This window comes from Ramlibacter sp. G4-7 (assembly GCF_057784995.1).
Window position 1 is genome coordinate 1 of sequence record NZ_JBYNTT010000019.1, and the last position, 53,919, is coordinate 53,919.

The 53,919-nt window shown below is 69.4% G+C and carries 54 protein-coding genes (1 of these 54 only partly in view); 32 read left to right on the top strand and 22 right to left on the bottom strand.

Translation table 11 applies throughout. The annotated features are described in order from the left end of the window. Nucleotides 1-115 precede the first annotated feature (115 nt). The 5 genes from AC3EGR_RS21420 to AC3EGR_RS21440 all read right to left on the bottom strand — a co-directional run bounded on the left by AC3EGR_RS21420 (nt 116) and on the right by AC3EGR_RS21440 (nt 3,691). A complete protein-coding gene (locus tag AC3EGR_RS21420; protein WP_488548555.1) occupies nt 116-817 on the bottom strand; it encodes an SDR family oxidoreductase in 702 nt (233 codons plus the stop codon). Between the two features lie 74 nt (nt 818-891). Further along, on the bottom strand, nt 892-1,542 hold the full coding sequence (locus AC3EGR_RS21425) for a TetR/AcrR family transcriptional regulator (protein ID WP_488548556.1): 651 nt from the start codon (nt 1,540-1,542) through the stop codon (nt 892-894). Between the two features lie 51 nt (nt 1,543-1,593). Continuing rightward, the gene (locus AC3EGR_RS21430) at nt 1,594-2,019 is read right to left on the bottom strand and encodes a YciI family protein (protein ID WP_488548557.1); all 426 of its coding nucleotides are present in this window, start codon (nt 2,017-2,019) and stop codon (nt 1,594-1,596) included. A 97-nt stretch (nt 2,020-2,116) separates the two neighbouring features. Then, nucleotides 2,117-2,824 carry a hypothetical protein gene (locus tag AC3EGR_RS21435; RefSeq protein WP_488548558.1) on the bottom strand — a complete coding sequence of 236 codons (708 nt, stop codon included), beginning with the start codon at nt 2,822-2,824 and terminating at the stop codon, nt 2,117-2,119. 99 nt (nt 2,825-2,923) lie between these two features. After that, nucleotides 2,924-3,691, bottom strand: a complete 768-nt coding sequence (locus AC3EGR_RS21440; RefSeq protein ID WP_488548559.1) for a UPF0149 family protein — start codon at nt 3,689-3,691, stop codon at nt 2,924-2,926. Between the two features lie 142 nt (nt 3,692-3,833). On the opposite strand from AC3EGR_RS21440, the gene AC3EGR_RS21445 reads away from it, so the two are divergent. From AC3EGR_RS21445 to AC3EGR_RS21455, 3 genes are all read left to right on the top strand, one after another. Continuing rightward, on the top strand, nt 3,834-4,307 hold the full coding sequence (locus AC3EGR_RS21445) for a Spy/CpxP family protein refolding chaperone (RefSeq protein WP_488548560.1): 474 nt from the start codon (nt 3,834-3,836) through the stop codon (nt 4,305-4,307). Nucleotides 4,308-4,382: 75 nt separating this feature from the next. Then, the gene (locus AC3EGR_RS21450; protein WP_488548561.1) at nt 4,383-5,063 is read left to right on the top strand and encodes a response regulator transcription factor; all 681 of its coding nucleotides are present in this window, start codon (nt 4,383-4,385) and stop codon (nt 5,061-5,063) included. After that, nucleotides 5,056-6,348 (top strand): sensor histidine kinase, encoded by a 1,293-nt coding sequence (locus tag AC3EGR_RS21455; protein WP_488548562.1) that lies wholly within the window; start codon nt 5,056-5,058, stop codon nt 6,346-6,348. Before AC3EGR_RS21450 ends, AC3EGR_RS21455 begins: the two co-directional genes overlap by 8 nt. A 7-nt stretch (nt 6,349-6,355) precedes the next feature. Here AC3EGR_RS21455 and AC3EGR_RS21460 read toward each other — a convergent pair whose 3' ends face one another. From AC3EGR_RS21460 to gcl, 3 genes are all read right to left on the bottom strand, one after another. After that, nucleotides 6,356-7,363 (bottom strand): 2-dehydropantoate 2-reductase, encoded by a 1,008-nt coding sequence (locus AC3EGR_RS21460; protein WP_488548563.1) that lies wholly within the window; start codon nt 7,361-7,363, stop codon nt 6,356-6,358. After that, complete coding sequence (locus tag AC3EGR_RS21465; protein ID WP_488548564.1) at nt 7,360-8,142, bottom strand: fumarylacetoacetate hydrolase family protein; 783 nt, start codon at nt 8,140-8,142, stop codon at nt 7,360-7,362. The genes AC3EGR_RS21460 and AC3EGR_RS21465 overlap by 4 nt, the downstream gene beginning before the upstream one ends. A 102-nt stretch (nt 8,143-8,244) precedes the next feature. After that, nucleotides 8,245-10,041, bottom strand: a complete 1,797-nt coding sequence (gcl, locus tag AC3EGR_RS21470; protein WP_488548565.1) for a glyoxylate carboligase — start codon at nt 10,039-10,041, stop codon at nt 8,245-8,247. A gap of 134 nt (nt 10,042-10,175) precedes the next feature. On the opposite strand from gcl, the gene AC3EGR_RS21475 reads away from it, so the two are divergent. From AC3EGR_RS21475 to AC3EGR_RS21490, 4 genes are all read left to right on the top strand, one after another. Further along, a complete protein-coding gene (locus tag AC3EGR_RS21475) occupies nt 10,176-11,084 on the top strand; it encodes a LysR family transcriptional regulator (protein WP_488548566.1) in 909 nt (302 codons plus the stop codon). Between the two features lie 35 nt (nt 11,085-11,119). After that, the gene (gene ltnD, locus AC3EGR_RS21480; RefSeq protein ID WP_488548567.1) at nt 11,120-12,046 is read left to right on the top strand and encodes an L-threonate dehydrogenase; all 927 of its coding nucleotides are present in this window, start codon (nt 11,120-11,122) and stop codon (nt 12,044-12,046) included. A gap of 124 nt (nt 12,047-12,170) precedes the next feature. Further along, nucleotides 12,171-12,389, top strand: a complete 219-nt coding sequence (locus AC3EGR_RS21485; protein ID WP_488548568.1) for a hypothetical protein — start codon at nt 12,171-12,173, stop codon at nt 12,387-12,389. Nucleotides 12,390-12,479: 90 nt separating this feature from the next. Next, nucleotides 12,480-12,659, top strand: a complete 180-nt coding sequence (locus tag AC3EGR_RS21490; RefSeq protein WP_488548569.1) for a hypothetical protein — start codon at nt 12,480-12,482, stop codon at nt 12,657-12,659. A gap of 12 nt (nt 12,660-12,671) precedes the next feature. On the opposite strand, the gene AC3EGR_RS21495 is transcribed toward AC3EGR_RS21490, so the two are convergent. Next, nucleotides 12,672-14,033, bottom strand: a complete 1,362-nt coding sequence (locus tag AC3EGR_RS21495; protein WP_488548570.1) for a S41 family peptidase — start codon at nt 14,031-14,033, stop codon at nt 12,672-12,674. A gap of 157 nt (nt 14,034-14,190) precedes the next feature. On the opposite strand from AC3EGR_RS21495, the gene AC3EGR_RS21500 reads away from it, so the two are divergent. Continuing rightward, nucleotides 14,191-16,473: an ATP-dependent DNA helicase gene (locus AC3EGR_RS21500; protein WP_488548571.1), complete on the top strand. Its 2,283-nt coding sequence runs from the start codon at nt 14,191-14,193 to the stop codon at nt 16,471-16,473. Between the two features lies 1 nt (nt 16,474). On the opposite strand, the gene AC3EGR_RS21505 is transcribed toward AC3EGR_RS21500, so the two are convergent. Further along, the gene (locus AC3EGR_RS21505) at nt 16,475-16,657 is read right to left on the bottom strand and encodes a hypothetical protein (protein WP_488548572.1); all 183 of its coding nucleotides are present in this window, start codon (nt 16,655-16,657) and stop codon (nt 16,475-16,477) included. A gap of 204 nt (nt 16,658-16,861) precedes the next feature. On the opposite strand from AC3EGR_RS21505, the gene AC3EGR_RS21510 reads away from it, so the two are divergent. From AC3EGR_RS21510 to AC3EGR_RS21525, 4 genes are all read left to right on the top strand, one after another. Continuing rightward, entirely contained in the window at nt 16,862-17,785 is a 924-nt protein-coding gene (locus AC3EGR_RS21510; protein WP_488548573.1) for a ketopantoate reductase family protein, read from the top strand. Then, entirely contained in the window at nt 17,778-18,887 is a 1,110-nt protein-coding gene (locus AC3EGR_RS21515) for an enolase C-terminal domain-like protein (RefSeq protein WP_488548574.1), read from the top strand. The genes AC3EGR_RS21510 and AC3EGR_RS21515 overlap by 8 nt, the downstream gene beginning before the upstream one ends. 249 nt (nt 18,888-19,136) lie before the next feature. After that, a complete protein-coding gene (locus tag AC3EGR_RS21520) occupies nt 19,137-19,685 on the top strand; it encodes a CAP domain-containing protein (protein WP_488548575.1) in 549 nt (182 codons plus the stop codon). A gap of 23 nt (nt 19,686-19,708) precedes the next feature. Further along, nucleotides 19,709-20,032 (top strand): hypothetical protein, encoded by a 324-nt coding sequence (locus AC3EGR_RS21525; RefSeq protein ID WP_488548576.1) that lies wholly within the window; start codon nt 19,709-19,711, stop codon nt 20,030-20,032. On the opposite strand, the gene AC3EGR_RS21530 is transcribed toward AC3EGR_RS21525, so the two are convergent. Then, entirely contained in the window at nt 20,018-20,365 is a 348-nt protein-coding gene (locus AC3EGR_RS21530; protein WP_488548577.1) for a hypothetical protein, read from the bottom strand. The genes AC3EGR_RS21525 and AC3EGR_RS21530 overlap by 15 nt on opposite strands. 140 nt (nt 20,366-20,505) lie before the next feature. On the opposite strand from AC3EGR_RS21530, the gene AC3EGR_RS21535 reads away from it, so the two are divergent. The 10 genes from AC3EGR_RS21535 (at nt 20,506) to AC3EGR_RS21580 (ending at nt 29,385) form a co-directional block, all read left to right on the top strand. After that, nucleotides 20,506-20,718, top strand: coding sequence for a hypothetical protein (locus AC3EGR_RS21535; RefSeq protein WP_488548578.1), 213 nt, complete (start codon nt 20,506-20,508; stop codon nt 20,716-20,718). 39 nt (nt 20,719-20,757) lie between these two features. Then, entirely contained in the window at nt 20,758-21,759 is a 1,002-nt protein-coding gene (locus AC3EGR_RS21540) for an aldo/keto reductase (RefSeq protein ID WP_488548579.1), read from the top strand. A gap of 125 nt (nt 21,760-21,884) precedes the next feature. Then, the gene (locus AC3EGR_RS21545; RefSeq protein WP_488548580.1) at nt 21,885-22,928 is read left to right on the top strand and encodes an ABC transporter substrate-binding protein; all 1,044 of its coding nucleotides are present in this window, start codon (nt 21,885-21,887) and stop codon (nt 22,926-22,928) included. 18 nt (nt 22,929-22,946) lie between these two features. Next, entirely contained in the window at nt 22,947-24,692 is a 1,746-nt protein-coding gene (locus AC3EGR_RS21550; RefSeq protein WP_488548581.1) for an ABC transporter permease, read from the top strand. Beyond that, a complete protein-coding gene (locus AC3EGR_RS21555) occupies nt 24,689-25,765 on the top strand; it encodes an ABC transporter ATP-binding protein (protein ID WP_488548582.1) in 1,077 nt (358 codons plus the stop codon). The genes AC3EGR_RS21550 and AC3EGR_RS21555 overlap by 4 nt, the downstream gene beginning before the upstream one ends. Before the next feature lie 7 nt (nt 25,766-25,772). Next, on the top strand, nt 25,773-26,978 hold the full coding sequence (locus AC3EGR_RS21560; RefSeq protein ID WP_488548583.1) for a CaiB/BaiF CoA transferase family protein: 1,206 nt from the start codon (nt 25,773-25,775) through the stop codon (nt 26,976-26,978). After that, entirely contained in the window at nt 26,975-27,769 is a 795-nt protein-coding gene (locus AC3EGR_RS21565; RefSeq protein WP_488548584.1) for an enoyl-CoA hydratase, read from the top strand. Before AC3EGR_RS21560 ends, AC3EGR_RS21565 begins: the two co-directional genes overlap by 4 nt. Nucleotides 27,770-27,860: 91 nt before the next feature. Then, nucleotides 27,861-28,223, top strand: a complete 363-nt coding sequence (locus AC3EGR_RS21570; protein ID WP_488548585.1) for a protocatechuate 4,5-dioxygenase subunit alpha — start codon at nt 27,861-27,863, stop codon at nt 28,221-28,223. A gap of 11 nt (nt 28,224-28,234) precedes the next feature. Next, a complete protein-coding gene (locus AC3EGR_RS21575) occupies nt 28,235-29,071 on the top strand; it encodes a class III extradiol dioxygenase family protein (protein ID WP_488548586.1) in 837 nt (278 codons plus the stop codon). A gap of 71 nt (nt 29,072-29,142) precedes the next feature. Continuing rightward, nucleotides 29,143-29,385: a hypothetical protein gene (locus AC3EGR_RS21580; protein ID WP_488548587.1), complete on the top strand. Its 243-nt coding sequence runs from the start codon at nt 29,143-29,145 to the stop codon at nt 29,383-29,385. 145 nt (nt 29,386-29,530) lie between these two features. On the opposite strand, the gene AC3EGR_RS21585 is transcribed toward AC3EGR_RS21580, so the two are convergent. The 6 genes from AC3EGR_RS21585 to dnaG all read right to left on the bottom strand — a co-directional run bounded on the left by AC3EGR_RS21585 (nt 29,531) and on the right by dnaG (nt 38,387). Then, nucleotides 29,531-30,658 carry an NAD(P)/FAD-dependent oxidoreductase gene (locus AC3EGR_RS21585; RefSeq protein WP_488548588.1) on the bottom strand — a complete coding sequence of 376 codons (1,128 nt, stop codon included), beginning with the start codon at nt 30,656-30,658 and terminating at the stop codon, nt 29,531-29,533. A 26-nt stretch (nt 30,659-30,684) separates the two neighbouring features. Beyond that, nucleotides 30,685-32,190 (bottom strand): tripartite tricarboxylate transporter permease, encoded by a 1,506-nt coding sequence (locus AC3EGR_RS21590; RefSeq protein ID WP_488548589.1) that lies wholly within the window; start codon nt 32,188-32,190, stop codon nt 30,685-30,687. 16 nt (nt 32,191-32,206) lie between these two features. Then, a complete protein-coding gene (locus AC3EGR_RS21595) occupies nt 32,207-32,728 on the bottom strand; it encodes a tripartite tricarboxylate transporter TctB family protein (RefSeq protein WP_488548590.1) in 522 nt (173 codons plus the stop codon). Nucleotides 32,729-32,747: 19 nt separating this feature from the next. Continuing rightward, the gene (locus AC3EGR_RS21600) at nt 32,748-33,749 is read right to left on the bottom strand and encodes a tripartite tricarboxylate transporter substrate binding protein (protein ID WP_488548591.1); all 1,002 of its coding nucleotides are present in this window, start codon (nt 33,747-33,749) and stop codon (nt 32,748-32,750) included. Nucleotides 33,750-33,926: 177 nt separating this feature from the next. Continuing rightward, nucleotides 33,927-36,296: an RNA polymerase sigma factor RpoD gene (rpoD, locus tag AC3EGR_RS21605; protein WP_488548592.1), complete on the bottom strand. Its 2,370-nt coding sequence runs from the start codon at nt 36,294-36,296 to the stop codon at nt 33,927-33,929. 237 nt (nt 36,297-36,533) lie between these two features. Continuing rightward, the gene (dnaG, locus tag AC3EGR_RS21610; RefSeq protein ID WP_488548593.1) at nt 36,534-38,387 is read right to left on the bottom strand and encodes a DNA primase; all 1,854 of its coding nucleotides are present in this window, start codon (nt 38,385-38,387) and stop codon (nt 36,534-36,536) included. 86 nt (nt 38,388-38,473) lie between these two features. Between dnaG and AC3EGR_RS21615 the strand changes: the two genes are divergently transcribed. Beyond that, nucleotides 38,474-40,120, top strand: a complete 1,647-nt coding sequence (locus AC3EGR_RS21615; RefSeq protein WP_488548594.1) for an acyl-CoA synthetase — start codon at nt 38,474-38,476, stop codon at nt 40,118-40,120. A 105-nt stretch (nt 40,121-40,225) separates the two neighbouring features. Next, on the top strand, nt 40,226-41,101 hold the full coding sequence (locus AC3EGR_RS21620; RefSeq protein WP_488548595.1) for a YihY/virulence factor BrkB family protein: 876 nt from the start codon (nt 40,226-40,228) through the stop codon (nt 41,099-41,101). On the opposite strand, the gene ggt is transcribed toward AC3EGR_RS21620, so the two are convergent. From ggt to AC3EGR_RS21635, 3 genes are all read right to left on the bottom strand, one after another. After that, entirely contained in the window at nt 41,088-42,911 is a 1,824-nt protein-coding gene (gene ggt, locus AC3EGR_RS21625; protein WP_488548596.1) for a gamma-glutamyltransferase, read from the bottom strand. The genes AC3EGR_RS21620 and ggt overlap by 14 nt on opposite strands. Before the next feature lie 65 nt (nt 42,912-42,976). After that, a complete protein-coding gene (locus AC3EGR_RS21630; protein ID WP_488548597.1) occupies nt 42,977-43,735 on the bottom strand; it encodes a 3-hydroxyacyl-CoA dehydrogenase in 759 nt (252 codons plus the stop codon). Nucleotides 43,736-43,844: 109 nt separating this feature from the next. Next, nucleotides 43,845-44,888, bottom strand: a complete 1,044-nt coding sequence (locus AC3EGR_RS21635; RefSeq protein ID WP_488548598.1) for an extracellular solute-binding protein — start codon at nt 44,886-44,888, stop codon at nt 43,845-43,847. 111 nt (nt 44,889-44,999) lie between these two features. Between AC3EGR_RS21635 and AC3EGR_RS21640 the strand changes: the two genes are divergently transcribed. Next, on the top strand, nt 45,000-45,872 hold the full coding sequence (locus AC3EGR_RS21640) for a patatin-like phospholipase family protein (RefSeq protein WP_488548599.1): 873 nt from the start codon (nt 45,000-45,002) through the stop codon (nt 45,870-45,872). A 188-nt stretch (nt 45,873-46,060) separates the two neighbouring features. Here AC3EGR_RS21640 and AC3EGR_RS21645 read toward each other — a convergent pair whose 3' ends face one another. Next, nucleotides 46,061-46,606 (bottom strand): phasin family protein, encoded by a 546-nt coding sequence (locus AC3EGR_RS21645; RefSeq protein ID WP_488548600.1) that lies wholly within the window; start codon nt 46,604-46,606, stop codon nt 46,061-46,063. Between the two features lie 181 nt (nt 46,607-46,787). Here AC3EGR_RS21645 and AC3EGR_RS21650 point away from each other — a divergent pair, with 181 nt between their 5' ends. From AC3EGR_RS21650 to AC3EGR_RS21660, 3 genes are read left to right on the top strand one after another with little or no spacing between them, the layout of a single operon-like run. Continuing rightward, nucleotides 46,788-47,717 (top strand): histone deacetylase family protein, encoded by a 930-nt coding sequence (locus AC3EGR_RS21650; protein ID WP_488548601.1) that lies wholly within the window; start codon nt 46,788-46,790, stop codon nt 47,715-47,717. After that, the gene (locus tag AC3EGR_RS21655) at nt 47,714-48,154 is read left to right on the top strand and encodes an acyl-CoA thioesterase (RefSeq protein ID WP_488548602.1); all 441 of its coding nucleotides are present in this window, start codon (nt 47,714-47,716) and stop codon (nt 48,152-48,154) included. Before AC3EGR_RS21650 ends, AC3EGR_RS21655 begins: the two co-directional genes overlap by 4 nt. Next, nucleotides 48,151-48,879 carry a nitroreductase gene (locus AC3EGR_RS21660; protein ID WP_488548603.1) on the top strand — a complete coding sequence of 243 codons (729 nt, stop codon included), beginning with the start codon at nt 48,151-48,153 and terminating at the stop codon, nt 48,877-48,879. Before AC3EGR_RS21655 ends, AC3EGR_RS21660 begins: the two co-directional genes overlap by 4 nt. 33 nt (nt 48,880-48,912) lie before the next feature. Here the strand turns inward: AC3EGR_RS21660 and AC3EGR_RS21665 are convergent, their stop codons facing one another. Then, complete coding sequence (locus tag AC3EGR_RS21665; RefSeq protein ID WP_488548604.1) at nt 48,913-49,173, bottom strand: CsbD family protein; 261 nt, start codon at nt 49,171-49,173, stop codon at nt 48,913-48,915. 182 nt (nt 49,174-49,355) lie between these two features. Between AC3EGR_RS21665 and AC3EGR_RS21670 the strand changes: the two genes are divergently transcribed. The 4 genes in view from AC3EGR_RS21670 to AC3EGR_RS21685 are tightly spaced (at most 17 nt apart) and all read left to right on the top strand, a layout consistent with a single transcriptional unit that may run on beyond the window. Further along, nucleotides 49,356-50,765, top strand: a complete 1,410-nt coding sequence (locus AC3EGR_RS21670; RefSeq protein WP_488548605.1) for a sodium:proton antiporter — start codon at nt 49,356-49,358, stop codon at nt 50,763-50,765. A gap of 6 nt (nt 50,766-50,771) precedes the next feature. Continuing rightward, entirely contained in the window at nt 50,772-51,758 is a 987-nt protein-coding gene (locus AC3EGR_RS21675) for a 2-hydroxyacid dehydrogenase (protein ID WP_488548606.1), read from the top strand. A gap of 17 nt (nt 51,759-51,775) precedes the next feature. Further along, complete coding sequence (locus tag AC3EGR_RS21680) at nt 51,776-53,128, top strand: DNA recombination protein RmuC (protein WP_488548635.1); 1,353 nt, start codon at nt 51,776-51,778, stop codon at nt 53,126-53,128. Beyond that, nucleotides 53,109-53,919: the 5' portion of an MFS transporter gene (locus AC3EGR_RS21685; RefSeq protein ID WP_488548607.1), read on the top strand. Its footprint extends 380 nt past the window's final position; 811 of the gene's 1,191 nt are visible here — the first part of the coding sequence; the start codon lies at nt 53,109-53,111; the stop codon falls past the right edge of the window. The genes AC3EGR_RS21680 and AC3EGR_RS21685 overlap by 20 nt, the downstream gene beginning before the upstream one ends.

The window sequence follows — 53,919 nt, forward strand, 5'->3', positions numbered from 1 at the left end:
GCGCTTGGCTGCGCGTCATCTGGCGCGCTTGGAGAGACCGCCAGCCATACGACGTCCAGCGTCACACAGGCGCCATGTTGCAGCTCGCCGCAGCAGGGGGTTGACACAGGGTGTCTCATTCGAGGGCCAGGTAGGCAGCGGAGGGGGACGACAGCGACTGCTTCACCTTGACTGTCATCGCATCGGCCAGCACTTCCAGCGCGCCGGCCTGCAGTCCGTCGAAGGCCTCGCGCACGATGGCTTCGGGCGTGGACTTGGGCATCTCGATGCCGCGGGTGAGGTCGGTGTCGACGAAGCCCATGTGCAGGGCGGTCACCTGCGTGCCTTGCGCGCGCAGCTCCTGGCGCAACCCGTTGGTGAGCGCCCAGGCCGCGGACTTGGTGGCGCCGTAGGTGCCGAGCAGCGGGCGGTTGATCCAGCTGGCGATGGACAGCACGTTGAGCATGGCGCCGCCGCCGTTGGCCGCCAGCACCGGCGCGAAGGCCTGCGCCATGCGCAGCATGCCGAAGAAGTTCACCTCGAACTGGCGCCGGGTGTTCTCCAGGGTCGTGTCCTCCAGGAAGCCGCCCAGGGTGGCGACGCCGGCGTTGTTCACCAGCACGCTCACGTCGCCGCAGTCGCGCACGGCCCGCGCCACCTGGTCCGGGTCGGTCACGTCGAGCTGCAGGGGCAGCACGCCCGGCAGGTCGACGCTGGCCGGGTCGCGGGCGGCCGCGTAGACGCGGCGCGCGCCGCGGGCGAGGGCTTCGCGGGCGAAGGCGCGTCCTATGCCGCGGTTGGCACCGGTGACGAGGACGACGGCGTTGGCGATCTGCATGGGGGCTCCTGTCGATATGATGGCCGTCATATGGGCGGCCGTGGAAAAGCGCGCCTCGGCGCGCAGGGGTGGGTTCAGCGGCCGGAGGGCCGCGGCGGTTCGAATTGCTCCAGCAGGAAGTCGCGGGCGGCGGCCAGGTGGCGGCGACCGTCGGCGTTGTCGCCCAGCGCGCGCGCCATCTGCAGGGCGCCGACCATCTGCGATGCGACGATCGCGGCGGCCTGCGCGGGTGCCTCCGGCGCCAGCGTCGCGGCCACGGACCCGATCAGGGACCGGATGCGCTCGCCGGCGGCGGCCCGCACCGCGTCCGACTGCCTGGGCACGTCGGAGGCCAGGGCCGCCACGGGACAGCCGCGGTCGGCCGCCTTCAGGTGCCGCTCGGACAGGTAGCTTTCCACCAGCGCGCGGAAGCGGCTGCCGCCCTGGGCCTCGCCGGCGGCGATCGAGCGTTGCAACCGGGCGCGGCTGTCCTGTCCGGCGCGTTCCAGCGCCTCGGCCAGCAATGCGTCGCGGGAGGGGAAGTGCGCATAGAAGCCGCCGTGCGTGAGCCCGGCGCGCTTCATGATGTCCGCCACGCCCACGCCCTGGAAGCCGCTGTCGCGCAGCACCCGCGCCGCCGTGTCGAGGATGCGGTCGTGGGTCAGCTGCTTGCGGCTGGGGGGTGCGGTGTCCATGGCGTCGTCGATGTCCAGGCCAGGAGCATACGCCAATATGATGGTCGTCATATGAATGGGCCTACGCGGGTCGCGGGATCCTGCTCCCGCGGCGGTGCGTCCCTACGGCTTGCGCTCGACCTGCGCCCTCAGCCGCTCCTCCTGCGCACGCAGCTCGGGGGTGAGCGCGTCGCCGAAGTCCTCGGCGTCGAACACCTGGCGGATCTCGATCTCCGATTCGCCCGGCATCGGGTTGGGGCAGCGCTTGACCCAGTCGATCGCGTCCTGCAGCGAGGCGCAGCGCCAGAGCCAGAAGCCCGCCACCAGCTCCTTGGTCTCTGCGAACGGGCCGTCGATGACGTGGCGCTCCGTGCCGCTGAAGCGCACGCGGGCGCCGCGGGTGCTGGGATGCAGGCCTTCGCCGGCGAGCATCACGCCGGCCTTGACCAGCTCCTCGTTGAACCTGCCCATTTCGGTGAGCATCTGCGCGCTGGGCATGACACCGGCCTCGCTGTCGCGCGTGGCCTTCACCAGAACCATGAATCGCATGGGGAACCTCCCGGGTCGGGTTGCAAGGCACCGTGCCTCCTTCCCACGACGAAGGACCGTGCCCGGAATCGACAGGGCGGGCGCTGCCCTTTGCCGATCAGAGCTTCAGGAACGCCGGCATCAGCGCCGCGGCGCTGGCCAGCAGCAGGTACTCGTCGTCCGTGACGTCGTGGGCGTCGAGGTCGAAATGGCACAGGGTGCCCACCAGCTTGCCTTCCCGGTCCTCGATCCGCACGCCCCCGTAGCTGCCGACGATGCCGCTGTAAGGATGGCCGGCCAGGCGCGCGTCGCTGCCCGTTTCGCGGCTCAGGAACAAGCTGTCGCGCAACACGAACTGGCAGAAGCTGTCCTTGAGCGAGACCACCTTGAGGTCCAGCGCAGCCAGGTGCGGGTGCTTGTCGACGGTGGCAATGTTGTGCAAGTCCTGGCCGAAGAGCCGGTACACGGCGGTGAAGCGGTGCGGCACACGTCGGTTGAGGATGCCCAGCGCGCCGGCCAGCCCTGCCTGGGCCAGCGCCTTTTCCACCTCGGCGGCCACCGGGCGCAGCGACTGGGGCAGGTCCACGTTCGGATCGTTGCCGAACAGGCCCTTGTCGATGTCCCTGGCGAAATCCCCGATCCAGGAACCGGCGTCGGGCGTGTCGTACACCGTCGCCGCGCCGCGGCCCACCACGCGCACGCGGTAGGAGGCGCCCTCCTGCGCGCGGAACTTGCGCAGCGAGAACGAGGCCGGATCGGCACCGCCCTTTCGGATCAGGAGGTCGAACTGACGAGCCTCCAGGGGCGAGATGTCGGTCGGGAGCATGGGCCAGTGTAGTGGCAGCCCGCACGGCAGAGCCACCCGAGAGCCCGGGGAGGAAGCCGCGCGGAGGGACTTGGGCCTACGAAAGGCCGCACAACGCCGCTAGCCCGCCCCGTGGCACTTCTTGTACTTCCTGCCGCTGCCGCAGGGGCACAGGTCGTTGCGCCCCGGTTCGGGCGCCTTGCGCACCGGCGGGGTGCGGGCACCCAGCGAACGCGCGATCTGGCGCAGTTCGTACACCGCCCAGATGGCGGAGCCGACCGCATCGAGCCGCTCGTTGCTCACGCTCGGCGGCCCGTCTTCGCTGTACATGGACACGGCCGGCTCGCCCGCATCCGCCTCGGTGAGCGCGACGATGTCTTCCAGCGCCGAGTCCATCATCTCCGCGGCCTCGTCGTCGCGCGGCCGCTCCCAGTCGGCGGGCCAGGTTTCGACGGCATACATGAAGCCCAGCGCCCACACCTGCGCATACGCCGGCAGGTTGGCCAGGTCGCCTTCGAAGCGCTCCTCCGGGGGCAGGGACAGGATGGCGCCGCGCGTGTCGAGCGCCTCGGGGTGATAGGTCCGCTCGTCCTCCAGCGTGTCCACCGCGAGGTCCAGCGCGGTGGCCATCTCCTGCCAGCGGCGGCGCCAGCGCCAGACGAACTCCATGTGCTCCATGGGACGGAACTCCTCGCCCAGCAGCACGGGCCAGTACTCCTCGGGCGGCACCTCGCGGCGCATGCACAGCAGCGCGGCGAGGAAGCCCTCGCAGAACTCCCACTGCGGAATCTCCTCGTCCTGCTCGCGCATGAGGTCGAGCTCGTCGTCGAGCGCGTCGAAGTCGTCGGGCGTGAGCGGGCCGGAGGGGCTCGGGGTGGCGGTGTTCAAGGCGTTTTCCGGGGGGAGGGGCGGGAATTATCGCGCCCCCGCACGCCGCGAAACAAAACGACAAGAAGCGCGACCCGCCCGAGATGCGCGCGGCGGCGCCCGTGGGCACCATGCAATCCCCACCCACCTCTGGAGCAAAGCCATGCGATCCTGGATCAAGAGAACCCTCTACGGCCTGTTCGGTGCCACCGTCGTCGTGGGCGGACTGACCGCCTGCGGCCACCGCTACGCCCACGAGCGCTTCTCGGCGCTGAGCACCGAGGAAAAGGCGGAGTGGCGCCAGCGCGCGGTCGACCGCGTCGCCAGCCGGCTGGAGCTGGACGCGCAACAGAAGCAGCGGCTGGAGGTGCTGGCCGCGAAGCTGCAGGAGCAGGGCGCAGCGCTGCGCGGCACGACGGACCCGCGCGCCGAAGTGCGCTCGCTGGTCGCCGGCGAGAAGTTCGACCGCGACAAGGCGCAGGCGCTGGTGGGCGGCAAGGTCGAGGCGGTGAACAGCAAGAGCCCGGAGGTGATCGCGGCCTTCGGCGATTTCTTCGACGGCCTGTCACCGGCGCAGCAGGCGAAGGTGCGCGACTTCCTGCAGCAGCGCCGCCATGGCTGGTGGCACCGTGGCTGAATCGGTGGCGGCCGGCTGGCTGCACGCGCCCGTCGGCTGCCGATGCGCGGCCGCGAGCGCCGACGACAATGCCGCATGCCGCGCATCCTGCTGATCGACGACGACCTGCAGCTGGGTGAACCGCTGGCCGCTTACTTCCGGCGCTTCGATCTCGAGCTGCACCAGGCCACGCGTCCCGGCGACGGCCTGGCGCGGCTGCGCGAGGGCGGCTTCGACGCGGTGATCCTCGACGTGATGCTGCCCGAGCAGGACGGTTTCGCCGTGTGCCGCGCGATCCGCGCGGAAAGCGACGTGCCGGTCGTGATGCTCACGGCGCGCGGCGAGGTCATGGACCGCGTGGTCGGCCTGGAGCTGGGCGCCGACGACTACCTGCCCAAGCCGTTCGAGCCGCGCGAGCTGGTGGCGCGCATCACCACCGTCCTGCGCCGGCGACGGGCCGTGCCGGCGGACGCCAGGCTGCGCTTCGAGGGCCTGGTGGTGGACCCGGTGACGCGCAGCGTCGAGCGGCAGGGCGAGGTGGTGGAGCTCACCGGCACCGAGTTCGAGCTGCTGCTGATGCTGGCGCGTGAACCGGGCCGGGTCTTCGGCCGCGACGACATCCTGAACCACCTGCGCGGGCACGAAGCCGAGCTCTACACGCGCGCGGTGGACATCGTCATCAGCCGGCTGCGGCGCAAGCTGGAGCCGCTCGCGGCCATCAAGACGCTGCGCAATGCGGGCTACGCGCTGGCGCTGCGGCCGCTGGGCCATGGCTAGGCCCTGGCACCAGCGCGCGCGCCGCCACCTGCGCCATTCGCTGAAGGCGCGGCTGGTCGCCTTGTTCCTGCTGCTGGCCCTGGCGCTGAGCGGCGCCTTCCTGTTCGGGATGCAGAAGGCGCTGGGCGTCGGCTGGCGTGACGCGGCCCGGCCGCTGGTGAGCGACTACGTGGACCGGCTCGCGGCGGAGCTCGGCTCGCCGCCTTCGATCGAGCGGGCCCGGGCGCTGACGCAGCGGCTGCCCATCACGGTGCGCATCGCCGGGCCGCAGGTGCAGTGGGAGAGCCATCCGCGCGCGGACGATCACAACGCGCGCCAGCGCCGCGAGCGCTGGGGCTCCGAGGACAACCTGCTCGCGCGTTCCAGCGCCGACGGGCACCGCATCGAGTTCGGGCTGAACGTGCAGCCCTGGCGCGAGCGGCCGCGTCAGTGGGGCTGGATCACCTTGGCCACCCTGCTGCTGCTCACGCTGCTCGCGTACAAGTACGTGCGCCACCTGCTGCGACCGCTGGACGACATAGCCGCCGGGGCGCAGCGCTTCGGCCGCGGCGAGTTCGACCGGGACATTCCCGTGCGGCGCCGGGACGAACTCGGCGAGCTGGCGGGCGACGTGAACGCGATGGCGCGCAGCATCCACCAGATGCTGGAAGCCAAGCGCGCGCTGCTGCTGGCGATCAGCCACGAGCTGCGCAGTCCGCTGACGCGCGCCCGCCTGCACGTGGAACTGCTGCCGGAAGAAGGGCCGGCCTCCGTGCGCCGCGCGGCCTTGTTGCGCGAGCTGCAGGAGATGGCCGACCTGGTGACGGAGCTGCTGGAAAGCGAGCGGCTGGGGCAGGGGCACGCGACCCTGCACCGCGAGCCCACCGAGCTCGCGGAACTGGTGCGCGAGGCCACCGCCGGCGCCGACGTCCGCCTCGAACTGGAAGCGGGCGTGCCCCGGCTGGAGCTGGATCCCGCACGCGTGCGGCTGCTGCTGCGCAACCTGGTGGAGAACGCCTTGCGCCACGGCGCAGCCAACCAGCCGCCGCTGGTGCGCGTGGCGCGTGACGACGTCGGCGGCGTGCGGCTCACCGTGCGCGATTTCGGCCCCGGCGTGCCCGAGGACGTGCTGCCGCATCTGGCCGAACCGTTCTACCGCGCCGATGCCTCCCGCGAACGGGCCACGGGCGGCGTCGGCCTGGGCTTGTACCTGGCGCGGCTGGTCGCGCAAGCGCACGGCGCCGCCTTCACGCTGCGCAATGCGACGCCGGGGCTGGAAGCGGCGGTGCGATTCCCGGCCCCGTGACGCCGCTTCAGGCCGGCTGCATGCGCACGCCGGAGCGTTCCGCCTCCATGTTGCGCGCCAGCAGCTTGACCAGCGCATACACCGCGTCGATGTGCGGGGTCGGCGTTTCGGTCAGCCGGGCGAGCTCGGCGACGGAGCCGACCAGCGCATCGATCTCCGGTGCCCGGCCCGCCTCGATGTCCTGCAGCATCGAGGTCTTGTGCCGGCCCACCTTCTCGGCGCCGGCGATGCGCTTGTCCAGCGGAACGCGGAACACGATGCCCAGCTTGCCGGCGACCGCCTGCGCCTCGCGCATCATGTTCGCCGCCAGCCCGCGCGAGAGCGGGTCCTGGCAGATGTCCAGCAGCGTCGCGTGGGTGAGGCCGCTGATCGGGTTGAAGCTGAGGTTGCCCCAGAGCTTGAGCCAGATCTCCGAGCGGATGTCGGCGAGCACCGGTGCCTTGAAGCCGGCGCGCGTGAAGCATTGCGAGATCCGCTGCACCCGCTCGCTCTCGCTGCCGTCCAGCTCGCCCAGCGGGAAGCGGTCGCCCTCGACGTGGCGCACCACGCCGGGGGCCACCAGCTCGGACGCGGGGTAGACCACGCAGCCGATCACCCGCTCGGGCGGGATGCGCCGCGCCAGTTCGCCGTCGCTGTCGACGCTGCGCACCGGGCTGCCCTCCAGCACGCCGCCGGTCTTGTGGAAGTACCAGAAGGGGATGCCGTTCTGCATGGTGACGACGGCCGTGTCGGGCCCGAACAGGCGCGGCAGCTCGCCCGCGACGCCGGCGACCTGGTGCGCCTTGGTGGCCAGGATCACCAGGTCCTGCGGCCCGGCGGCGCCGTAGTCGTCGGTCGCGCGCACGCGGTCGGCGACCTGCTCGCTGCCGTCGGCGAGTTGCAGCCGCAGTCCGTTGGCGCGGATCGCCCGCAGGTTCTCCCCGCGCACGATGAAGGTGACGTCCTCGCCCGCCAGCGCGAGCTTCGCGCCGACGTAGCCGCCGATGGCGCCGGCGCCGATGATGGCGATCTTCATGCTGCCTGCCTTTCCGCGAAGGGGTTGCTGAGGCGGCCGACGCCGGGGATCTCCACTTCCACGGTGCTGCCCGGCTTCATCGAGCCCACCCCGATGGAGGTGCCGCACAGGATCAGGTCACCCGGCAGCAGCGTCATGTCCTGCGAGATCAGGCTCACGAGCTGCGCCACCGAAAAGCGCATGTCGCTCACCGGGTAGTCCTGCCGCACCTGCCCATCCAGCAGCGTGCGCACGCGCAGCTTCGCGGGGTCCAGGCCGGTGGCGACCGCGGGGCCGAAGGGGCAGAAGGTGTCGAAGCCCTTGGCCCGCACCCACTGCGCGAAGGACGCGTCGCGGTGCAGGATGTCCGCCACGGTCACGTCGTTGGCGCAGGTGAAGCCCAGCACGTGGTCCATCGCGTCGCGTTCGCCGACCTGCTTGGCCGTGCGTCCGATCACCACGGCCAGCTCGCCTTCGAACACCACCTTGGCGCCGCCGCCCGGATGCCGGATCGTGCCGCCCGGCTCCAGGTAGGAGTTGGGCGTCTTCAGCAGGTACAGCGGCTCCGCGGGCGTGGCCAGCTGCAGCTTGTCGCCCAGCGCCTTGAAGTTGTTCCACAGCGCGATGACCTTGCTCGGCCGCACGGGCATGAGCAGGCGCACGTCCTCCAGCGCAACGGTGCGGTCGCCGCGCTGCGGGTACTCGAACATGTTGCCGTGCCAGACCCGCACCCGCGGGCCCTCGAGCGTGCCGAAGTGCTCGACGCCGTCGGCCAGGAAGCGTACCCAGTGAAGCTGCATTGCGATCTCCGGTGATGTTGCATTGCAGCGAATCTAGGCGCCGCGAACGATCAGCGATAGTGAAAGGATTTGATCGTTTGCATAAAGGATCATGAATGCTCCTCAGCCGAGCAGGCCGGCGAGTTCCAGTCCCTTGAGGCCTTCGGGGTGACGGCAGTCGACGGCCTCGAACTCCATGATCTTGTCGATCTCGGTGCCCATCGCGACGTTGGTCACCTTCTCCAGGATCACCTCCACCACCACGGGCACGCGGTGCTTGCGCGCCAGCGCCTGCGCCTCCACCAGGGCGGGGCGGATGCGGTCGGGGTCGGTGACGCGCAGCGCCTTGCAGCCCAGGCCGCGCACCACTGTCGGATGGTCCACGCCGTAGCCGCGCAGCTCGCCGTCCTCCTCCGGCATGTTCTCGTTCTCGAACGCGAGCTGCACGCAGTAGTCCATCGAAAAGCCGCGCTGCGCCTGGCGGATGAGGCCCAGGTAGCTGTTGTTCACGAGCACGTGCACGTAGGGCAGGCGGAACTGGGCCCCGACGGCCAGCTCCTCGATGAGGAACTGGAAGTCGTAGTCGCCCGACAGGCCCACCACCGTGCGGGTCGGGTCGGCCGCCACCACGCCCAGCGCGGCGGGGATGGTCCAGCCCAGGGGGCCGGCCTGGCCGCAGTTGATCCAGCGGCGCGGCCCGTACACGTGCAGGAACTGGGCGCCGGCGATCTGCGACAGGCCGATGGTGGTGACGTAGGTGGTGTCGCGCGGGAAGGCCTCGTTCATCTCCTCGTACACCCGCATCGGCTTGATCGGCACCTCGTCGAAGTGCGTCTTGCGCAGCATCAGGCGCTTGCGCTCGGCGCAGCGGCCGGCCCACTCGCCGTAGTCGCGCAGGCGCTGCGCCGCGCGGCGCTCGCGGGCCACCTCGACGAACAGCTGCAGCGCCGCCTTCGCATCGCTCACGATGCCGAAGTCCGGCATGAACACCCGGCCGATCTGGGTGGGCTCGATGTCCACGTGCACGAAGGTGCGGCCCTTGCAGTACACCTCCGTCGAGCCCGTGTGCCGGTTGGCCCAGCGGTTGCCGATGCCCAGCACGAAGTCGCTGGCCAGCATCGTCGCGTTGCCGTAGCGGTGGCTGGTCTGCAGCCCGCACATGCCGGCCATGAGCGGATGGTCGTCCGGGATCGTGCCCCAGCCCATGAGGGTGGGGATGACGGGCACGCCGGTGAGCTCGGCGAACTCCACCAGCAGCTCGCTGGCGTCGGCGTTGATGATGCCGCCGCCGGCCACGATCAGCGGCCGCTCGGCGGCGAGCAGCATGTCCATGGCCTTTTCCACCTGCTTGCGGCTGGCGGCCGGCTTGTAGACGGGCAGCGGCTCGTAGCTGTCGATGTCGAACTCGATTTCCGCCTGCTGCACGTCCAGCGGCAGGTCGATGAGCACGGGCCCGGGCCGGCCGGAGCGCATCAGGTGGAAGGCCTGCTGGAAGGCGCCGGGCACCTGGGCCGGCTCGCGCACCGTCACCGCCCACTTGGTCACCGGCTTGGCGATCGACTCGATGTCCACGGCCTGGAAGTCTTCCTTGTACATGCGCGCGCGCGGCGCCTGGCCCGTGATGCACAGGATGGGAATGCTGTCGGCGCCGGCGGAATACAGGCCGGTGATCATGTCCGTGCCCGCCGGGCCGGAGGTGCCGATGCAGACACCGATGTTGCCGGCCCGGGCGCGGGTGTAGCCCTCGGCCATGTGCGAGGCCGCCTCCACGTGGCGCGCGAGCACGTGGGCCACGGTGCCGCGCTCGCGCAGGGCCGCGTAGAACGGGTTGATCGCCGCGCCCGGCACCCCGAAGGCCTGGCTCACGCCTTCCTTTTCCAGCACCAGGACCGCCGCCATGCAGGCCTTCATTCTTGCCATCACGCATCTCCTATGGTTTGCATCACTGCCCCGATGATTGAGAAGGCGGCCGCTTCGTGGAAGACTCGGGCGGCGCATTTGGCTTATTCCGCGGTGGAATAGGGTGTGCACGGGGCCGGTGGCCCGGGAGCGTCATGGACCGTCTGCAAGCCCTTCGCCTGTTCGTGCGCGTGGTGGACCTCGGCTCCTTCAGCAAGGCCGCGGCCGACCTGGGCATGGGGCAGCCCTCCGCCACCAAGCAGGTGGCGCAGATGGAACGCCAGCTCGGCGCCCGGCTGCTGCACCGGTCCACGCATGGCGTCACGCCCACCGAGATCGGCGCGCTCTACTACGAGAAGTGCAAGGTGATCGTGCACCACGTGGACGACGCCGACAGCGTGGCGACGCTGCTGCAGCAGCAGGTGCAGGGCGCCTTGCGCATCAGCACCTCGGTGGCCTTCGGCCGGCGGGTGCTGGCGCCGCTGGTGATGCGCTTCATGGAGCTCAACCCGAAGCTGCAGGTGGAACTCATGGTGGAAGACCGCTACGTGAACCTGGTGGAGCAGGGCATCGACCTGGCCATCCGCATGGGAAAGCTGGCGGATTCCACCCTGGGCGCGCGCCTGCTGGGCATCAACCCCTGGATGCTGGTGGCCTCGCCCCAGTACCTGCAGCGGCGCGGCGTGCCGGCGACACCGGACGAACTGGCGGCGCACGAGGCGCTGATCTACACGGCCGTGCAAGGGGACGCGCGCTGGCAGTTCACCGGCAGCGAGGAGCAGGCGGTCGTGGTGCCGGTCAAAGGCTGCCTGCGCTCCAACAACCTCTCCACCCTGCTTGCCGCCGCGCGCAAGGGGATGGGCGTGGCCATCCTGCCGCGCTACGTGGCGCACAAGTCCGTGCAGTCGGGGGCCGTGTTGCCGCTGCTGGAGGACTGGACCCTGCCGGCGCAGGAGATCCATGCCGTGTACCCCTCGCCGCAGCTGGTGCCGGCCAAGGTGTCGCGCTTCGTCGCCTGGCTGGAAGGGCGCTTCGGGCCGACCTGGTGGGCGGACGTGGACTGAACGGGCAGAATCGCGCGCAACACGAGGACCCGACCATGCCCCAGGAAGCGCGCCAACCCTCCCTCCCGCCCATCGGCGTCATCGGCCTCGGCGCCATGGGGCGCGGCATGGCCGGCTCGCTGCGTCGCGCGGGCTACCCGGTGCACGTGTTCGACGTGCGGCCGGAGGCGGTCCAGGCCTTCGTGGCCGAGGGCGGCGTCGCTTGCGGCAGCCCGGCGCAGCTGGCGCAGCGTTGCGAGATCGTCGTCAGCGTGGTGGTCAACGCCGCGCAGACCGAGGACGTGCTGTTCGGCACGGGCGGCGCCGCAGCGGCCATGCGCCCCGGCAGCCTGTTCGTGATGTGTTCGACGGTCGATCCGAACTGGTCGATCGCCCTGGAAGGCCGGCTGGCCGAGCGCGGCCTGTTGTACCTGGACGCGCCGATCTCCGGCGGCGCCGCCAAGGCCGCGTCCGGCCAGATGACGATGATGACGGCGGGGCGGCCCGCGGCCTACGACAAGGCCGCCGGCGCTCTCGACGCCATGGCTGCCAAGGTCTACCGCCTCGGCGACCGGGCCGGCAACGGCAGCAAGGTCAAGATCATCAACCAGCTGCTCGCGGGCGTGCACATCGCCGCGGCGGCCGAAGCGATGGCCCTGGGGCTGCGCGAAGGCGTGGACCCTGCCGGCCTCTACGAGGTGATCACCAACAGCGCCGGCAACAGCTGGATGTTCGAGAACCGCATGGCCCATGTCCTGGCGGGCGACTACACGCCGCTGTCCGCCGTGGACATCTTCGTGAAGGACCTGGGCCTCGTGCTCGACACGGCACGTGCCACCAGGTTCCCGCTGCCGCTGGCCTCCACGGCGCACCAGATGTTCATGCAGGCTTCCAGCGCCGGCCATGGCCGCGAGGACGACGCCGCGGTGATCAAGATCTTTCCCGGCATCGCGCTGCCGGGGCAGGGCACGGGGCCGGCCTGAGGCCGCGGCGCGCACAGCGCAGGCGGGGCCGCCTTGTCAAGTGCGGCGTCTTGAGGAAAGCGCTGTGTCGGGACATCGCACCTTGCCATACCTGTTTGCGCCCAATCCGGAGACAATGCGCGCGATGTCGAAAATTGAACGGGCCGGCACGGCGGCCGACAACGAAGTGCAGATCTTGATCGAAGACGAATCCGAGCTGACCCCCAAGGAGCTCGCGCAGGAGCGCCAGGCCGCGCTCGAGGCGCACAAGCGCCGCGCGTGGCTCACGCAGTCGGCCGAGGAACTGGCCGGCCGCATCCCGGTGTCCGTGTTCGCCATGGGCGGCCTCGCCGAGGCGAGCTGATCACGGGGGCGGCGCCGCCGCCTTTGGCGAACCTTCAGGTTCGCCGCTCACAATGGCTCGCGCGGCCGGCGGTCCGGCCGGGAGCCGTCCATGAACTACCTGGTGCTGGTCCTCGTCACCGCCGCCCTTGGCGTGCTCGTCGTGCAGGCGCGTTCCGCGCCCGGCGACGGCGTGCCGGTTGAAGCGAAGACAGCTTTCCTGAAGAAATGCTTTCGCGACCGCACGGGGACGGCCTGCGAAGCCCCTGCGGCCGCGCGCGTGAAGCGCTGACTTGCCGCGCTGCTACTGGCCCAGGCGCGCCAGGAAGGCTTGCACGTTCCCGGACTGCAGGTAGGCCACCGCGCAGGCCAGCACCGGATCGGCCGCCTTGTAGATCGCGCCGCAGCGGGCAGGATCCACGCGCGGCCCCGCGGCCGCCGGCGCCGGCGCGTCCTCGCTCGTGGCCGGTGCGAGTTCCACATCCGGTGCCACGCCCGTCTTCTGCACCGTCGGGCCCGCGGGCCGGTGGTAGAAGGACGAGGTCAGCTTCAGCGCGCCCTTGGCTTCCTCGCCGAGGGTATAGGTGGTCTGCACGGTGCCCTTGCCGAAGCTGCGTTGTCCCAGCAGCAGGGCGCGTCCATGGTCCTGCAGGGCGGAGGCGACCAGTTCGGAAGCGGATGCGGAGCGGCGGTCGATCAGCACCGCCATCGGCAAGCCGGCCAGCACTTCCTCGGCGTCCGCCGTCCAGGTGCGTTGCGAGCCCGGCGCCCGCCCCTTGACCGTGACGATCTCGCCTTCCTTGAGGAAGGCGTCGGCCACCCGCACCGCCTCGTTCAGCAGCCCGCCCGGGTTGCCGCGCAGGTCCAGCACCACCGCGCGTGGCGCCTGCGCCGCGCTCGCGTCCGCGACGGCCTGGCGCAGGGCGGCGCTCACGGCGCCGGAGAAGGTCGAGAGCTGCAGCACGAGCACGTCCGCTTCCATCTTCCAGCTCACCACCTGGCGCCGGATGATGTCGCGCATGAGAGACAGGGTGAAGTCGTCGGCGCCGCTGCGGCGCACCGTGATGCTGACGGCCGTGCCCGGCGCCCCGCGCATCTTCGCGATCGCGTCCTCCAGCGGCACGCCCTGCAGCGGCTGGTCGTCGATGCGCACGATCAGGTCGCCCGAGAGCAGCCCCGCGCGGGCGGCGGGCGTGCCCGGGATCGCGGCCACGATGCGCACCATGCCCTCGCCGGGCGCGACTTCCAGGCCCACGCCGCCGAAGCTGCTGCGCCAGGCTTCCCGCTCGTTGCCGTAGGCCCGCGGGTCCAGGTAGCGGGAATAAGGGTCCAGGGTGCGCAGGCTGGCGTTCATGGCCTTTCCGAACAGCTCGCGCGGGTCCGCCGAGCCGGGCGGCACGTCGGCCATCACCTTGCGCGCGGCGGCTGCCAGCGCCTGCATGTCCACCTCGGTGGCGTAGCCGCGCTGCACCCGCTGCAGCACGGTGGCCAAGAGCTCGCGGTAGAGGTCGGCTTGTTCCCCGGGGACGACCGCGTCGGCGAACACGGACTGCAGCGCGGCGACGGCCTCGTCCTCGCCGGCCGGCGCCTGGGCCAGGGTGGTCGTCGCCGCCAGCAGGAGGGCGGCAGCTGCGGCTGCGCGAAAGGCCGGAACAAGGCGTCTCATGGTGGGCAGGAGAAGCGGCGACGACGCGAGTATGGCGCACCATGGCGGCGCGCGCGGAGTCCGAAGAGCTATTCGGACCGATGGTTTGCCCGCTGGCAATTTCCCAGGCGTCGCAGGGTACGGATGGGTGCGGCACCGCTTCGACTACGATAGTCCGATGCCGTATTCCGTCGCCGTCCGAACGCTGTGCGAGTTCACCGCCCGGCGCGGGAACCTCGACCTGCGGTTCACCCCCGTGCCCAGCGCGCAGGAAGGCATGGCCGGCCACCAGCTGGTGACCTCGCGGCGCGGGCCGGAGTACGAGACCGAGATCACCCTGCGCGGCGAGTTCGGGCACCTGGCGGTGCGCGGGCGGGCCGACGGCTACGACCCCGTGCGCAACCGGCTGGAGGAGATCAAGACCCACCGGGGCGACCTGGCCAGGCAGCCGGCCAACCACCGCCACCTGCACTGGGCGCAGGCCAGGGTCTACGGCTGGCTCCTGTGCCAGGCCCGCGGGCTCGCCGAGGTGGAACTCGCCCTGGTGTACTTCGACATCGCGACGCAGGAGGAGACCTGCTTCGTGGAGACCCACCCGGCGGAGGACCTGCGTGCGCACTTCGAAGCGTGCTGCGGCGCCTTCCTCGCCTGGGCCGCGCAGGAGATGGCCCACCGCGAGCAAAGGGACGCGGCGCTGCGCTCGCTGCAGTTCCCGCATCCGTCGTTCCGCACCGGGCAGCGCGAGCTCGCGGCGGCGGTTTACAAGGGCGTCGCCAGCGGACGCTGCGTGATGGCGCAGGCACCCACGGGGATCGGCAAGACGGTGGGGACCGTCTTCTCCATGCTCAAGGCGGCGGCCCCGCATCGCCTGGACAAGGTCTTCTACCTCACCGCCAAATCCACCGGCCGCCAGCTCGCGCTCGATGCGGGGCAGCTGCTGCGGCGCAGCGCCCCCGCGCTGCCGCTGCGCGTGCTGGAACTCACGGCGCGCGACAAGGCCTGCGAGCACCGCGACAAGGCCTGCCATGGAGACGCCTGTCCGCTGGCCAAGGGCTTCTACGACCGGCTGCCCGCCGCCCGCGCCGAAGGCCTGTCCTGCGCCAGCATGGACGCCCCGGCCTTGCGTACCGTGGCGCTGAAGCACGCGGTCTGCCCCTACTACCTGGCGCAGGACCTCTCGCGCTGGGCCGACGTCGTGGTCGGCGACTACAACTACTTCTTCGACGGCAGCGCGATGCTGCACACGGCGACGCTCGCGCAGGAGTGGCGCGCGGGCGTGCTGGTCGACGAGGCGCACAACCTGGTGGAGCGGGCGCGCGCGATGTACTCGGCCACGCTCAGCCAGTCGGCGCTGCGCGCAGTGCGTGCCGCGGCGCCGGCGGCCGTGCGCGCCGCGCTGGACAAGGTCAACCGCGGCTGGGCCGCCTTGCGCAGCGCACATGCGGCAGGTTCTCTGGATACCTTGCCCACGTCCTTCCTCAACGCGCTCAAGCAGGCCGGCAGCGCGCTGGAAAGCCATTTCGCGGAGAGCGCCCCCGGTGCCGGCGACGCGTCGCTGCAGCAGGCCTATTTCGACATCCTCGGTTTCCTGCGGCTGGCGGAATCCTTCGGCAGCCACTCCGCGCTGGAATTCGCCGAGCAGCCGGCGCCGCCGGGCCGGCCCGCGGCCACGGTGCGCATCCAGAACCTGATCCCGGCGCCGTTCCTCAAGCCGCGCTTCGCGGCGGCGCGCTCGGTGACGCTGTTCTCCGCCACGCTCAGCCCGCCCCGCTACCACCAGGACATGCTGGGGCTGCCGGCGGACACGGCGTGGATCGACGTCGAATCCCCCTTCAGCCCCGAGCAGCTGCAGGTGCAGGTGGTGGGCAACATCTCCACGCGCTTTCCTGACCGGCAGCGGTCGGCCGCGCCGATCGCGCGGCTGATCGCGCAGCAGTACGCAAGGCAGCCCGGCAACTATCTCGCCTTCTTCAGCAGCTTCGACTACCTGGACCTCGTGGCCTCGGAGTTCCGGCGCGAGCACCCGTCCGTGCCCGCCTGGGCGCAGGCGCGCGGCATGGACGAAGGCGAGCGCACGGCCTTCCTGGAGCGCTTCGTCCCCGGCGGCGCGGGCATCGGCTTCGCCGTGCTCGGGGGCAGCTTCGGCGAAGGCATCGACCTGCGCGGCGACCGGCTGGTCGGCGCCTTCGTCGCCACGCTGGGGCTGCCGCAGGTGAACCCGCGCAACGAGCAGCTCAAGGAGCGCCTGGAAGCCGCGTTCGGCGCGGGCTACGACTACACCTACCTGTATCCGGGGATGCAGAAGGTGGTGCAGGCCGCCGGCCGCGTGATCCGCACGCAGGAGGACAAGGGGGTCGTCGTCCTGATCGACGACCGCTTTGCCCGGCCCGCGGTGCGCGAACTGCTGCCGGCCTGGTGGCGCGTCGCCGGCCGGCCGGCCGTGGCCGGCCAGGCCGACTGACTTACTTCGAACCCGCTGCCGGACTCACGGCGGCCGGGTTGTTGGACTTGTTCGCGTCCGTGCTGTTCTTCGTCTCGCTGGGGTTGCCAGGCGTGGCGGAACTGCCCATCGAGCGGGTGCCGGACATGTTGGAGCACGCAGCCAGAGCGACGGTGCAAAGAAGGAGACCAAGCAGCTTGTTCATGTGAGTGGTGGGAGCGGCCGCCTCGGCTCCGGCGGGATGGAGGCAGCGCCTTGCTGCCCTGTCATTACGGCCAAGCGCCGATGCCCGCCCGGTCAGTGCGCATCCGCAGCCGAGGTACGCGGCGTCCTACTACGCGGAGGCTCGTGGTCGGGCTGCGCGACGCGCGCTATGCTGGTCCATTCCACGACACAAGAAGGAGACGAGATGCGCATCGGGATCATGGGTTCGGGCGGCCTGGGCGGCTACTTCGGCGCGAAGCTGGCGCAGGGCGGCGCGGACGTGCACTTCATCGCGCGCGGCCAGCACCTGGAGGCGATGCGGCGCGACGGCCTGCGCATCGAAGGGCCCGAGCCGCTGCACCTGCGCGAGGTGCGGGCCACCGACCAGCCCGCGCAGGCCGGCGTCATGGACGTCGTGATGCTGGGCGTGAAGCTGTGGGACACGGAGCAGGCGATCGCGCAGATGCGTCCCATGGTCGGACCGCAGACCGCGGTGATCTCCTTCCAGAACGGCGTGCTCAAGGACCAGGCCTTGCGCGCCGCCTTCGATGCGAAGCAGGTCATGGGCGGCGTCGGCTATGTCGCCACGACGATCGCGGCACCGGGCGTGATCCGCCAGACCGGTCCCATGCAGCGGCTGCTGTTCGGCGAATTCGACGGCACCCGCTCGCCGCGCGGCGAGGCCTTGCTCGCCGCCTGCCTGGCCGGCGGCATCAACGCCGAACTCTCCGGCGACATCCTGCGCGAGATCTGGCAGAAGTACGTGTTCCTGGTCGGCCTGTCGGGCACGACGACCACCATGCGCCATCCCATCGGCCCGATCCGCGGCAACCCGCGCACGCGCGCCTTCCTCGAAGACGTGATGCGCGAGGTGATCGCCGTGGCGCGGGCGCACGGCGTCGCGCTGCCGGCCGACTACCTGGCGAGCGCCATGCAGCGGGCGGACACGGTGGCGCCGGACATGACCTCGTCGATGCACCACGACCTGGAGCGCGGCAATCCGCTGGAGGTGCCATGGCTGTCGGGTGGCGTGGTGGAACTGGGCAGCGCCAAGGGCGTGCCCACGCCCTGCAATCGCGCGATCGCCGACATCCTCGCGCTGCACGCGCCGGGAGCACGCCGTGGCTGACGCCCTGCATCGCATCTCCGAGCTGCGCCTGCGGGGCGTGGCGTGCACCGCCGTCGAAGTGCCCTTGCGCTACGTGCTGGGCACCAGCGCGGCCACGGTGAAGGCCGCGCCGCTGCTGCTGGTGGACGTGCACACCGAGCAGGGCATCACCGGCCGCTCGTATGTCTTCTGCTACCGCCGCAGCGGCGCGAAGCCGATCGCGGCGATCGTGGAGGACGCGGCGGAGATCGTGCGCGGCGAAGCCCTGGCGCCGGTGGCGATGGCGGCCCGGCTGCAGCGGCGTTTGGCCCTGCTGGGCGTCACCGGCATCGTGCGCATGGCGCTCTCGGCCTTCGACATGGCCCTGTGGGATGCGATGGCGGTCGCCGCCGGCGTGCCGCTCGCCACGCTGCTCGGGGGCGCGCCGCGGCCCGTGCGCGCCTACAACTCCTGCGGGCTCGGCCTCATGGCCGCGAGCGCCGCGGCAGACGAGGCCGAGGCGTTGCTGGAAGGCGGCATGCAGGCCGTGAAGCTGCGCCTGGGCTACGCGACGCTGGCGGAGGACCTGGCGGTGACGCGCGCCGTGCGCAAGCGCCTGCCGGACACCGTGCAGCTGATGGTCGACTACAACCAGGCGCTCTCGCGCTTCGACGCGCTGGAGCGTGGACGCGCGCTGCAGTGCGAAGGCGTGGCCTGGCTGGAGGAGCCGATCCGCCACGACGACCTGCCAGGCAACGCGGAGATCGCGCGCACGCTGGACCTGCCGCTGCAGCTCGGAGAGAACTTCAACGGACCCCAGGACCTGCTGCGGGCCCTGCAGGCGCAGGCGTGCGACCTCGTGATGCCGGACGTGGCGCGCATCGGCGGCGTGAGCGGATGGATGCAGGCCGCCGGCGTCGCCGAGGCGCACGGCATTCCCATGAGCTCGCATCTCATGCCGGAGGTGAGCGCGCAGCTGCTCGCCGCCACGCCGACCTGCCATTTCCTGGAGTACGTCGACTGGACGGACGCGATCGCGGCCGAGCCCGTGAAGATCGTGGATGGTCACTGGCCCGCCAGCGGCAAGCCGGGCAGCGGCCTCGCCTGGGATGCGCAGGCGATCGAGCGCTACCGGATCCCCTGAGCCTCCTAGCACACCCGCCACCGTGCGCTACGCACAGCCAGGGTGGAGAAGACTGTGGACAAGCGTGTGCAGTACGCGCAAAGCCCGCGCCGGCATTGGGCTGGAACCCGGTGCTGCTTCCTTGGGCAGGCGCTTGCGCGATCCTGACGGACGGTAGCGCGGGCAGGCATGCGGGCGCGGTGTTGCGCGCACGGCACCCGACGTAACCTGAAACAGATCGGCTAGCTCATCCGTGCGAAGCTCGCACGCATGCAGTCTCCGAAGTCCCTGCGGCGGGCAGCCGCTGCCCTGCTGCTGGCCTGCATGCCGGCCGCGTCCCTCCTCGCCAACGAAAGCAGCTTCCAGGTCGTGGCGTCGCCCAATGGCTTCGCCTCGCGTTGCAGCGTGGATGCGGCCGAAGCGCTGCGCCGCATCAACGCCGCGCGCGCCGCCGGCCAGCGCTGCGGCTGGCACAGGATGCCGCCGGCGCCGCCGCTGCGCTGGGACGGCGCGCTGCAGTCCGTGGCCAGCGGCCATTCGCGCGACATGGCGCGCCGCAACTACTTCGACCACCGCAGCCCGGAAGGACGCACGGTGCGCGATCGCGTGGCGGTCACGGGCTACAAGACGAAGCTGGTGGGCGAGAACCTCGCCGGCGGCGACCGCGAACTGCGCGGCGCGCTGCAGGGCTGGATCGACAGCCCCGCGCATTGCGAGAACCTGATGAACCCGCAGTTCTCCGAAGTCGCCGTCGCCTGCGTGGGCCGCGCGGGAAGCCAATGGGGCACTTACTGGACGATGATGCTGGGACGGCGCTGAGCACGCGCTATGCTGCGCCTCCGATGGACGATCCCAACCAGATCCAGGTGCCGCCTTCCTTCGTGGCACTCTTCACCACGCCGTCCGGCCACCGCCTGACCGAACCCATGGCCACGGTGCGCGCGCGCTACGAGCTGTGCGAGGACATGGCGCAGATGCTCTCCGAACAGGCTGCGTCCGCTCAGTTCAAGTCCGGCGCGAGCGAGCGGGAGGTGCTCGCGAAGATGGAGCTGGCGCTGGGCGGCGAGGGTGCCCCCCTGCAGCCGGCCGAGGCGGGCTGGGTGGTCACGCGCCTGGCGGAGATCCTGGGCTGGGAGCTGCCGGGCCCGGCCTCAGCCCGCGGGTGAGCCGTAGGCGCGCTTGGCGTTGGCGCAGTTGGGGTCCGAGGGCTGCACGTTCGCAATGCCCACCGCGCCCGGCGACTGGGCGCCCACCTGCCAGGTTTCGCCGGAGTGCAGCACGCGGCTGTCCTGCGCTGCGGTCCACGCACACTTGTCCATGTTGCTGCGGTTGACCAGGTTCATCACCGTGAAGGGGTAGCCGTAGGCGTCGTACTGGGTCCAGACCTCCATGGCGACGCCGGGATGCTGGGCAAAGGGATAGGCGCTTTGCAGCACGGGTGTGTAGACGCAACCGGCGAGCACTGCCGCCGCGGCGGCCGGGGCGAAGGCGATCCTCATGCGTCCTCCTTGGAAGAGCAGTGCGCGAATGATCCCGCCGCCGCCGGTGCGCGGGGCATTGGACCTTGGTCCCGCCGTTTGGGCACGAGGCCGCGCGCTACCATCGCGGGGCGGCACACCGCCCGCGCGAGGAGACCCTCATGACCCTGGACCAGTACAACGAAGCCGTGCAGCAGATCATGGCCGAGCAGCAGAAGATCGCGCAGTCGACGGCGCAGCTGGCCATGTCCGGACAGGCGAACCCCACCAATCCCGAGTTCGGCAAGCTCCTGACCAACCAGTGGTCGCTGATGCAGCGCATCGGCAAGCTGAACACGGACCTGATGCTGGGGATCATGCAGCCGAAGAAGTAGCCGGCCCGGGCCGCGGGCGAAAGCGGTGAAAATCGCCCGATGCACACCAGATCCCTCGGCCCCTTCACCGTCACGGCCATCGGCCTTGGCTGCATGAACCTCAGCCATGCCTATGGCATCCCGCCCTCCGCCGAGCAGGGCGAGAGAGTCCTGCGCGCCGCGCTCGACGCCGGCGTCACGCTGTTCGACACGGCGGCGCTGTACGGCTTCGGCGCCAACGAGACCCTGGTCGGCCGCGTGCTCAAGCCGGAGCGCCAGCGCATCACGCTGTGCAGCAAGGGCGGCCTGGCCGGCGTCACCGGCGAGGACGGCGTCACGCGGCGGGTGATCGACGGCCGCCCGGAGACCCTCGTGCGCGACTGCGAGAACAGCCTGCGCCGCCTGCAGACCGACGTCATCGACCTGTACTACCTGCACCGCTGGGACAAGAAGGTCCCGGTGGAAGAGAGCGTGGGCGCGCTCAGCCGCCTGGTGCAGCAGGGCAAGGTGCGCACCATCGGCTTGTCCGAAGTCAGCGCGGCCACGCTGCGCAAGGCCCACGCCGTCCACCCCGTGACGGCGGTGCAGAACGAGTACTCGCTGTGGACGCGCAACCCCGAGATCGCGATGCTCGACGCCTGCGCCGAGCTGGGCATCAGCTTCGTCGCCTTCAGCCCGGTGGCGCGCGGTTTCCTGTGCGACGCGGTGCCCGAGGTGGAGAGCCTGGAGGCCAAGGACATCCGGCGCACGATGCCGCGCTTCGATCCGCAGAACCACCAGAAGAACCTCGCGCTGCTGCCCGCCTACCGGCAACTCGCGCGCGAGGCGGGCTGCACCCCGGCCCAGCTGGCGCTCGCCTGGCTGCTGCACAAGCGTGAGTTCATCCTGCCCATCCCGGGCACGACGAACGTCGACCACCTGCACGAGGACCTCGCGGCGGCGGACGTGCGCCTTTCGCCCGAGCTGATCCGTCGGCTCGACGCGCTGGTCAACGAGAAGACCGTTGCGGGCAACCGCTACGGCGAGCAGGCCAACCGCGAGGTCGACACCGAAGTCTTCTGACGGCGGGCCGCCGCGCAGAACTTTCTGCCTCGTGGCGGATGCAGGTAAGTGCGGATGCGCGCGGGCTCGGCCCGCGCTTACCCTGCCTCTCCTGGTGCGGCACACCTCGCCGCTGGAGACACGCCATGAAGCAGTTCCTCAAGGGATGGACCCTGGCCGCAGCGTGCGCGCTGCTCGCCGCGTTGCCGGCGCAGGCGCAGATGCAGCCCTGGGAAAAGGAGCTGTACGACGCGGCGAAGAAGGAAAAGCCGGTCACGGTCTACACCGCGCACTACAACACCGACGAGGCCGCCGCCTTGTGCGCGGCCTACGAGAAGAAGTACCCCGAGCTCAAGTGCAACTTCGTGCGCACCACCGCGCAGGTCGCGTTCCAGCGGCTGCAGCAGGACATCCAGGCGAACGCACCGGTGGCTTCGGTCTTCAGCAGCACCGACGTGAGCCACTACCCGGAGCTGGAGAAGAAGGGCCTGCTGCTCAAGTACACGCCGCACAACGCGGCGAACATGGTCGATTCACTCAAGGCCTACAACGACAAGGACGGCAACTACTGGGTGACGGCGGCGGCGCTGATGCTCCTGACCTACAACACCAGCGCCGTCAGCGAGAAGGACGCGCCGAAGAACTGGCCGGACCTGCTGGACCCGCGCTGGAAGGGCAAGGTCTCGATCGGCCATCCGGCCTACAGCGGCTACGTCGGCACCTGGGTGGTGCTGATGCAGAAGCTGTATGGCTGGGACTACTTCAAGAAGCTGGAGAAGAACGAGCCGCAGATCGGCCGCTCGGTCAACGACACGGTGACCATGCTCAACTCCAAGGAACGCCTGGTCGCCGCGGGCCCGGAGGCCACCACGCTTCTCAGTCGTGACAAGGGCAACCCGCTGGCGGTCGTGTATCCCACGGACGGTGCGCTGCTGATGGTGTCGCCCAGCGCGATCCCCAGGAACGCGCCGTCGCCCAATGCGGGCAAGCTGTACATGGAGTTCCTGCTGTCCAAGGAAGCCGGCGCGGTGCAGGTCAAGACCCATTCGCTGGCCGTGATGAAGGGCGTCGCCACGCCGCCGGGCACCAAGCCGCTGGAGCAGATCAAGGTCGTGCGGCCGACGGAGGAAGAGATCACCAAGGGCATCCCGGAGGTCAAGGAGAAGTTCCGCGAGACCTTCGGGGTCTGAGGCCGGGCCAGGCAGTCCATGGCCTACGTCAAGACGACCCTCGACGAGGCCGCGCTGCCACAGGGCTGGGCGCAGCGCTGGCGCCACTTCGACAAGAGCGCCATCGTCTGGCTGGTGGCCATCGCGGTGCTGGCGCTGCTGGTGGTCAACCCGCTGCTGCGCCTGTTCATCGTCAGCTTCCAGGACGGCGAGGGCGCGTTCACGCTCGCCAACTACGCAGCGGCCTACGGGCGCAGCCGGCATCTCGAGGCGCTGCTGAACTCGCTGATCCTCGGCGTGAGCTCGGGCGTGCTGTGCCTGCTGTTCGGCGTGCCGCTCGCGTGGGCGCTGTCGCGCACCGACATGCCGGGCAAGACGCTGGTCTGGATCGCGATCCTGGGCACCTTCATCATTCCGCCCTACCTCGGGGCGGTGGGCTGGATCCTGCTGGCCGGCCCCAATGCAGGCTGGTTGAACAAGGCCGTGGTCGCGCTCACGGGCGCCGACAAGGGGCCCTTCAACATCTATTCGATGCCGGGGCTGGTGCTCGTGGTGGCCTGCTACAGCTTCCCCTATGTGTTCGTGCTGGTGAAGTCGGCGCTGGACCTGGTCTCCTCGGAGATGGAGGACGCGGCGAACATCCTGGGCGCGGGCAACTTCCGCACCACCCGGCTGATCACGCTGCCGCTGGTGCTGCCGGCCATCCTCGGTGCGTTCATCCTGGTGTTCCTGGAGGCCATCGCGCTGTTCGGCTCGCCGGCGCTGCTGGCGCTGCCCGGCCGCTTCCACGTGGTCACCACCCAGCTGTGGCAGTTCTTCGAGTTCCCGCCGCGCGTGGGGCTGGCGTCGGCGTATGCGATGCCGCTGCTCGTGCTCACGATCCTGCTGTTCTGGTTGCAGCGGCGCATCACGCACCGCAAGGGCTATGTCTCGCTCACCGGCAAGGGCGGCGAGCGCCGGCCGGTGCCATTGGGCGTCTGGAAGTGGCCCATCCTCGGCTGGTGCCTGTTCGTCTGCTCGCTGTCCTTCTTCATGCCGCTGGTGGTGATCTGCCAGGCCGCGTTCGCCAAGGCCTGGGGCCGCGGCTTCGCCTGGGACAACGTGACCTTGCGCAACATCACGGCCGTGCTGTTCGACAACGCGCTCACGCGCACGGCGACGCTGCACACCTTCCTCTATGCCGGCACGGCGTCGCTGCTGGCCCTGTCCCTGGCCATGTGCGTGGCCTACATCACGCAGCGCCAGCTGGTGAACCGGCACGTCGCCGGCGTGCTGGGCTTTCTCACGATGGCGCCCTTCGTGGTGCCCGGCATCGTGCTGGCCATCGGCTTCTACGCGGCCTACACCCGGCCGCCGCTGGCGCTGTACGGAACGGCCTGGATCCTGATCCTGGCCTTCACCACCCGCTTCCTGCCGATCGCCTACGTCAACAGCAGCGCGGCCATCCGCAGCATCAACCCGGAGCTGGAGGAGGCGGTGCGAACGCTCGGCGGCTCCCGCCTCACCGCGATCCGCTACGTGGTGATGCCGGTGCTCAAGCGCAGCCTGGCGGGCGCCTTCATCCTGGTGTTCATCCCCGCCACGCGCGAGCTGAGCACGGCGATCTTCCTCTACTCGATCAACACCCAGGTGCTCTCGGTGCTGCTGTTCGACAAGAGCGACGAGGGCAACTTCGAGATGCTCGCTTCCATCGGCCTGGTGCTGGTGTGCATCACGGTGGCGCTGATCCTGCTGGGGTTCCGGCTGATGGGGCGCGACTTCATGTTGAGGAGATCGGTGGCATGAGCCAGCTTGTCCTGCGCAACGTCTCGCGCACCTTCGGTGATTTCACGGCGGTCGACGGCCTGAACCTGTCCCTGCGCGAAGGCGAGCTGGTGTCGCTGCTGGGGCCGTCCGGCTGCGGCAAGACGACCACGCTGCGCATGATCGCCGGCTTCATCACGCCGTCCGCGGGCACCATCGAACTCAATGGCCGGGTGATCTCGTCGGCGCAGTCCAGCCTGCCGCCCGAGAAGCGCCAGATGTCGATGATCTTCCAGAGCTACGCGATCTGGCCGAACATGACGGTGGAGGAGAACGTCGCCTTCGGCCTGAAGCTGCACAAGGTGCCGGCCGCGGAAACGAAACAGCGCCTGGACAAGATCCTCGACGTCGTGCAGCTCAAGGCCTTGCGCGATCGCTATCCGGCGGAGCTGAGCGGCGGGCAGCAGCAGCGCGTCGCGCTCGCCCGCGCCATCGTGGTGAACCCCTCGGTGCTGCTGCTCGACGAGCCGCTGTCCAACCTGGACGCCAACCTGCGCGAGGAGATGCGCTACGAGATCCGGCGGCTGCACGACGAGTTCCAGATGACCATGGTCTACGTCACGCACGACCAGGCCGAAGCGATGGTGACCTCCGACCGCATCGCCGTCATGAACAAGGGCCGCATCGAGCAGCTGGACGCACCGTACGAGCTGTACCGCAGTCCCCGCACGCGGTTCGTGGCCGGCTTCATAGGCCGCACCAACTTCCTCACCGGCGAGCGCCGCGACGACCGCGTGGATTTCGGCGGCTTCTTCCTGCCCGCGCGGGATCTCGCCGGCGGCGGCGCGCTGGCCGGCGAGGTGCAGGTGTCGATCCGGCCGCAAAGCATCCAGCTGCTGCGGGACAAGCCGGCCGAGCGCGACCAGCGCTGCTGCGTGCCGGCCAGCATCCAGCGCCGCTCCTATCTCGGCGAGTCCTGGGACTACCACATCCGCCTGGCGCCGGCGCTCGATACCATCCGCGTGAGCGCCCGCCCGGCAGACGTCTTCGAGGTCGGACAGGCCATCTATGCCGAGATCGACACCTCCCAGATCACCGTTCTCAACCAAGGATAAGTACAACATGCCGCTTCCCCTGGAAGGCGTCCGCGTCCTGGACCTCACCAACGTGATGGCCGGTCCCTACTGCAGCATGGCGCTGGGGGACCTGGGCGCCGAGGTGATCAAGCTGGAAAGCCTGGATGGCGACAGCACCCGCAACTTCGAACCCAGGGTGAACGACGAGTCCTACTGCTTCGCCGTCCTGAACCGCAACAAGAAGAGCATCGCGGTCGACATGAAGGCGCCGCAGGGCAAGGACATCGTGCACAAGCTGGCCGCGCGCAGCGAGATCGTGATCGAAAATTTCCGCCCCGGCGTGGTCAAGAAGCTGGGCATCGCCTACGAGGACCTCAAGCAGGTGAACCCGGCGCTGATCTACGCCTCCATGTCGGGCTTCGGCCAGACCGGGCCCTACGGCCGCAAGGGCGGCTTCGACATCATCGCGCAAGGCATGTCCGGCATCATGATGATGACCGGCCACCCGGGCGGGCGGCCGGCCAAGGTGGGCATCGCGATGAACGACATCGCCTGCGGCGTCACCACCTTGTACGGCATCCTCGGCGCCTACATCGGCAAGCTGCGGCACGGCCAGGGCCAGTACCTGGAGACTTCGCTGCTGGAGGCCGGACTCGCCTGGAGCATCTGGGAGTTCGGCGCCTTCTTCGGCGGCGGCGAACTGCCGACGGCCACCGGCACGCGCCATCGCCGCTCCGCTCCCTACCAGGCCTTCCGCTCCCAGGACGGCTACGTCACGGTGGGGGCCAGCGGCGACAAGCTGTGGCGCGCCTTCGTCGAGAAGGTGGTGGAACAGCCGCAGTGGCTGCAGGATCCCCGCTTCGAGCGCAACCCGCTGCGCGTGAAGCACGCCGACGCGCTGCAGGAACTGATCGAGGCGATCTTCGTCCTGCAGCCCACGGCGCACTGGGTCGAAAAGCTGGACGCGGCGGGCGTTCCCGGCGGCCCTGTCTACACCTACGACCAGACGCTTGCCGACCCGCAGGTGCAGCACCGGCGCATGGTCTACGACATCGACCATCCGAAGATCGGGCCGATGAAGACCCTGGGCCTGCCGCTGAAGTCCAGCGGCGACCTGACGCAGATCCGCAAGCCGGCCCCCCTGCACGGCCAGCACACCGAGGAGATCCTGCGCGAGACCGGCTACAGCGAGGCGCAGGTGCGCGGCCTGCTGGCCGAGGGCGTGGTGAAGGCGACCGGAGTGAAGGCATGAAGCTGCAGACCGAGCGCATGATCGCGCAGAAGGACGGCGCGATCGGCTGGATCACGTTCAACAACCCGGCACGGCACAACGCGGTGTCGCTGCCGATGTGGCAGGGCCTGTTCGACGCGGTCACGGCGTTCGCCGAGGACGCGCAGGTGCGCGTGATCGTGCTGCAGGGCGCCGGCGGCAAGGCCTTCGTCTCCGGCGCGGACATCTCCGAATTCGAGGAGAAGCGCTCCAACGCCGAGAACATCGCGGCGTACAACGCGGTGTCGCACAAGGCGACGGCGGCCCTGCAGGAAGTGAACAAGCCCACCGTCGCGATGATCCGCGGCTACTGCGTGGGCGGCGGCGTGTCCGTGGCGCTCTCGTGCGACCTGCGCATCGCCGCCGAGGGATCGTCCTTCGCCGTTCCGGCGGCGAAACTGGGGCTGGGCTACGAGTTGGAGGGCGTGCGCAAGCTCGTCGACGTGGTCGGCCCCTCGTTCGCGCGCGAGATCTTCTACACGGCGCGCCAGTTCTCGGTGCAGGAAGCGGCGACCATGGGGCTGGTGAACCGCGTGCTGCCCGCGGACGGCCTGGAGGCGTACGTGCGCGACTACGCCGAGCGCATCGCGGCCAACGCGCCGCTCACTGTTGCGTCGATCAAGACGCTGGTCGCCCAGGCGCTGAAGGACGAGTCACAGCGCGACGCGGCGCTGTGCCAGGCGGTGGTGGACCGCTGCTTTGCCAGCGCGGACTACGTCGAGGGACGGCAGGCCTTCATGGAAAAGCGCAAGCCGCGGTTCACCGGGCGCTGAGCAGCGCCGCGTGCCAGGCCCGCGCGAAGCTTGATCTGCGTCAGGCGCGCGTCCGCGGCCGGCCGGGATACTTCGGGCAAAGGAGGCTGCCATGTCCCAGCCCGAGATTCCCGGCACGACGCTGTTCGACGGCGTCCAGGCGATGAAGGGCTACGCCCTGAACCGCATGTGCTTCTCGTTCAACGAGAAGGCCAACCGCGACGCCTTCCTGGCGGACGAGGAGGGCTACATGCGCCGCTACGGTCTCAACGGCGAACAGGCCGCGGCGATCCGCACCCGTGACGTGCTGGCGCTGATCGCCGCCGGCGGCAACGTCTACTACCTGGCCAAGTTCGCCGGCATCCTGGGCCTGGACGTCCAGGACCTGGGCGCGGCGCAGACCGGCATGAGCAAGGAGCAGTTCAGCCAGCGGCTGCTGCAGCAGAACGAGCAACCCGGGCAGCTGCCCGCCTGAGAGGACGCACCATGGCCAGGATCGTCGGTGGACTGACCACCTCCCACGTGCCCGCCATCGGCGGCGCCATTGCCAGGGGCCTGCAGGCGCTGCCTTACTGGAAGCCCTTCTTCGAAGGCTTCCTGCCGGTGCACCGCTGGCTCGACGAGGTGCGGCCCGACGTGGCCGTCGTCTTCTACAACGACCACGGCCTGAACTTCTTCCTGGACAAGATGCCCACCTTCGCCGTCGGCGCGGCGCCGGAGTACCGCAACGCCGACGAGGGCTGGGGCCTGCCCACGCTGGCGCCCTTCGCGGGCCAGCCGGACCTGTCCTGGCACATCATCGAGCACCTGGTGGAAAAGGAGTTCGACCTCACGACCTGCCAGGAGATGCTGGTCGACCACGCCTTCACCGTGCCCATGAAACTGTTCTGGCCGCAGGGGGCGCCCGTGACTGCCGTGCCGATCTGCATCAACACCGTGCAGTTCCCCTTGCCGAGCGCGCGGCGCTGCTACGCGCTGGGGCAGGCGGTGGGCGAGGCGGTCCGCTCCTGGGACAGCGACCGCAAGGTGGTCGTGATCGGCACGGGCGGCCTGTCGCACCAGCTCGATGGCACGCGCGCCGGTTTCATCAACAAGCCCTTCGACCTGAAGTTCATGCAAAGCCTGGTGGACGACCCCGAGTGGGCCACGCAGTACAGCATCCACGAGCTGGTGGAGAAGACCGGGACGCAGGGCGTGGAGCTGTTGATGTGGCTGGCCACCCGCGGCGCCGTCGCGGGGCCCGTGCGCAAGGTGCACACCAACTACCACATCCCGATCTCCAACACCGCCGCCGGGATGATGGCGCTGGAGGCGCTCGCTTAACGATTGCTTTCTTGAAGGCGCGCGGACCGACGCGCATACTGTCCGGTTCGTGTTCATGAGGGGAGGACCCGATGAAACATGCCACGCAAGACGGCCAGGGGCAGCTCAGCATTTTCGAACAGTCGTGCGCCTATTGCGGCGCGCGCCTGCGCATCGTCGCCATCCACGTGGCCCGCGGCCGGCACCGGGAGTCCTATGGCTGCCCGGAGTGCGGCAAGCGCTACGAGACCGAGGCCGATTCCCAGCCGGAGGTGCAGCTGCTGCGTCCGCGGCGGGACGGCAAGGACGACAGATACCAGGAGACGATGTTCTGAGGCGGTGCGGTCGGTGCGGTCGGTGGGGTTCGCTGCGCTCACCGTCCGCGGCGTTCGCTGCGCCACCCTACGCTTCGCTGCGAACCAGGACCTGCACCGACCTTTGCAGGGTGGGGGTGAGCGTCAGCGAAGCCCACCGAAAGGCCTAGCGCAATCGCGCCGGCGCCAGCATCGCTTCCGTCACGCCGCACTGCGCGATGTGCGCGGGCAGCGGCAGGCCGCGGGCGAGCGCCGCGCAGGCCTGGCCCATCGCGGGCGAGGTCTGGATGCCGTAGCCTCCTTGCGCCGCCACCCAGAAGAAGCCGGGTGCTTGCGCATCGAAGCCACCCACCAGGTCGCCGTCGGCGACGAAGGAGCGCAGGCCGGCCCAGGTGCGCGCCGGGCGGCGGATCTCCAGCGTGGTCATGGCCTGGATGCGGTCGATGGCCAGCGCGATGTCCAGCTCCTCCGGCTGCACGTCCTGCGGGTCGACCGGATCCGCGTTGGCCGGAGAGCCGAGCAGCACGCCGGCATCCGGCTTGAAATACCAGGTCTCGTCCGCGCTGATGACGCAGGGCCAGTGCCGCGTGTCCACGCCCGCGGGTGGCGCGAAGGTGAAGGCGGAGCGGCGCCGCGGCTGCAGGCCGATGCCGGCGAGGCCGGCGAGCCGCGCGATCGCATCGCACCATGCGCCGGCCGCGTTGATGACCACAGGCGCGTGGAAGCGGCCGGCCCTGGTGCGCACCTCCCAGCGCTCCCCGCTGCGCGCGAGCCCCAGCACTTCGGCATCGCACACCACCGAGCCGCCGGCGCGCCGCAGGCCGCGCAGGTAACCCTGGTGGATCGCGTCGACGTCCATGTCCCTGGCATCCGGCTCGAGCACGGCGCCGATGACACGCTCGGGCCGCAGCACGGGGACGCGTTCGATCGCCTGTGCCGCCGTGAGCCGCCTGGCGTGCGGCGTCATCGCCCGCAGCAGGTCCCAATGCGCCTCCAGCAGGTCTTGCTGGCCCGGTGCGGCCACGAACAGGCAGCCACGCGGACCCAGCACCGGATGCTCGGCGTACTCCGGCGGCGGCGCCTCCAGGAAGGCGCGGCTGGCGCGCGTGAGGGCGCGCACCTGCGGCGTGCCGTAGCTTTCCAGGAACAGCGCGGCGGAACGGCCGGTCGCGTGGTAGCCAGGCTGCGACTCGCGTTCCAGCAGCACGACGCGGGCATGCGGCGCGAGGAAGTAGCCGACGGAGGCACCGGCGATGCCGGCGCCGACGATCACGAAATCAGCGTCCTGCAGCATCGCCGGAGTGCGCGTGCGCGTCCTGCTCACCCCACGGAGCGGGCGGCAGCCGGCGCCGGGCGTGGCCGTCGCAGCCACACGGCCAGCGGCCACAGCACCGCCGCGATGCTCAGGAAGGCCAGCACCGCCGCCACCGGCCGGCTGAAGAAGGGCAGCAGGCTGCCATCGGACTTGATCAGCGAGGTCACGAAGTTCTGCTCGACCATCGTGCCCATGACGGCGCCCAGCACCAGGGCCGCGACCGGGTAGCCGTTCCTGTCCATGAAGTAGCCGACCAGCCCGAAGCTCGCCACCGTGAACACCAGCGCCAGGTTGTTGCCGGTCGCGAAGGAGCCGACCGCGCACAGCAGGATGATCACCGGCATGATGAGCGAACGCGGCACGTACAGCACGTAGCGGGCCGTGCGGATCATCATGATGCCCAGCGGAATCATGATGATGTTGGACAGCATGAACACGATGTACAGCGCGTACATGCTCGACGCCTTTTCGGTGAACAGCGTCGGGCCGGGGTTCAGCCCCTTCATGTAGAGGACGCCGATCGCGATCGCCGTGATGGTGTCGCCGGGAATGCCGAACAGCAGCGAGGGCACCCATCCGGAGGCCAGGCTGGCGTTGTTGCTGGCGCCGGCCTCGATCAGGCCTTCGGGGTGGCCGGTGCCGAACTTCTCGGGCGTCTTGGAGAAGCGCTTGGACATGGCGTAGCTGATCCAGGCCGCCATGTCGGCGCCGGCGCCCGGCAGCACGCCGATGATGATGCCGACGATGTTGCCGCGCACCTGCTGGATGGGGTGCGACTTGGTCAGGGCCCACTGGCCGGCGAGGATGCTGCCGAACTTGCGCGGCGGCAGCACCGGCACGTCCTTCGCCTTGTACGCGCGCATCACCTCGGAAACGGCGAACACGCCGACCAGCACCGGGATGATCTCGATGCCGCCCAGCAGGTCTGCCAGGCCGAAGGTGAAGCGCGGCGTGCCGGCCGGGTTCTCGATGCCGACGCAGGTGATGAGCAGGCCCAGGAACATGGCCGCGATCGCCTTGATGGGCGAGGAGCGCGCCACCATGGTGGCGCACATCAGCCCGAGCAGCGCGAGCCAGAAGTACTCGAAGGTCGAGAACTGGAAGGCCATTTCGGCCAGCGCCGGCGCCAACGCGATCAGCGAGATGGTGCCGATGATGCCGCCGATGGCGGAGAACCACAGGCAGATGCCCAGGGCCAGTTCCGGCTGGCCCTTCATCGTCATCGCGAAGGCCTCGTCGGTGTACGCGGCCGACGCCGGCGTGCCGGGAATGCGCAGCAGGCAACCCGGAATGTCGCCCGAGAAGATGGCCATCGCCGAGGCCGCGATGATGGCGGAGACCGCGGCGATGGGCGACATGTAGAAGGTCACCGGCACCAGCAGGGCCGTTGCCATGGTGGCCGACAGGCCCGGCAAGGCACCGACGACCAGGCCGTAGATCGAAGCGAAGAAGATGGTCAGCAGCACGTCCGTCTGCATGACCATGGACAAGCCTTGGAGGATCTGGTGCATGCGCGTGGGTTCGGGCTCAGGCCCAGGGGAAAGCCAGCAGGCCGACGGGCAGCGGCACGCGCAGCAACTTGTAGAACACGAGGTGGACGAGTGCCGGCGCCACGACCGCGAGCGCCAGCGCCCATTTCAGCCGCGCGCCCTGGCTCCAGGCGAGCGTGAAGACCATCAGCGAGGCCGTGATCCAGAACCCCAGCCGCTCCGAGGCGAAGTAATAGAAGAAGAGGGCGGCCGGCGGCACCAGCACCTTCCAGCCGCCGTGCAGCAGGTCCTGGACCCACCCCCTGCGCGGCTCCAGCGCGCCGGCCTTGGCGACCTCGCCGGTGGCGGAGGTGACGATCTCCTCCTCTTCCTCGAACGTGCGCCCGACGCCCAGCATGATCAGCACGCCGCACAGCACCAGCGCGGCGCCGATGACCATCGGAAAGACGTCGGGTCCGACCTGCTGGCCGGGCACGGGGGGCAGCAGCGAACCGCCCCAGTAGGCGGCGCCCCCCAACCCGACCAGCATCGCACCGGTGACCCGGTCGGACACCTTCATGCGCGGAACACCGGCACCGTCAGGTCACCAGGCCGGCGGACTTCATCGCGGCGCCCATGGCGGCATCGGAGGCTGCCATGAAACTGGCGAAGCCGGCCGGGTCGGCCCACTTCACGCCGAAGCCCCGGTTGCCCATGAAGTCGCGGAACTCCTTGGAGTCGTTCGCCTTCTTCAGCGACGCGACCAGCTTGGCCGCGATGTCGGGCGGCAGCCCCTTGGGCGCCGCGATGCCGCGCCAGGCGCCGACGGAGTAGTCGACCCCCATGGACTCCTTGAGCGTCGGCACGCTCGCGAAGGCGGGGTTGCGCTCGTTGGCCATGATGGCCAGCGACCTGGCCTTGCCGGCCTCGACCAGCGCACGCGACTCGGGCAGGGAGCAGGTGACCAGATCGAGCCCGTTGGCTGCCAGGTCCTGCATCGCCGGGCCGGCGCCGTTGGACGGCACCCAGGCCACGTGGTTCGGCTTGAGGCCCATGGCCTGCAGCCAGCCCACGAGCGCGAGATGCCAGATGCCGCCCTGGCCGGTGCCGGACGCCTTGAACTTGCCGGCCGGCGCCGCCTTGATCGCATCGGCCAGGGCCTTGACGTTCTGGTACGGGGCCGCCGCGTTGATGGTGATCCCCGGCGGGTCTTCGTTCATCAGGGCCAGCGGCGTGTAGCTCGAAGGACTCAACTCGGTGAGCTTCTGCCAGTGCATCATCGCGATCTCGACGGTCAGCATGCCCAGCGTGTAGCCGTCCGGCGGCGCGGTGGCGATCGCGGAATGGCCGACGACGCCCGAGCCGCCGGTGCGGTTGACCACGTTGAAGGGCTGGCCGAGGTCTTTTTCCAGCAGGTTGGCGATGATGCGCACCGTGGCGTCGGTGCCGCCGCCCGCGCCCCAGGGGCAGATGACGGTGACCGGCCGGCTGGGCCACGCGCCCTGCGCTCGCGCCAGACCCGGAACGACTGCGGCGGCGCCGAGCGCGCCCGCGGCGGAAAGGATGTGCCGGCGGTTGGGCCGCGGCCTGGATTCCAGCATGGATGTCTCCTCGATCGGTCAGGGACAAGTCAGGACCGCGGCCATTGTAGGAAGCCGCAGCAGCCGCAGAAGAATGGTTAACCCTGTCCCGCGCGCATGAAAAAAGCGCCCCGGTGGGGCGCTTTCGTGGAAGCCCTGGATTGCCGCCGGGGGCTTGGCCCGCGGCGGCAACGAGGGTCAGAGCGTGTCGATGAATGAGCGCAGCTTGTCGCTGCGGCTGGGGTGCTTGAGCTTGCGCAGCGCCTTGGCCTCGATCTGGCGGATGCGCTCGCGCGTCACGTCGAACTGCTTGCCGACTTCTTCCAGCGTGTGGTCCGTGCTCATCTCGATGCCGAAGCGCATGCGCAGCACCTTGGCTTCGCGCGGCGTGAGCGAATCGAGGATGTCCTTGACCACGTCGCGCAGGCCGGCCTGCATGGCGGCCTCGATCGGCGCCGTGTTGCCGGTGTCCTCGATGAAATCGCCCAGGTGGGAATCGTCGTCGTCGCCGATCGGCGTCTCCATGGAGATCGGCTCCTTGGCGATCTTCATGATCTTGCGGATCTTGTCTTCCGGGATCTCCATCTTGGCCGCCAGGATGCTGGCGTCCGGCTCGAAGCCGAACTCCTGCAGATGCTGGCGCGAGATGCGGTTCATCTTGTTGATGGTCTCGATCATGTGCACCGGGATGCGGATCGTGCGCGCCTGGTCCGCGATCGAGCGGGTGATGGCCTGGCGGATCCACCAGGTCGCATAGGTCGAGAACTTGTAGCCGCGACGGTATTCGAACTTGTCCACCGCCTTCATCAGGCCGATGTTGCCTTCCTGGATCAGGTCCAGGAACTGCAGGCCGCGGTTGGTGTACTTCTTGGCGATGGAGATCACCAGCCGCAGGTTGGCCTCGATCATCTCCTTCTTCGCCTCGCGCGACGAGGCCTCGCCCTCGTTCATGCGCTTGTTGATTTCCTTGAGTTCCGCCAGCGGCACCACCACGCGCGACTGCAGGTCGGCCAGCTTCTGCTGCAGCTCCTGGATCGCCGGGATGTTGCGCTGGATCACCACGCTCCAGCTCTTGCCGGCGGCGGCCTGCTTCTCCACCCACTTGAGGTTCAGCAGGTTGGGCGGGAATTCCTTGATGAAGGTTTCCTGCGGCATGCCGCACTTGTCGACGATGATGCGGCGCAGCTCGCGCTCCTTCTTGCGCACGTCGTCGACCTGGCCGCGCACCATGTCGCACAGCTTCTCGATGGTCTTGGCCGTGAAGCGGATGGTCATCAGCTCCTCGGACAGCGCGTGCTGGCACTTCTGGTACTGGGGCGAGCCCCAGCCTTCCTTGTCGTAGGCGCGGTGCACCTTCTCGAACAGGCCGGCGATCTTGTCGAACTTTTCCAGCGCCGCGGCCTTGAGTTCTTCCAGCTTGCGCGTGAGCGCCTTGGAGCCGCCCGAACCGTCGTCGTCGTCGTCGGCATCGAACTCGTCGAAGTCTTCCTCGGCGACGTAGTCGTCGGCTTCGTTCGGGTTGGAGAAGCCGTCGACCACGGTGGAGATGACGATCTTGCCTTCGCGGATCTCCGCGGCCAGGCGCAGGATCTCGGCGATCGTGGCCGGGGAGGCGGAGATCGCCTCCATCATCGCCATCAGGCCGCCTTCGATGCGCTTGGCGATCTCGATCTCGCCCTCGCGCGTGAGCAGTTCCACCGTGCCCATCTCGCGCATGTACATGCGCACCGGGTCGGTGGTGCGGCCGAACTCGCTGTCCACGGTGGACAGGGCGGCTTCGGCTTCCTCTTCGGCTTCTTCTTCCGTCGCGGCGGTGGGGCCGGTGTTCGTCAGCAGCAGCGTCTCGGCATCGGGCGTCTGCTCGTACACGGCCACGCCCATGTCGTTCAGCATGGAGACCACGACTTCCAGCGTCTCGGCGTCCACCAGCTTGTCCGGCAGGTGGTCGGAGATCTCTGCGTGCGTCAGGTAGCCGCGCGTCTTGCCCAGCTTGATCAGCGTCTTCAGGCGCAGGCGGCGCTTGGCCAGTTCCTCCTCGGTCAGGACGGTCTCGTCCAGGCCGAATTCCTTCATCAAGGCGCGTTCCTTCGCCTTGCTGATCTTCATGCGCAGCGGCTTGACCTTCTCGACGACCGCGGTGGGCTCTTCCACCACCGGCTCGCTGTCCACGAAGTCGGCCTCGACGTCCGACAGGTCCTCCTCGTCCGCGGCCTTGGGCGCTTCGACCGCGGCCTTGGGCTTGCGGCCGCGCTTGGCGCCGGCCTTGGGCGGCGTGTCGACCTCGGCGCTCGCCTTGGGCGGGCGGCCGGGCTTCTTCTTCGCGGGTTCCTCCGCGACGGCGACGGCGGACTTGACGGACTTCTTCGTATCTTCCTTGGCGTTCGCCTTCTCGGGCTTGGCGGCAATGGACTTCGTGGGCACGGGCTTGGCTGCTTTGGTTGCCGCCGGCGCCTTGTCGCTGTTCACGACCTTGAGCTGGGCCTTGGCGGCGGTTGGAGATGGGGATTGGACTGACTTCCGGTCGGCAGGTTTCGTGGCAGAGGGCTTTGCGGACTTTTGAGCGGGCATACGACCTCGTACAGGACAGCGGAAACACAAATACGCCACGAACCCGGCGCGGGTGGAGGAAGGCCGACGGGCCTCAGGGGCAAGATGGGTGGGCGAACATTTGGTGTGCAGTCCTTGCGGTAGTTGGCCTGTACCCGCTGGGGGGTGCCGCTCGTGCGTGAGGGCGGGGCCGGTCCGGAGGTGCTGCTGTCGCTCTTGCCGCCAGCAAACCCTACATTATATCGACGACTGGCGATTTCAAGCCTTGGCGCCCGGTTTTTGTGCTTCGAGCAAGGCCTGCTGCCTTCGGCTGAGGTCGTACAGGCGTTGCACCTTGCCGGCGTCGGTCGCCGGGAGCTGGGCGACCCGCGCGATTTCGCCGGCGACCGCATCGAGGTGGATGCCGGCCATCGCCCGGCGGACCTCGGGCTCGCCGATCTCCTCGACGTCCAGGGCACGGCCACTGGGCTGCATCTCGTCGAGCCCGGCCAGCCGCGTTGCCAGCTCCTGGAACGGCTGACCTTCGAGTCCCAGCTGCAGGACGGCCCAGGGCTCGCCCCCGTGCTCGTGGAAGCGCGTGTCGACCCAGGAGAAGAGGTCGCCATGGGGGGCTGGCAGCTCGCACAGCAGGTGGTGGTCGTCGTTGGTGAGCCACTCCCAGCTGCGGGAATTGCCCAGGACGGCGCGCGCGATCAGCTCCGCCATCGCCACGCTCCTGGGTTTGATGGCCTGGCGGCGCCCGGTTCCATAGGCCCGCTGCTTGTAGTCAGCCCCGGATTTCCCGCGTCCCTTGGCCGCCGGTTTCCCCTGGGGCTTGGCGAGCCCCCAGATTTCCAGCAGGTCGTGCTCTCCGAGCTGCGCCCGGTCCGCGATGGCGCCCAGGATCTGCCTTCGCAGCGCCCCTTCCGGCAACTGCCGCCACAGCGGCCCGGCGTTGCTGACCATCCTGGACCTGCCCTCCACCGTCCCGAGGTCGCTTCCTTCAGCGCAGACTTCGAGCAGGAACTCGCTCAGGGGCACGGCCTGACGGACGAACCGGGCAAACGCGTCCGTCCCGTGCTCCCGGATGTAGCTGTCCGGGTCGTGCTCCGGCGGCAGGAACAGGAACTTCACCGTGCGCACGTCGGTGGCATAGGGCAGGGCGCCGTCCAGCGCCTTGCGGGCGGCACGCCGGCCGGCGGCGTCGCCGTCGAAGCTGAAGACGACGCTGTCGGTGAAGCGGAACAGCTTCTGCACATGGTCCGTGGTGCACGCCGTGCCCAGGGTGGCGACCGCGTTCGGGAACCCGAGCTGCGCCAGGCCGATCACGTCCATGTAGCCTTCGGTCACCAGCACGTAGCCGGCTTCGCGCAGGGCGTTGCGCGCTTCCCAGAGGCCGTACAGCTCGCGGCCCTTGCTGAAGATCGGCGTTTCGGGCGAGTTGAGGTACTTGGGCTTCTCGTCGCCCAGCACCCGGCCGCCGAAGCCGATGCACTCGCCCTTGACGTTGCGGATGGGGAACATCACGCGGTCGCGGAAGCGGTCGTAGCGCTTGTCATCCTCCTCGTTGACGATCACCAGCCCGCTTTCGGCCAGCAGCGGGTCGTCGTAGTTGGGGAAGACGCTGGCCAGCGAGCGCCAGCCCTCGGGGGCGTAGCCCAGGCCGAACTGCTTGGCCACCGCGCCGGAGACGCCGCGGCCCTTGAAATAGGCCACGGCCCGGGGCGAGTCCTTCAGGTGCTTGCGGTAGGCGGCGCCGGCCTTTTCCAGGACGTCGGTGAGCGTGGCCTGCTTTTGCTTTTGCTGCGCCTGGCGGGCGCGTTCGGCCGGCGGGATGTCCTCTTCCGGCACCTGCATGCCGTACTGGCCGGCCAGGTCCTTCACCGCCTCGGGGAAGTTCATGCCGGCATAGTCGATCAGGAAGCCGATGGCGTTGCCGTTCTTGCCGCAGCCGAAGCAGTGGAAGAACTGCTTGGCGGGGCTGACCGTGAAGGAGGGCGACTTCTCGCTGTGGAAGGGACAGAGCCCGGAGTAGTTGGCCCCGGTCTTCTTCAGCTGCACGTGGCGGCCGACGATCTCGACGACGTCGGCGCGCGCAAGCAGTTCCTGGATGAAGTTCTGGGGGATCGCCATGGGCGGTGCTGGGTGTTCCTGCCCGATTCTGCACCGGCCGGAAAAGGACTAACCTTGGCGTCCCTTGGAACGACAGGAGACCGGGCATGGCTGGGATTTTCGACCAGGACCTCGCGCGCAACGAGGCCAACTGCACGCCCTTGTCGCCATTGTCGTTCCTGGAGCGCGCGGCCGAGGTTTATCCGCAACGCAACGCCGTGGTCCACGGGGGCCTGCGCCGGACCTGGGCCCAGGTCTACGAACGCTGCCGCCGGCTGGCGAGCGCCTTGCAGGCGGCCGGCCTGGGCAAGGGCGCAACGGTGGCGGTCATGCTGCCCAACACGCCCCCCATGGTGGAGGCGCACTTCGGCATCCCCATGGCGGGCGCGGTGCTCAACGCCCTGAACACGCGGCTGGACCCCGAAGCCATCGCCTTCATGCTCGATCACGGCGAGGCCAGGGCGGTGATCGTGGATCCGGAGTTCGCAGGCGTCATGCACAAGGCCATCGCCCTGCGCAAGGAGACCCGGCCGCTGCTGGTGATCGATGCCGAGGATGCGATCTTCACCGGCGAGGCGCAGCGCATCGGCAGCACCACCTACGAGGCCTTCCTGGCAACGGGAGACCCTGCGTTCGACTGGCAACTGCCCGCCGACGAGTGGGATGCGATCGCGCTGAACTACACCAGCGGCACCACCGGCAATCCCAAGGGCGTGGTCTACCACCACCGCGGCGCGGCGATCAACGCGATCTCCAACATCCTCGAATGGGACATGCCCAAGCACCCGGTCTACCTGTGGACCCTGCCGATGTTCCATTGCAACGGCTGGTGCTTCCCGTGGACGATCGCGGCGCGCGCGGGCGTGAACGTGTGCCTGCGCAAGGTCGAGGCCCAGGCGATGGCCGACGCCATCCGCGAATACGGCGTCACGCACTACTGCGGCGCGCCCATCGTGCACGGCATGCTGGTGAACGCGCCCGAGGCGCTGAAAAAGGGGTTGCCGCGCGGCGTCAAGGCGATGGTGGCGGGCGCGGCGCCGCCGGCCTCGCTGATCGAAGGCATGGAAAAGCTGGGCTTCGACCTGACGCATGTCTACGGCCTGACGGAGGTGTACGGGCCGGCGACGGCGTGCGCCAAGCACGAGGAATGGGACCAGGTGGACATCGGCGAGCGGGCGCGGCTGAACGCACGCCAGGGCGTGCGCTACCACCTGCAGCGCAGCGCCCGCGTGCTGGATCCGCAAAGCATGCAGCCCGTGCCCTGGGACGGCGAGACCATGGGCGAGATCATGTTCCGCGGCAACATCACCATGAAGGGCTACCTGAAGAACGCGAAGGCGACGCAGGAGGCCTTCGCCGGCGGCTGGTACCACACGGGCGACCTCGCGGTGCAGTACCCGGACGGCTACATCAAGATCAAGGACCGCAGCAAGGACATCATCATCTCGGGCGGCGAGAACATCTCCTCGATCGAGGTGGAGGACGTGCTGTACCGCCATCCGGACATCCTGGCCGCGGCGGTGGTCGCCAAGCCCGACCCCAAGTGGGGCGAGGCGCCGTGCGCCTTCGTGGAGCTCAAGGCCGGGGCGACGCTCACGGCGCAGGAGGTGGTGGCGCACTGCAAGAAGCATCTCGCCGGCTTCAAGGTGCCGCGGGCGGTGGTCTTCGGTGAATTGCCCAAGACATCGACCGGCAAGATCCAGAAGTTCGAGCTGCGCAAGCAGGCGGGATCGGCGGACGCGATCGATGTGTAAGGGCCGTGCGTGCCCCTCGCCCTCTGCCCGGTGGGCAGAGGCAACGGTAGCTCTACAGCGCGCCTTCGACCCCCAGCGGCGGGGCGCGCAGGCATACTCGGCCGCATGCCCGTCCTGAGTCCCGCCGGCGCCTACGTGCTCGCCAATCCCGGCGCCTTCGCGCGCAAGGTGCTCAAGGCATTCAAGGCGAACCAGGGGCTGCTGCTCGCCGGCGCCGTCGCCTACTACGCGCTGCTGTCCGTGGTGCCGCTGCTGATCCTGACGGTGATTGCCCTGTCGCACCTGGTCGACCAGCGCGAGCTGCTGACGACGCTGGGTCGCTACCTGGAATTGCTGATGCCGGGGCAGTCCAAGGCGATCGTGATCGAGCTGGCCAATTTCGTGCAGCACCGCGACGTCATCGGCTGGCTGCTGTTCGCGACAATGCTGTTCTTCAGCTCGCTGGCCTTCACGGTGCTGGAGAAGGCGATGTCGGTGATCTTCCTGCACCGCTTCACCGTGCGGCGGCGGCACTTCCTCGTCTCGGCGCTGCTGCCTTACGTCTACATCCTCTGCCTGGGCTTCGGGCTGCTGGTGATGACGATGGTGGCCGGGAGCATCCAGGCGATGGGCGACGACAGCGTCTTCTTCATCGGCCTGATGTGGTCGCTGCATGGCGTGTCGGGCGTGCTGCTGTACCTGCTGGGCCTGCTGGGCGAAATCCTGCTGCTCACCTCGATCTACATGGTGATGCCGGTGGGGCGCCTGTGGTGGCGCCACGCGCTGGTGGGCGGGATCACCGCCGCGCTGCTGTGGGAGCTGACGCGGCGCGTGCTGGTCTGGTACTTCAGCACGCTGTCGCAGGTCAGCGTGGTCTACGGCTCGCTCACCACCGCGATCGTGGTCCTCTTCAGCCTGGAGATCGCCGCGACGCTGCTGCTGCTCGGCGCGCAGGTGATCTCCGAGTACGAGCGCATCGACAAGAAGCCTAATCTCCCATGACGATGCCTTCGCGGCGCGGGTCGGCGCCGCCCAGGAGCATCTGCGTGCCGTGCACGTTGCCGACGGTGATCGCCTGCAGGCCGCTGGTCATGTCCACCTCGTGCACCTCGTGGCCGCGCGCCTGCAGCGCCTGCACGGTGGCGGCGGGGAAGCGCCCTTGTTCCAGCAGCGTCGGCCCGTTGATCGAACCGAAGTTGGGCAGGTCCACCGCCTGCTGCGGCGTCAGGCCCCAGTGCAGCACGCCGTACAGGGCCTTGGCGGTGTAGTGGATGATGAGCGCGCCGCCCGGGCTGCCGCCGCTCATGGCGAACTGGCCCGTGGCCTTGTCGAACACCAGCGTGGGCGCCATGGACGAACGCGGCCGCTTGCCGGCCTGCACCCGGTTGGCCACCGGCCGGCCCTGGGCGTCGGTCGGCGCGAAGCTGAAGTCGGTGAGCTCGTTGTTCAGCATGAAGCCGCGCACCATCTGGCGGGCGCCGAACTGGTCCTCGATGGTGGTGGTCATCGCGATCGCCTGGCCGAAGGGGTCGACGATGCTGATGTGCGAGGTGCCGTGCTCCACCTGCTCGGCGCTGGGGCCGTACTCGCTGGTGCGCTGCCCGGGCGTGCCGGGTTGCGCGACCTTCATGCTTTGCGGGCGGATGAGGCCCGCGCGCGCCTGCAGGTACGCCGGGGCCAGCAGGCTCCTCCAGTCACCCGCGGGCGGCTGCACGAAGTCGGGGTCGCCCAGGTACTGGCCGCGGTCGGCGAAGGCCAGCCGGGCGGCTTCGCTGTAGAGGTGCAGCCAGTCGGCGGAGGGCAGGCCCGCAACCAGCGGCAGCGTGTCCGCCGTCGTGTTCGCGAGGATGCCGAGGATCTGGGCGACGGCGATGGCACCGGAGCTGGGCGGGGGAAAGCCGCAGATGCGGTATTCGCGCGGCGGCGTGCGGTAGTCGCTGCACAGGGGCGCGCGCTTTTTCGCCTGGTAGCCGGCGAGGTCGGCCATCGTCAGCCTGCCGGGATTTGTCGGGTGGCCTTGCACCTTGTCGACGATGGCCCGGGCGATGTCGCCTTGGTAGAACGCGCGCGGGCCTTCGCTGGCGACGCGCCGCAGCACCGCGGCCAGCTGCGGATTGCGCAGCGTGCTGCCGACGGCGACCGGCTGGCCGTTGGCCTGGTAGAAGTAGGCGCGGGCCGTGGGATCCCTGGCCAGGTGGGCATCGGCCTGGATCAAGGCGTTCAGCCGCGGGCTGACGCGAAAGCCGTCCTCCGCCAGCTGGATCGCGGGCTGGAACAGCGCGGCCCAGGGCAGGCGCCCGTGCTGGCGGTGCGCCAGCTCCAGCACCCGGAGCGTGCCCGGCACGCCGACGGAACGGCCGCCGACCACCGCATCGTAGAAGGCGAGCGGCTGGCCGTCGGCCCCCATGAACAGGCGCTCGTCGGCCGCGGCGGGCGCAGTCTCGCGGCCGTCGAAGGCTTCCACCTCGCGGCCGTCGAAGTGCAGCAGGAAGGTGCCGCCGCCGATGCCGCTGGACTGCGGTTCGACCAGCGCCAGCACCATCTGCACCGCGATTGCCGCATCGACGGCGGAGCCGCCGGCCTTGAGCACCTGGTAACCCGCGTCGGTGGCCAGCGGGTTGGCAGCGGCGACGGCGAATTTCGTCGTGGCCCAGCCCGGCTTGGCCGTGAGGCCGGAGGAAGCCTCCGGCTGCTGCGGCACCGCGTAGCCGAAGCCGGCAGGGGTTGCCGACGGGCGGGTGCCGGTGAAGGGCATGCCCGCGCACGCGGCCAGCAAGCAGGCGGCGAGGCAAGTGAGGACGCGGCGGCGCATCGTTTGCTCCCGGGGGCTTTGTCGTTCCGGGGAGGACTACAGGCCGCGCGGCCCGCGCCGGCGGTTCACTTGGGGGCCAGCCGGATCGCGCCGTCCAGGCGGATCACCTCGCCATTGAGCATGTCGTTTTCGAAGATGTGCTTCGCCAGCTTCGCGTAGTCCTCGGGCGTGCCCAGGCGCGAAGGGAAGGGCACGCTGGCCGCCAGCGCATCCTGCACCTCCTTGGGCATGCCGAACAGCATGGGTGTGCCGAAGATGCCGGGCGCGATGGTCATGTTGCGGATGCCGCTGCGGGCGAGGTCGCGGGCGATGGGCAAGGTCATGCCGACCACGCCGCCTTTGGACGCGCTGTACGCCGCCTGGCCGATCTGGCCGTCATAGGCCGCGACGGAGGCGGTCGACACGATGCAGCCGCGCTCGCCGGTGGGCTCGGGAGCGTTCTTCGCCATGGCTTCGGCGGCCAGGCGGATCATGTTGAAGGTGCCCACCAGGTTGACCATGATGGTCTTGCTGAACACGGAGAGGCTGTGGGCGCCGTTCTTGCCGACGGTCTTTTCCGCCGGGGCGATGCCCGCGCAGTTGACCAGGCCCATCAGCTTGCCCAGGGACACGGCCTTGGCCACGGCCGCCTGGGCGTCGGCTTCCTGGCTGACGTCGCATGTCACGAACACGCCGCCGATGTCCCGGGCGACCTGTTCGCCCTTGTCGGCCTGCATGTCGGCGACGACGACCTTGCCGCCGCTGGCGGCCAGCATGCGTGCGGTGCCTTCGCCCAGGCCCGACGCTGCGCCGGTGACGAGGAAGACCTTGCCCTGGATGTCCATCTCTGAGCTCCTTGGATTGACGTGCGCGTCGATTATGGAGATGAAAAAGCCCGCCGGCGGCGGGCTTTGCTGAACGTCCTCCCGGGCCCGGGCCCGGGATGCATGGCTGCTACTTGAACCCGACCCGGTCCAGCATCTGCTGCACCTTGACCGTGTTGGCGCCGACCGTGGCGATCGGGATGGTCTCCGTCTTGAACTCGCCGCCGCCGCTCATGGCCGTGAGCGCGGGGTTGTTCACCTTCACGCCCCGGGCGGCGGGCCATTCGTTGTTGCCGTTGGCGAAGTAGTTCTGCGCCTCGGCGCTGGCCAGGTACTCGAGGAACTTCACGGCGGCGGCCGTGTTCTTGCTGTTCTTCGCCACGGCGCCGCCGGCGATGTTGACGTGCGTGCCCCAGGACTGCTGGTTGGGGAACACCACGCCGACGCGCTCCATCAGCTTGCGGTCCTCGGGGGCGGTGGAGCGCAGCAGGCGGGCGATGTAATACGTGTTGCTCACCGCGACCTGGCATTCGCCGGCACCGACGGCCTTGATCTGGTCGGTGTCGCCGCCCTTGGGGTCGCGCGCCATGTTGGCCACGATGCCCTTGAGCCATGCTTCGGCCTTCTGCTCGCCCAGGTGCTCGGTGACCGCGCCGAACAGGGACAGGTTGTAGGGGTGCGAGCCGGAACGCAGGCAGACCTTGCCCTTGTTCTTGGGATCGGCCAACTCCTCGTAGGTGTCCACGTCCTCGCGCTTGACCTTGATCTTGTCGTACACGATCACGCGCGCCCGCGTGGAGAAGCCGAACCAGGTGGTGCCTTCGGCGGTGGCCGGGGCCCGAAGTTGCGCGGGGATGGCGTCTTCCAGCACGGCGGACTTCACTGGCTTGAACAGGCCGTCGACGTCGCCCTTGTACAGTCGGGCGGCATCCACCAGCAGGATCACGTCCGCCGGGGAGGCGGCGCCTTCGGCCTTCAGGCGGGCCAGAATACCGGCGTCGTCGGCGTCCACGCGGTTGATGCGAATGCCGGTGGCCTTGGTGAAGTTGCTGTACAGCGCCTCGTCCGTCGAGTAGTGGCGGGCGGAGTAGAGGTTCAGCACCTGCTCCTGCGCGGCGGCAGTGCCGAGGGCGGCGGCGAGCAGCGTCGCGACGGCGGCGGCCTTGGAAATCATGGGGTTATCCTTTGCTGGGCGCTCTGTTGGGAGCGGACGATCATAAAACAAACGCGAATCATTCTCAATAACCGGCGGCGCAAGCTTGGCACCGCCGCGCTGGCGGCCTGCATGCTGGCGCTGGCCGGCTGCGCCACGGCGCCGGCACCCAAGCCGGCGGAACCGCCCGCCGCACCGCCTCCCGCGGTGGCCAAGGTGCCGCCGCGCGTGGGCCTGGCGCTGGGCGGCGGCGCGGCCCGGGGCTTCGCCCACGTCGGCGTGATCCAGGTGCTGGAAGAGGCCGGCATCAAGCCCGCGCTGGTGGTCGGCACCTCGGCCGGCAGCCTCGTCGCGGCGCTGTATGCCAGCGGCCGCAGCGCGCAGCAGCTGCAGCAGGTGGCGATGGCGATGGACGAAGCGGCGTTCGCGGACTGGACGCTGCCGCTGTTCAACCGCGGCGTGCTGCGCGGCGAGGCCCTGGGACGCTACGTCAACACGCAGGTGAACCACCGCCTGATCGAGAACATGGCGCTGCCGCTCGGCATCGTGGCCACGGACCTGCGCACCGGCACCGGCGTGCTGTTCCAGCGCGGCGACACGGGCACGGCGGTGCGCGCGTCCAGCGCGGTGCCGGCGGTGTTCCTGCCCGTGCGCATCGGCAGCCAGGAGTTCGTCGATGGCGGGCTGGTGTCGCCGGTGCCGGTGCGCTACGCCCGGCAGATGGGCGCCGAGGTGGTCATCGCGGTGGACATCTCCAGCGCGCCCGAAGGCAACCCGTCCGGCGACACGCTGCAGGTGCTGATGCAGACCTTCGCCATCATGGGCAAGAGCATCAACAGCTGGGAGCTCAGGGACGCCGACGTGGTCGTGCGGCCGGCGCTCACCGGCATGGGCAGCGGCGACTTCACGGGCAAGCAGCGGGCCATCAACGCCGGACGCGCCGCGATGCAGGCGCTGCTGCCGCAGCTGCGCGCTGCCCTGGAAGCGAAAGCCCACGCGCCATGAAAAAGGCCTCCAGTGTTGCCACTGGAGGCCGAAGGGATCCCGGAAACCCGTGAGGGTGTCGGAAGGACCCGAGGAGACAACCTGAAGAAAACCCCCCGCGTCGGGCGCGGGAGTATCGAGTGAGTAGGACTCCAGGTCCGGAGTTCCCGCCCCACCGAGGTGGAGTCAAGGAACCCTCAATGCAAGTCTCAGGCGCGCTTGGCCTTCGGGGCCTTGGCGTTGTTCACCGCGGTGGTGGCCACCGCGTTGAAGTTGGCTTCGGCGACGTCGCTGGCCTGCTTGACGGCCTTCTGCACGGATTCCAGGGCGTTGTTGCCGGCGGCAACGGCGCTCTTGAACACGGCGACGGCGGTCTCGGAGCCGGCCGGGGCGTTCTTGGCGGCGTTGTCCACGACGGCCAGGAACTTCTTCTGGACGTCGGCGAACTGGCCTTCGACCGTGCGGCTGAATTCAGCGCCCGTGGAGGAGCTGATGTCGTACAGGTGGCGGCTGTAGGCGGCGGTCTTCTCGGCCAGGGGCTGGAAGAGGGCGGCTTGCAGGGCCAGCAGTTCCTGCGCGTCCTTGACGGACAGCAGGGACTGGGTGGTTTCGGCGGCTTCGACCAGCGCGGCCTTGGTCGCGGTGACGTTCAGCTCGACGAGCTTCTCGACGCCTTCGAAGGCCTTGGACGTCAGTCCGAACAGGGTTTCGACATTGGCTTTTTGGGCGGCCAGCAATTGCTCAGCGGTCAGCATGGATGGAATCTCCGGGTAGTGAAAAGGGTTGCAGGAACTTCGTTTCAACTGCCCTGACGATGTTGCAGTGCAGCATGGGTGGAAGTATACGGGCGCCGCCAGCCATTGCAAGCCTTTTTTGTTGCGTTGCAGCAAAGTACGTAATCCTGCCTAAAGTTCACGACCCGGGACAATGCCCCCGATGCAGGTCTTCTACGCCACCCAGTTCGTCCTGCCGCTGCCGCCCGGCCACCGCTTCCCGATGGGAAAGTACCAGCTGCTGCGCGACCGGCTGGCGGCCGAGTTGCCCGAGATCCGGCTGGCGCAGGCCGAGCCGGCCAGCGACGGCGAGCTCGCCCTGGTCCACACCCCCGCCTACATCCAGGCGATCAGCGACGGCTCGGTGGACCCCGTGGTGATGCGCGAAATCGGTTTCCCCTGGAGCCCGGCCATGGCGGACCGGGCGCGCCGGTCCGTCGGCGCGACCATCGCTGCCTGCCGCGTCGCCTGCGAGGAGGGCGTCGCGGCGAACATCGCCGGCGGCACGCACCATGCCTATGCGGACAAGGGCGGTGGCTTTTGCGTCTTCAACGACGCGGCGGTGGCCGCCCGCCTGCTGCAGGCCGAACATGCACGGCGACGGCGCCGGCCCTTGCGCGTGGCGATCGTCGACCTGGACGTGCACCAGGGCAACGGCAGCGCCCGCATCTTCCGCGATGACCCGACGGTCTTCACGCTCTCGCTGCACGGGCAGAAGAACTTCCCGTTCCGCAAGGAGGCCAGCGACCTCGACGTGGACCTGCCCGATGGCACCGGCGACGATGCCTACCTGCAGGCGCTCGAACGCGCGCTCGAGGAGCTCGCGCATCGCTTCGATCCCGGCCTCGTGATCTACCTGGCCGGCGCCGATCCGCACGAGGGCGACCGCCTCGGCCGCCTGAAGCTCACCTGGGACGGCCTTGAAGCGCGCGACCGGCGCGTGTTCGACTGGGCCTGGGCGCGCGGCCTGCCGCTCGCCTTCGCCATGGCCGGGGGCTATGGCCAGCGCATGGAGGACACCGTGCAGGTGCAGGTGAACACCTTCGCCGTGGCCGTGCAGTACGCGCGCCGCTGGCACAATCGCCCGCGATGAGCGACGCCAACAAGCCGCAGCCGGAAGGACGCGGGGGCTACAAGGCCTTCCGCACGATCAGCACCCGCTGGATGGACAACGATGCCTACGGGCACGTGAACAACGTCGTCTACTACAGCTGGTTCGACACCGCCGTCAACGCGCACCTGATCGAGCAGGGCGCCCTGGACATCCACCAGGGCAAGACCATCGGCCTGGTCATCGAGACGCAGTGCAACTACTTCGCGCCGGTGGAGTTCCCGCAGCTGGTCGAGGCCGGCCTGCGCGTGGCGAAGATCGGCAACTCCAGCGTGCGCTACGAGGTGGGCCTGTTCCTGCAGGACGAGGCCCTCACGGTGGCCAAGGGCCACTTCGTGCACGTCTACGTGGACCGCGCCACGCGCCGTCCGGCCGCCTTGCCCGAGCGCCTGCGGCGCGTGCTGGAGGAATTGCAGTGAACACGAGCCAGGTGGCCACGGTGGTGGCCGATCCCGCGAGCGTGGCCGACGCCATCGCCAGCCGCTTTTCCTGCCGCGCCTTCCTGCGCGACAAGCCGGTGCCGCGCGCGACGATTGAGGAGATCCTGGCCGTGGCAAGCCGCGCGCCTTCGGGCACCAACACCCAGCCCTGGAAGGCGTACGTGCTGCAGGGGGCGAGCCGCGACAGCCTGGTGGAAAAGGTCTGCGCCGCCCACGACGCGATCTATGCGGACCCGGCGCTGGCGCAGGAGTACCGCGAGGAATACGACTACTACCCCACCAAGTGGGTCTCGCCCTACATCGACCGGCGGCGCGAGAACGGCTGGAGCCTGTACGGCCTGCTGGGCATCGCCAAGGGGGAGAAGGACAAGATGCACGCCCAGCACCAGCGCAACTTCCGTTTCTTCGACGCGCCCGTGGGTTTCATGTTCACCATCGACCGCATCCTCGGGCGCGGCTCGCTGATGGACTACGGCATGTTCCTGCAGAACGTGATGGTGGCGGCGCGCGCCCGCGGCCTGCACACCTGCCCGCAGGCGGCCTGGAACGGCTTCGCGAAGATCATCCTGACGCACATCGGCGCGGGCGAGGGCGAGATGATGGTGTGCGGGATGTCGCTGGGCTACGCGGACCTGGACGCCCGGGTGAACGGCTTCCACACGCCGCGCGAGCCGGTCGAGGGCTTCGTGCGCTGGCTCGAGTGAGTCCGGCGGGGCTCGGCGCTTCGCGGCGCTGCCTCAGGTCCGTTTTTCCCGGCCCGACGCCGGGCCGTGCTCGCGGCCGTCGTCCAGTCGGTGGTCGGGATGGGTCTCTTCGAACGCGCGCACCTGGCGATCCGCCTCCTCGCGCGCCACGCCGTGGCGCTGCTGGATGCGACCGAGCAGCTGCTCGCGGCGACCGGCGATCACGTCCAGGTCGTCGTCGGTGAGCTTGCCCCACTGCTCCTTCACCTTGCCCTTGATCTGCCGCCACCGGCCCTGAACCCGGTCTTGGTTCATCGCGCTTCCCCTTGTGCGCCCGTGGCGGGCGGCTCTTGTGGGGATGCTCCCGCCATCGCGTGGCTCAACTGGTAGGAAGCGCTCCGTACGCCGGGTAGGCCGTCACCTACCCGCGGCCGGTTCGGTATGCTCCGCGGCCAACACAACGAGCCGCCGGCCTGCCCGGCCACGAAGGAAACCCGATGATCCGATCCAGGCCGCTGGGGCTGGCCTGCCTGCTGCTGTGCCCGGCGTGGGCCGTGGCCGCGCCCGTGGACGCGTCGCAACTTTCCGCCCTGTGGGGCGTGCCCTTCGCCGGGATCCTGCTGTCCATCGCCTTGGGTCCGCTGCTGGCACCGTGGTTCTGGCACCACCACTACGGCAAGCTGGCGGCAGCCTGGGCCCTCGCCTTCCTGCTGCCGTTCGCAGCCATGTTCGGGCTGCCCGCGGCCGCTTCGGCCCTGCTGCACGTCGTTCTGGAGGAGTACCTTCCCTTCGTCATCCTCATCACGGCGCTCTACACCGTCGCGGGCGGCATCTACGTGCGCGGCAACATGCATGGCAGCCCGGCCCTGAATACCGCGATCCTGGCCATCGGCGCGGTCCTGGCGAGCTTCATGGGTACCACGGGCGCGTCCATGCTGATGGTTCGCCCGCTGATCCGCGCCAACGACAATCGCACGCACTGCGCCCACATCATCGTCTTCTTCATCTTCATCGTGTCCAATGCCGGCGGTTCCCTTACTCCGCTGGGCGACCCGCCGCTGTTCCTGGGCTTCCTGCAAGGGGTGGACTTCTTCTGGACCGTCGGCCACATCTTCCCGGAGACGCTGTTCCTGGTCGGCACGCTGCTGTCCGTCTTCTACGCGCTCGACTGGTACTACTACCACAGGCGGGAGGAAGTCCGTCCCCTCGACCCGACCCCGGACACCCGCGGGATCGGTTTCGACGGCGCCCGCAACTTCTGGCTGCTGGCCGCTATCGTGGGCCTCGTGCTCGTGAGCGGCTTCTGGAAGTCACCCGTCGTCTTCCACGTGGCGGGTACCGAGATCGGCCTGCCGGGGCTGGTACGCGACATCGGTCTGGTGGCCGTGACCATCCTGTCCGTGCGCATCACCCCCGCCTCCGTGCACGAGGACAACCAGTTCTCCTGGCAGCCGATCCAGGAAGTCGCCAAGCTCTTCGCGGGCATCTTCGTGACCATCGTGCCGGTGATCGCCATGCTGCGCGCCGGCGCCGAGGGGCCGTTCGCACCCGTCATTGCCGCAGTGACCCGTCCGGACGGCACGCCTGACCCGGCGATGTACTTCTGGGCCAGCGGTCTCCTGAGCTCCTTCCTGGACAACGCGCCGACCTACCTGGTGTTCTTCAACACGGCCGGCGGCGACGCACGCCGGCTCATGACCGAACTCGCGCCCGTCCTGGCGGCGATCTCCGCCGGTTCGGTCTTCATGGGAGCCAACAGCTACATCGGCAACGCACCCAACCTCATGGTCAAGGCCATTGCGGAGGAGCGTGGTGTCAAAATGCCGGGCTTCTTCGGCTACATGGCATGGTCCGCGGCCATTCTCGTGCCGCTTTTCCTCGTCATGACCTTTGTCTGGTTCCGCTGAGACCTCATGAGCAAACCCCGCATCCTCGTCGCCCGGGCCGTGTTCCCGGAAACCCTCGCGCACCTCGAACGGCATTTCGAGGTGGAACACAACCAGGACGACGCCACCTGGGACAAGAAGGAACTCGCCCGGCGCCTGCAGGGCAAGGCGGGCGCCTTCACCACCGGCACCGAGCGCATCGACGCCGAGCTGCTGGCCGCCTGCCCGCAGCTGAAGGTCTGCGCCAACATGGCCGTGGGCTACAACAACTTCGACCTCGCGGCCATGACGCAGGCCGGCGTGCTGGGCACCAACACGCCGGACGTGCTGACCGAAACGACGGCGGACTTCGGCTTCGCGCTGCTGATGGCCACCGCCCGGCGCATCGCCGAGAGCGAGCATTACCTGCGCGCCGGCCAGTGGACCAAGTGGCGCTACGACATGTTCGCCGGCGCCGAGGTGCATGGCAGCACGCTGGGCATCCTGGGCATGGGCCGCATCGGCCAGGGCATCGCCAAGCGCGGCGCCCATGGCTTCGGCATGAACGTGATCTACCACAACCGTTCCCGCCTCTCGCCGGCGCTGGAAGCCGAGTGCAAGGCGCGCTACGTGGGCAAGGACGAACTGCTCAAGACCACCGACCACCTCGTGCTGGTGCTGCCGTATTCGGCGGAGTCGCACCACGCCATCGGCGCGGCGGAACTCGCGCAAATGAAACCGACGGCCACGCTGGTCAACATCGCCCGCGGCGGCATCGTCGACGACGCGGCCCTGGCGCAGGCCCTGAAGGACAGGCGCATCGCCGCGGCCGGCCTGGACGTGTTCGAAGGCGAGCCCCGGGTGCACCCGGACCTGCTGGCCGTGCCCAACGTGGTCCTCACGCCGCACATCGCCAGCGCCACCGTCGCGACGCGACGCGCGATGGCGCAGCTCGCCGCCGACAACCTGGTCGGCTTCCTGGTGAACGGCAAGCCGCTCACCCCCCTGAACCCCGAAGTCCTGAAGAAGTCCTAGTGGAAATCTGGATCGTGATGGCGCTGGCCCTGGCCAGCGTCGTATTGATGGTGGCCTTGCTGATGCGCAAGCCGCCGGTCCCCGACACCGGCCGCGCCGAACTGATGGCGGCCAACGAGCGGCTGGAGCGCGAGTTGCGCCGCGAGATCAGCGAGTCCTCGCGCGGCCTGCGCGGCGAGATGACGCAGACGCTCGCGACCTTCCAGCAAAGCCTGCTGCAGCAGGGCCAGGAGGCGACGCGCACGCAGAACCAGCAGATCGACGCCTTCGGCCAGCAGCTGACGCTGACGCAAAAGACGCTGTCGGACACGCTGACGCTGACGCACAAGACGCTCACCGACACCTTGTCGACGCAGTTGCAGGGCCTGAGCGAATCCAATGCCCGCCGCATGGCCGAAGTGCGGCAGACACTGGAGACCCAGCTCAACACCATGCACCAGACCAACGCCGCCAAGCTGGAGGAGATGCGCCGCACGGTGGACGAGAAGCTGCAGCACACGCTGGAAGCGCGCCTGGGCGAGAGCTTCAAGCAGGTCGCCGAGCGGCTGGAGCAGGTGCACCACGGCCTGGGCCAGATGCAGAACCTGGCCCAGGGCGTGGGCGACCTGCAGCGCGTGCTGACCAACGTGAAGACGCGCGGCATGTTCGGCGAAGTGCAGCTGGAGAACCTGCTGGAGCAGGTGCTGACGCCGGAGCAGTACGGCAAGCAGGTGGAGACCAAGCCGCGCAGCAACCAGCGCGTGGACTTCGCGATCCGCTTTCCCGGCCGCAGCGCCGACGGCGAGCCGGTGTGGCTGCCCATCGACGCCAAGTTCCCGCGCGAGGACTACGAGCGCCTGCTGGAGGCGCACGACCGGGCCGACCAGGCGGGCATCGACAGCGCCGGCCGCGCGCTGGAAGTGCGCATCCGCGAGGAGGCCAAGTCGATCTGCGAGTATTACCTGTGCCCGCCGTACACGACCGACTTCGCGATCCTCTTCCTGCCGATCGAGAGCCTGTACGCCGAGGTGCTGCGGCGTCCCGGCCTGATGGACAAGATCCAGCGCGATTACCGCGTGACGCTGGCCGGCCCGACCACGCTGCTGGCGATGCTCAATTCCCTGCACATGGGCTTCCGCACCCTCGCGCTGGAGCAGCAGGCCTCCGAAGTGTGGAAGGTGCTGGGCGCGGTCAAGACCGAGTTCGAGCGCTACGGCAAGTGGGTGGAGTCCGTGCGCGACCAGGTCCACCGCGCCGCCGACACGCTGGACAAGGCCGACACCCGCGCCAAGCAGATGCAGCGCGCGCTCAAGAAGGTGGAAGCGCTGCCCGAAACCGAGGCCCAGGCCCTGCTGCCGCTGGCCGACAACGGTGACGACAGCGAGCCCTGACGCCAGCGCGCGCCGGCGCGAGCTGTTCCGGCTCATCATCGGCCACATCTTCCTGCACGCCACGATGGCGGGCATGCGCATGGCGGCGCCGCTCCTGGCGCTGCGCGCCGGCTACAGCGAGCTCGCCGTGGGCGTGCTGCTGTCGCTCTATGCGCTGATGCAGGTCTTCCTGTCGCTGCCGGCCGGCCGCTTCGCCGACCGCCACGGGCTGAAGAGGCCCTTCGCGCTGAGCGTGGGCGCGGCCTCCCTGGGCGGGGCGCTGGCCTTTGCGTGGCCGGTGTTCCCGGTGCTGTGCGTCGCGGCCCTGCTCACCGGGGGCGCCACCGGCACCGCCGTGATCGCCCTGCAGCGGCACGTGGGCCGGGCGGCGCAGTCGCCGGGCGAGCTCAAGCAGGCCTTCTCCTGGCTGGCCATCGGCCCGGCGTTCTCCAACTTCGTCGGTCCGTTCACGGCCGGCCTGGTGATCGACCATGCCGGCTTCCGCGCCGCGTTCCTGATGCTGGCGCTGATGCCGCTGGTGACCTGGTACTTCGTGCGCCAGGCGCACGAACTGGCGCCGGTCAGCGCCGCGCACGCAGCGCACAGGGGGCGTGCCTGGGACCTGTGGCGCGACCCGGCGTTCCGCCGGCTGATCCTGGTCAACTGGTTCCTGTCCTCGGCCTGGGACGTGCACACCTTCGTCGTGCCGGTGCTAGGCCACGAACGCGGGCTGTCGGCTTCGGTGATCGGCACCATCCTGGGCGTGTTCGCGTTCTCGGCCGCGGCCATCCGCGTCGTCCTGCCGCTGCTGG

What these genes read in the sequence shown, in the direction of transcription:
- AC3EGR_RS21420 (WP_488548555.1), bottom strand. Translation starts at nt 817, where the DNA reads ATGCAGATCGCCAACGCCGTCGTCCTCGTCACCGGTGCCAACCGCGGC.
- AC3EGR_RS21425 (WP_488548556.1), bottom strand. Translation starts at nt 1,542, where the DNA reads ATGACGACCATCATATTGGCGTATGCTCCTGGCCTGGACATCGACGAC.
- AC3EGR_RS21430 (WP_488548557.1), bottom strand. Translation starts at nt 2,019, where the DNA reads ATGCGATTCATGGTTCTGGTGAAGGCCACGCGCGACAGCGAGGCCGGT.
- AC3EGR_RS21435 (WP_488548558.1), bottom strand. Translation starts at nt 2,824, where the DNA reads ATGCTCCCGACCGACATCTCGCCCCTGGAGGCTCGTCAGTTCGACCTC.
- AC3EGR_RS21445 (WP_488548560.1), top strand. Translation starts at nt 3,834, where the DNA reads ATGCGATCCTGGATCAAGAGAACCCTCTACGGCCTGTTCGGTGCCACC.
- AC3EGR_RS21450 (WP_488548561.1), top strand. Translation starts at nt 4,383, where the DNA reads ATGCCGCGCATCCTGCTGATCGACGACGACCTGCAGCTGGGTGAACCG.
- AC3EGR_RS21455 (WP_488548562.1), top strand. Translation starts at nt 5,056, where the DNA reads ATGGCTAGGCCCTGGCACCAGCGCGCGCGCCGCCACCTGCGCCATTCG.
- AC3EGR_RS21460 (WP_488548563.1), bottom strand. Translation starts at nt 7,363, where the DNA reads ATGAAGATCGCCATCATCGGCGCCGGCGCCATCGGCGGCTACGTCGGC.
- AC3EGR_RS21465 (WP_488548564.1), bottom strand. Translation starts at nt 8,142, where the DNA reads ATGCAGCTTCACTGGGTACGCTTCCTGGCCGACGGCGTCGAGCACTTC.
- gcl (WP_488548565.1), bottom strand. Translation starts at nt 10,041, where the DNA reads ATGGCAAGAATGAAGGCCTGCATGGCGGCGGTCCTGGTGCTGGAAAAG.
- AC3EGR_RS21475 (WP_488548566.1), top strand. Translation starts at nt 10,176, where the DNA reads ATGGACCGTCTGCAAGCCCTTCGCCTGTTCGTGCGCGTGGTGGACCTC.
- ltnD (WP_488548567.1), top strand. Translation starts at nt 11,120, where the DNA reads ATGCCCCAGGAAGCGCGCCAACCCTCCCTCCCGCCCATCGGCGTCATC.
- AC3EGR_RS21485 (WP_488548568.1), top strand. Translation starts at nt 12,171, where the DNA reads ATGTCGAAAATTGAACGGGCCGGCACGGCGGCCGACAACGAAGTGCAG.
- AC3EGR_RS21490 (WP_488548569.1), top strand. Translation starts at nt 12,480, where the DNA reads ATGAACTACCTGGTGCTGGTCCTCGTCACCGCCGCCCTTGGCGTGCTC.
- AC3EGR_RS21495 (WP_488548570.1), bottom strand. Translation starts at nt 14,033, where the DNA reads ATGAGACGCCTTGTTCCGGCCTTTCGCGCAGCCGCAGCTGCCGCCCTC.
- AC3EGR_RS21500 (WP_488548571.1), top strand. Translation starts at nt 14,191, where the DNA reads ATGCCGTATTCCGTCGCCGTCCGAACGCTGTGCGAGTTCACCGCCCGG.
- AC3EGR_RS21505 (WP_488548572.1), bottom strand. Translation starts at nt 16,657, where the DNA reads ATGAACAAGCTGCTTGGTCTCCTTCTTTGCACCGTCGCTCTGGCTGCG.
- AC3EGR_RS21510 (WP_488548573.1), top strand. Translation starts at nt 16,862, where the DNA reads ATGCGCATCGGGATCATGGGTTCGGGCGGCCTGGGCGGCTACTTCGGC.
- AC3EGR_RS21520 (WP_488548575.1), top strand. Translation starts at nt 19,137, where the DNA reads ATGCAGTCTCCGAAGTCCCTGCGGCGGGCAGCCGCTGCCCTGCTGCTG.
- AC3EGR_RS21525 (WP_488548576.1), top strand. Translation starts at nt 19,709, where the DNA reads ATGGACGATCCCAACCAGATCCAGGTGCCGCCTTCCTTCGTGGCACTC.
- AC3EGR_RS21530 (WP_488548577.1), bottom strand. Translation starts at nt 20,365, where the DNA reads ATGAGGATCGCCTTCGCCCCGGCCGCCGCGGCGGCAGTGCTCGCCGGT.
- AC3EGR_RS21535 (WP_488548578.1), top strand. Translation starts at nt 20,506, where the DNA reads ATGACCCTGGACCAGTACAACGAAGCCGTGCAGCAGATCATGGCCGAG.
- AC3EGR_RS21540 (WP_488548579.1), top strand. Translation starts at nt 20,758, where the DNA reads ATGCACACCAGATCCCTCGGCCCCTTCACCGTCACGGCCATCGGCCTT.
- AC3EGR_RS21545 (WP_488548580.1), top strand. Translation starts at nt 21,885, where the DNA reads ATGAAGCAGTTCCTCAAGGGATGGACCCTGGCCGCAGCGTGCGCGCTG.
- AC3EGR_RS21550 (WP_488548581.1), top strand. Translation starts at nt 22,947, where the DNA reads ATGGCCTACGTCAAGACGACCCTCGACGAGGCCGCGCTGCCACAGGGC.
- AC3EGR_RS21555 (WP_488548582.1), top strand. Translation starts at nt 24,689, where the DNA reads ATGAGCCAGCTTGTCCTGCGCAACGTCTCGCGCACCTTCGGTGATTTC.
- AC3EGR_RS21560 (WP_488548583.1), top strand. Translation starts at nt 25,773, where the DNA reads ATGCCGCTTCCCCTGGAAGGCGTCCGCGTCCTGGACCTCACCAACGTG.
- AC3EGR_RS21565 (WP_488548584.1), top strand. Translation starts at nt 26,975, where the DNA reads ATGAAGCTGCAGACCGAGCGCATGATCGCGCAGAAGGACGGCGCGATC.
- AC3EGR_RS21570 (WP_488548585.1), top strand. Translation starts at nt 27,861, where the DNA reads ATGTCCCAGCCCGAGATTCCCGGCACGACGCTGTTCGACGGCGTCCAG.
- AC3EGR_RS21575 (WP_488548586.1), top strand. Translation starts at nt 28,235, where the DNA reads ATGGCCAGGATCGTCGGTGGACTGACCACCTCCCACGTGCCCGCCATC.
- AC3EGR_RS21580 (WP_488548587.1), top strand. Translation starts at nt 29,143, where the DNA reads ATGAAACATGCCACGCAAGACGGCCAGGGGCAGCTCAGCATTTTCGAA.
- AC3EGR_RS21585 (WP_488548588.1), bottom strand. Translation starts at nt 30,658, where the DNA reads ATGCTGCAGGACGCTGATTTCGTGATCGTCGGCGCCGGCATCGCCGGT.
- AC3EGR_RS21590 (WP_488548589.1), bottom strand. Translation starts at nt 32,190, where the DNA reads ATGCACCAGATCCTCCAAGGCTTGTCCATGGTCATGCAGACGGACGTG.
- AC3EGR_RS21595 (WP_488548590.1), bottom strand. Translation starts at nt 32,728, where the DNA reads ATGAAGGTGTCCGACCGGGTCACCGGTGCGATGCTGGTCGGGTTGGGG.
- AC3EGR_RS21600 (WP_488548591.1), bottom strand. Translation starts at nt 33,749, where the DNA reads ATGCTGGAATCCAGGCCGCGGCCCAACCGCCGGCACATCCTTTCCGCC.
- rpoD (WP_488548592.1), bottom strand. Translation starts at nt 36,296, where the DNA reads ATGCCCGCTCAAAAGTCCGCAAAGCCCTCTGCCACGAAACCTGCCGAC.
- dnaG (WP_488548593.1), bottom strand. Translation starts at nt 38,387, where the DNA reads ATGGCGATCCCCCAGAACTTCATCCAGGAACTGCTTGCGCGCGCCGAC.
- AC3EGR_RS21615 (WP_488548594.1), top strand. Translation starts at nt 38,474, where the DNA reads ATGGCTGGGATTTTCGACCAGGACCTCGCGCGCAACGAGGCCAACTGC.
- AC3EGR_RS21620 (WP_488548595.1), top strand. Translation starts at nt 40,226, where the DNA reads ATGCCCGTCCTGAGTCCCGCCGGCGCCTACGTGCTCGCCAATCCCGGC.
- ggt (WP_488548596.1), bottom strand. Translation starts at nt 42,911, where the DNA reads ATGCGCCGCCGCGTCCTCACTTGCCTCGCCGCCTGCTTGCTGGCCGCG.
- AC3EGR_RS21630 (WP_488548597.1), bottom strand. Translation starts at nt 43,735, where the DNA reads ATGGACATCCAGGGCAAGGTCTTCCTCGTCACCGGCGCAGCGTCGGGC.
- AC3EGR_RS21635 (WP_488548598.1), bottom strand. Translation starts at nt 44,888, where the DNA reads ATGATTTCCAAGGCCGCCGCCGTCGCGACGCTGCTCGCCGCCGCCCTC.
- AC3EGR_RS21640 (WP_488548599.1), top strand. Translation starts at nt 45,000, where the DNA reads ATGCTGGCGCTGGCCGGCTGCGCCACGGCGCCGGCACCCAAGCCGGCG.
- AC3EGR_RS21645 (WP_488548600.1), bottom strand. Translation starts at nt 46,606, where the DNA reads ATGCTGACCGCTGAGCAATTGCTGGCCGCCCAAAAAGCCAATGTCGAA.
- AC3EGR_RS21650 (WP_488548601.1), top strand. Translation starts at nt 46,788, where the DNA reads ATGCAGGTCTTCTACGCCACCCAGTTCGTCCTGCCGCTGCCGCCCGGC.
- AC3EGR_RS21655 (WP_488548602.1), top strand. Translation starts at nt 47,714, where the DNA reads ATGAGCGACGCCAACAAGCCGCAGCCGGAAGGACGCGGGGGCTACAAG.
- AC3EGR_RS21665 (WP_488548604.1), bottom strand. Translation starts at nt 49,173, where the DNA reads ATGAACCAAGACCGGGTTCAGGGCCGGTGGCGGCAGATCAAGGGCAAG.
- AC3EGR_RS21670 (WP_488548605.1), top strand. Translation starts at nt 49,356, where the DNA reads ATGATCCGATCCAGGCCGCTGGGGCTGGCCTGCCTGCTGCTGTGCCCG.
- AC3EGR_RS21675 (WP_488548606.1), top strand. Translation starts at nt 50,772, where the DNA reads ATGAGCAAACCCCGCATCCTCGTCGCCCGGGCCGTGTTCCCGGAAACC.
- AC3EGR_RS21680 (WP_488548635.1), top strand. Translation starts at nt 51,776, where the DNA reads ATGGCGCTGGCCCTGGCCAGCGTCGTATTGATGGTGGCCTTGCTGATG.